The sequence below is a fragment of the Nocardia rhizosphaerihabitans genome, from assembly GCF_014646295.1.
Classification (GTDB): domain Bacteria; phylum Actinomycetota; class Actinomycetes; order Mycobacteriales; family Mycobacteriaceae; genus Nocardia; species Nocardia rhizosphaerihabitans.
This window is the reverse complement of sequence record NZ_BMNE01000001.1, coordinates 1,319,737-1,365,022: the sequence shown is the minus strand read 5'-3', so window position 1 is coordinate 1,365,022 and position 45,286 is coordinate 1,319,737. Positions and strand designations below refer to the sequence as shown.

Below are 45,286 nucleotides of genomic sequence, written 5' to 3'. Positions count from 1 at the left end.
GGCCCCACCCCGCTTTTCAGATCTCGGTCGCGCGCTTGCCGACGCCAGCCGTCATGGCGGTGAAGCCGGCGCGCAGGTGCTTGCCGAGTGCGAGGGTCACCACGGGGCTGAGCCATCCGGCGAGGGTGAACCGGGACTCGTAGCGGCTGCGGCCGGGGCCGAGCGGCACCACGGTGTGCGAGCGCAGGCTGTGCAGCGTGCCCAGCGGCACCGGCTTCATCGTGTAGCTGAACTCCACGCCGGGGGTGTGCGTGCGAATCCACTCCCGCTGCGGACGGCGGTTGCCGCCCAGCTGCACCTTCATATCGATGGGCGAGCCCGGCTCCAGCGTGCTCGCCGCCTCGTAGCAGAAGGTGTTCCATTCGCCGTAGCGACCGAAATCGGTGAGAACCTCCCACACCTTCTCGGCGGGGGCGTCGATCTCGATCGTTTCGTCGATAGTGAGGGCCATGCGTGAAAACTAGGACATGTTCTAGTTTTCGGCAAGCAGTCAGGCCAGGCGGCGACGCCGTTTGCGCAGCGCGTCGATGATGACGGCCGAAGCCGCCGTCACCGCGAACAGACCCAGCACGGTCCGCGCCAGCGGCCACAGGTTCGGCCGGTCGGCCGGGTCGGTCGTCGCGAAGACGTTCTCGACCACCGGGGCGCCGTACTCCTGCCTGCGCGAGTTCACGTCGACCGCGGTGAACGCGATATCGGCCATGACGCCGCAGCGGGCCCTGGAGAACTCGTCGTCGCGCAGCTCGCAGGCCGCGTGGATGCGCCGGTTCAGCGCCGCGTCCACCGAGCGCCGGGCCCAGGCGCCCAGCGGTTCGTCGACCCGCTCGGCGTAGCGCAGCATGTCGTAGCCGAGGTCGTGCGCCATGCAGGCCGGGCCGAACTCGGCGGGCAAGGTCACCGGGGAGGAGCAGCTGCCGTTCGGGTTCACCAGCAGCCCGTCCCGCTGGGCCGGGTCGTAGCCGAACTTGTAGCCGAAGTCGCGCGGGATCAGCGCGGTGGCGTCCGGGTCGTCGTCGGTGAGCGCGCGGACCACGGCCGCGGCGGCCGCGTTCTCGGTGCCACCACCCGGCGTGGTCCCCATGGCGCCGGGCGCCGACATGACGACGGCGGCGGCCATGGCCAGACCGGCGGTGCACAGGGCGACACCGCTGCGGCGGCGGTGTGCGGCTTCGGCCGGGCTGCCGGTGTTCGACGAGGCGGAGGCGGAGACTGCGGTACGGGCACGGCGAACGGCGGGTACCGGGCGAAGCGGGGTGTTCATGGCCTCCGACGGTAAGGAGCGGGTCCGGCGGTGGGCATCCCGCTGTGGACCGGTTCTCGGGGCGCGCGGGCGGGTGACCCGGCGCCGGGGTCACACCAGGGTAGGGGGTGTGAAATCGCTCGGCGGTATGAGGTCCGCTGACCGGACGGTTCGTAGGCTCGAGCCATGTCCGGACAACTGCGCCCCGCCGCGCGCCGCGTCAGCGCGCGCACCTGGTTCGACCTCGCGACGGTGGCGATCGCGCTGACCCTCTACAGCATCGCCTGGCCGACCCTGTTCGTCACGCACGACGTGGCAGCCGGCCTGGCACCGCTGCTGGCGGCGTTCGCGGCGTTCCCGATCCTGCTGGTGCGGATCAACCCGTCGCTGGGCTGGGCCATCTCGGCGGGCTCGGCGCTGCTGTTCTCGGTCGTCCTCCAGCCCTGGCCGGACAACGATCTGCCGTTCCAGGTGGTGCACGTCATCGTGCTGTTCGTGCTGCTGTTCGCGGTGGCGCTGCGGGCCGCGCTACCGATCGTGGTGGTGGCCTGGGCGGCGCAGTCGATGCTGTTCGCGACCACCATGCCGGGGTCGGCGGAGGGCCCGCTGTGGGGCTGGGTGGTCGGTTTCGGGGCGCTGGCGCTGTTCGGCTATCTGCTGCGCATCGTGGTCGCCTCGCGCCGCAAGCTGGAACGCCAGGAGGAGGTCACCGAGCTCGAACGCGCGCGCAGGGCCATCCTCGAGGAGAAGGCCCGCATCGCCCGTGACCTGCACGATGTCGTCGCCCATCACATGTCGATGGTCGTGGTGCAGGCCCAGACCGCGCCGTACCGGATCACCGATCTCGACCCGGCGGCGCGCACGGAGTTCGAGTCCATCGGCGCCACCGCGCGCACCGCGCTCAACGAGATCCGCGGGTTGCTCGGGGTGCTGCGCAGCGACGGGCAACTGCCCGAGCACGCGCCGCAGCCGCGGGCGGTGGACGTGCCGGAACTGTGCGCGTCCGCGCAGCGTGCGGGTCTGCCGGTCGAATGGACCGTGACCGGTGAGCTCGAGGCGGTCCCCGAGACGACCGGGCTGACGGTCTACCGGGTGGTCCAGGAGTCGATGGCCAACTCGGCCAGGCACGCGCCAGGAGCGCCGGTGCTCGTCGCCGTCGCCGTCGCCCCCGACGCGGTGACGGTGACCGTGCGCAACGCGCCGTCGGTCACCCCGTCGCGCCCCGGTGCGGGTGGCGGGCACGGCATCGATGGCATGCGGACCAGGGTCGAGGCGGTCGGCGGTTCACTCGCCGTCGGTCCCACCGAGGACGGCGGCTTCGAGGTCTCGGCGAAACTGCCCACCCCGTAGGAGCGCGAAAGACCGAGAACCGCTTCGCGTCTGCGCCCACTAGGGTGGTCGAGTGGCAATTACGGTTTTGATCGCCGACGACCAGGCGATGGTGCGGCAGGGTTTCGGCGCGTTGCTGGCTGCCCAGCCCGACATCAGCGTCATCGGGGACGCGCCCGACGGCAAGGTCGCGGTGGCCGAGGCCAAGCGGTTGCGGCCCGACGTGGTCCTGATGGACGTGCGGATGCCGGAGATGAACGGGCTCGAGGCCGCCCGCGCGATCCTGGCCGCCGGGTTCGATCCGCCGGTGCGGGTGCTGATGCTCACCACCTTCGACATCGACGACTACGTCTATGAGGCGCTGAGCCTGGGCGCGAGTGGGTTCCTGCTCAAGGACGCGCCCGCCGAGGAGCTGGTGCGGGCGGTGCGCGTCGTCGCCGACGGCCAGGCGCTGCTGGCGCCGACCATCACCCGCCGGTTGATCGCCGACGTCACGCGCAGGCGCAACACGGTGCGCACGCCCGCCGCGCCCGCGTTGACCGCGCTCACCCCGCGCGAACGGGAAGTGCTCGAACTCGTCGCCAAGGGGCTGTCGAACACCGAGATCGCCGAGGCGCTGTTCGTCGCCGAGCAGACCGTGAAAACCCATGTCTCCAAGGTCTTCTCGAAGCTCGGCCTGCGCGACCGGGCCCAGGCGGTGGTGCTGGCCTATGAATCCGGCCTGGTCGTCCCCGGCTGAGCGGGGTCGCTCAGCGCGGGCACACGCCGCCGCGCAGTTCCGGCAGGTGCCGGGACAGCAGCAGCGCCATCCGGTCCAGCAGGGCGGTGGTGTCGTCGAAGGTGCCCGAATCCGCTTGTGCGGCAAGGGCGACCGCCAGCCGGCCGCTGCCGACCGGCACCAGCCCGAACTGGCGCACCGTGTACACCCCGGTGTCGTCGTCGGGGCCCCAGCCACCCTTGAACTCGGTGTCGTCGAGCAGGCCGAGACCCCAGCCCTGGTCGGGCGTGATCTCGCCCATCAGCTGGGTGACGACCTCGGTCTGCGGCAGGCACGGCAGGCGCGAGGCGAACCGGACCTGGTTGGCCAGCGACCATTCGGTGCCGCCGAAAGAGGTGTAGTCGAGCTGGGTGCGCAGGCTCTCCTTGCCGGGGGTCGAGATGTCACCGGCCTCGTCGAGCACCTGCTGCACGGCCTCGGCCGCTTCCTCCCCGTCGCCCAGCGACTCCCACAGCCCGTAGGCGGCGTCGTTGTCCGACACCGTGATCGCGGCCTGCACCATCTCGAAGATCGACTGGTCCTGATCGTGGCGCAACGCGGCGACGGCCAGCGGCACCTTGATCGTCGACCAGGCGATGCCGGTGGTCCAGTCGCCGTAGATCGTCATCCGCCCGCCGCCGACCGGCATCAGCGCCATGCCGACCTGCCCCGGCAGCTGCGCCTGCAACTGGGTGAACTCCGCGGCCAGCGAATCGGGCAGCATGATGGACAGACCTGGGTGCCAGGCGTCTTCGCTGTTCACGGTCACCGTGGGTGCGCTCACAGCCGCCTGGGTGCCGGGCATGGCACACGAGACGGCGGACAGCGCGGCCGATGCCAGCACCACACTGTGCAGCAGCCCACGCAAGGCGGCCGCCTTTCCGGTCGACTTCACCACCGAATCCTCCCCACCACCCACTGCGCGTCGGCGCCCTGCTTCGGCGGTGCAAACTACTCGTCGAGCGCGCCCGGACGATACCGGACGACAGTTAGCAAGTTTCACCGATTTTCGGCGAGAATTCGAATGAAGGTGGTCACGCCGCTGTGCGGGTGCCATGCTGGTCCGCCACAGGCGCCGGAAGGGGGTCGCAGTGCTCGATATCGGTGAGGTGTTCGCCGGGTTCACTGTCGAGCGGATGCTCGGCCAGGGCGGCATGGGAACCGTGTATCTGGCTCGGCATCCGCGGCTGGATCGGCTGACCGCGCTCAAACTGCTCAACCGGGACCTGTTCGCCGACGAACGCATTCGCGCGCGGTTCGAACGGGAGGCCGATCTGGCGGCCGGACTCGACCATCCCGGCATCGTCACCGTCTTCGACCGTGGCGCCGAGGGCGAGCAGCTGTGGATCAGCATGCAGTACGTCGACGGGGTCGACGCCGCGACCGTCGACCCGATGACGCTGCCGCCCGAGCGGGCCGTGCAGATCATCGAAGGGGTCGCCGACGCCCTGGATTACGCGCACGGCAGGGGAGTGCTGCACCGAGACGTGAAGCCGGCCAACATCCTGCTGGCCCGATCCAGCGGCGGCCACGGTGAGCGGGTCTTCCTCACCGACTTCGGCATCGCCCGCCTGCGCGCCGATTCCACCCACCTCACCCAGCAGGGCATGTTCACCGCGACGCTGGCCTACGCGTCCCCCGAACAGATGACCGGCACCGAACTCGACCACCGCTCCGACCAGTACTCCCTGGCCTGCGCCCTGTACTGGCTGTTCACCGGCATCGCCCCCTTCGACTCACCCGACCCCAACGAGATCATCCGCGGCACCCTCTACCTCAACCCGCCACCCCTGGCCCTGCGCCGCCAAGGACTCCCACCGGCCCTCGACGCCGTCTTGGCCGTCGCCATGGCGAAACACCCCGCGTCCCGGTTCGATTCGTGTGCCGCCTTCGCCAAGGCCGCCCGCAAGGCCCTTACCTCCAACACCCCACCCGCCGTGCCCCATCCGGCGGCCTACTACCCGCCGGCCCAACAACCGGTCCCGGCTTCCCCTGGCGCTTTTCCCCACCCCGCACAGCCCCAGGCACAGCCGCCGGCAATGCCCGCACCCGGCTATGCGGGAAGCCCGGCCCCGCCGATCCAGCCTGTGCCGCAGGGCAATTGGCACCCATCCCAGCCCCCGCCCGCCCCGGCAGGGCCCGTCGCCGCCCAACACGCCCCAGCTGCACCACCGTTCGTCCCCCAGCAGTCTGCTCAGCCGGCGCCGCCTGCTCAGCCAGTCCCGCTGCCACCCCTCGGCCAGCAGGCGCCGATGGGTCAGCGGCCGAGTGCTCAGCCGCAGCTGTCCCCGCAACCTGGGATGCCGGCGCCGGTCCCGCCGCAGCCGGCGGTAGTACCGCCAGGCGACGCTCGGCGGCCCGCCGTGGATGTCGATCCCCGCTCGGGGTCCGGTGTCGGCGGTGACGTGGTGCCAGGCTCGGACTCGCGGGATCCGCAAGCACCGCCTGAGTTCGGCAGTGTCGCAAGGAATCCCGCGGGCGACGTCGATCCGGCGAATCGGCCCGGCGATGGCCCCGAGGTATCCGATTCGGCAGCCACCGATGTCGTGCCGCTCGCGGAATCCGGACGGCTGGATGCGGCGAACGCGAGTGCCTCGACGGACGTGACGCCGATCGCGGACCCAACCGGAAATGATGGCGCGGCCCAATCATCCAGCGCTGCTACCGATTCCGGGCTCGGCGGCGCTGCTGGGAGATCCGTGGGTGCCGTCGCGGGTCCAGGGGAGGGTTCAGACAGCAGTACCGGCGGGGTGGCGTCCAGGGGCGAGCCGGTCGGTGTGCCTGATTCGGCGGACAAGCCGTTCCAGATGGGCGGTGTCGATGCGTCGGCCGCCGCGTCCGTGAGCGACATCGGCGATGGCGCGCAGGCGGAGGGCGGAAGTCGCCCCGGTGACCTGTTGGACATGGGCGACGAACACCCGGCGCCCGCCCAGGCGCCGAGCGCGGAGAGTGCGCACGCACCTGGTGATCCGGGGCGAGTGCTAGGAGACCCGGGGACGGTGCAGCCGGGCGCAGTGCAGCCGGGCGCAGCACAGCCAGGAGCGGTGCAGCCCGGCGCGGTGCAGCCGGGCGCAGCACAGCCAGGAGCGGGGCAGCCTGGAGCAGTGCAGCCGGGAGCGACATCCGGGGCCGCGCAGGGACCAGTGCCTGCCGGTGCATCGGCGCACGGTGGGTACGCGCCGGAGTCGATGCGGTCGCCGATGCCGGGATCCGTTGCTGGACAAGGCGTCCCGCAGAACCGCGCCGCTGTGCCTGGTGGTCCGCCGATGGGGCCGCAGGGGACGGTCCGGGGGCCGTGGGTCGGTCCGAGGCGTCTGGCGCCGCGACGGATGACCAGGCTGCATCGGGTGGGGTGGTTGTTGCTGGTGGCGCTCGTCGGGGCGCTGGTGGCTCTGCTGGTGGCCTTGGTTGTCGTGGTGTTGCCCGATGGGGACGAGGACGCCGAAGCCGCCGGTGTAGCGCCCAAGGCGCCGTCGAGTTCGGTGACGACGGTGGGGGATTCGTTCGCAGCGAGTCGGCGCGTATTTCCCACGCTGGTTCCGCAAGGAGAACTGGCGGAGGGGCCGGGGTATCGGGGTGCGCGGTGTGCCGCGGTGCGTGGAGCGAGTGAACTGGAGTGGAAAGAGCCCGCGCTGCAGTGGAATCCGATCAGCGCGGGCTGGCAGTGCGAGCGGACCGACAACAATGCGGGGTCGGTGAGCTATCTGGTGCTGGAGTACGCGACGGCGGCGCAGGCGCGTTCGGTGGTGGAGGCGATGCCGGCGGCGGTGAAATACCCGGGGGACAAGGACGGTGTGCCGTTCTCGTTGCGTCGCTGGGTGGTTCCCGACCCGGCCAGTAGCCGCATGCACACCGCGCACCAGGTCATCAGCTTCCCCGGCGACTCCGCCCGCGCGAACTACGTGATCGCCGTGAGCCGCCGGGGGAGCAGCGGCATGGGCGGAGCGCCACGACCTTCCGCCCAAGACGAAGTGATCGCCTGGTGGGAGGAAGTGCCACTGTGACCGTCGCAGCGCCCGCGCACCCGCGCTGACGCTGCGACGGCACCATTTCAGTCCACCGCCAGCGCCGCCACGATCGGCATCCTGGCGGCCCGCAGCGCGGGCGGGATCGACCCGAGCAGGGCCAGGCCGAGAGCGACCGCACCGTAGACGAGCAGCAGCGGACTCGGCTGGTAGACGATGTCGATGGTCATCGCGTGCCCGATCGCCACGGTGCCCAGGTACTGCACCCCCGCGCCGATCACGAGTCCGATTGCCGCGCCGATGAATCCGATGCCCGCCGCCTCGGCGAGCACCGAGCGCAGCAGGAACTTGCGGTTGGTGCCCATGGCTCGCAGCACGCCCAGTTCCCTGCGCCGCTCGAGCACCGACAGCATCAGCGTGTTGAGCAGCGCCACCGTCGCCACCAGGACCACGATCCACAGGATCATGTTGCTCATCGCCGCACCCTGCTGCACGCTCGACGAGATCGCCTGCACCATGGCGGCGCCGGTATCGACATGGATTTCCTGCGGCACCGCCGCGCGCACAGCGGCTCGTACCGCCTCCGGGTCGGCGCCGGGCGCGAACTGCACCGTCAGGACCGTCTCGCCGGGACGCTGATACCACTCGCGCATCTGGTCCAGATTCATCATCACCACGCCGGACACCGCGGTGAAGTACGGAATCACCTGCAGCACAGGGGCAGTGCGTTCACCCGACGGCGTGGGCATGGTGAGCTCGTCGCCCACCGCGAGATGCATCGAGCGCGCCACGTCCCTGGTCACGACGACGCCTTCGCCGCGCTCCATCCGTTCGATCACGGCCTTGTCGACCGCGCCGAGCCGGACCTCGTCGGTGCGAGCCGGATAGCCCTGCAGCATCACCCGTCCGCTGCCGACGGTCGCGAACGCCATCTGCGCGGGACTCACCTGCGCGACGCCGGGCACCGCGGCGATCCGCTCGGCCACCTCCGGCGGCAGCACCGGCCCGGTCGGGAACTGTTCCACCGGACTGGGACTCACATACAGGTCGGCGTCGCCGAGACTGTCGAACGACTCGGTCGCGGAGTCGACCATGTTGCCTGAGGCCCCGCCGAGCGCGACGACGGCCGCCACGCCGATCATCACCGTCATCGCCGTCGCCCAGACGCGGCGCGGCGCCCGCTCCAGGGTCGTCGCGCCCAGTGCGCCCGGCGCGCCGAACCAGCGGGCGATCCCGGCGGCGCCGCGCACGATCGGCCGGGTCGCGGCGAAGCACAGCAGCACGGCCGCCGCGAACGACGTCGAGATCGCGGCGAGCGAGAGCCGCCCGAGATCGAGGAAGGCCAGCGTGATGGCCGCCCCGACAAGACCGATGCCACCGGCCAGCGCCGCCCAGCGCAGCACGGCACTGTCGGCGGCCGAGTGCCCGGCCTCCACCGGCGCGAGCGCCTCGACCGGTGCGACCTTGTACACCTGCCGCGCCGCGATCGCCGCCGCCAGCACGGTAGCCAGCACACAGGCCGCGATCGATACGGGCACAGCGTAATCCGGCACCATGAACTCGGTCCGCGCCTCCACCGACTGCACGATCGCCGCGGGCAGCCGCCCGATCGCGACCCGGCCCATCACCGCGCCGATCGCGGACCCGATGACACCGCCGATCAGCCCGAGCAGCGCCGCTTCGACGAGCAGATCGCGCACCATCGGACCACGCTGACCGCCGATCGCGCGCAGCAGCGACAGCGTCGGCCTGCGCTGCGTCACCGCCATGCTCATCGCGTTGTAGATCAGGAACGCCGACACCATCAGCGCCGCCGCTGAGGACATCAGCGTGGAATAGCGCATGATCTGGATGGCCCCGCCCGCCTGCGCGGTCCGCAGACTGGGTTCGGCGACCACCGCGCGCCCGTCGACCACGGTGGTCAACGCGGCCCGCAGGGCGCTCACGTCGGTACCGGGGGTGGGCAGGATCTGCACCGAGTCCAGCTTGTCGACCCGGTCGGTGAGCAGCTGGGCCAGCGGCAGCGGCGCGGCGACCAGGTGACCGCCGTTGAGCCGGTTGGTCGCCTCGTCGTCGAGGATGCCGGCGACGGTCGCGGTGCCCCACCCGATGGGGATGCTGTCGCCGACGCGGTAGCCCATCGCCGCGCCGACCAGCACGCCCTTCGGTGTGGTGAGCAGCTTGTTGGTGTGCTGCGACATCGGTTCGGCCAGGTCGCTGCCTAGCGCGGCGATGTTCGCGTCGGCGCCGATCAGCATGGCCCGGTCGGGGCCGGCGCCGAGGGTGCTGCGCAGCATCGGAACCGCCTTGGCGACACCGGGTGTCGCGGCGATCTGCGTCAGCAGCGACTGTTCGAAACCGGCGTCGGTGATGCCGGTGATCTCGAGGACCGCGTCGCCCGCCAGACCCTGGGTGAGCCGGTCGACCGACCCCGTGACCGATCCGGAGATGCTCAGCACGGCGACCAGCAGCGCGGCCGAGACCGCCATCACCGCCGTCGACATGATCGTGCGGCCGGGATGGCGGATCAGTTCACCGATGTTGAACAGCCGCAACCGATCCCACATGGCCGCGATCATGCGTCCACCCGATCCGCCACGAGGTCGTCGGCGTCGATGCGGCCGTCGTGCAGGGTGATCACCCGGTCGCAATAGGCGACGGCGCCCATGTCGTGGGTCACCATCACCACCGAATTCCCCTGTGCGGTGATGTCTCCCAGCAGAGCCAGGATCGACGCACCGGTCTTGGAGTCGAGGTTGCCGGTGGGTTCGTCGGCCAGGATCAGCGGCGGGTCCATGATCAGCGCGCGCGCCACCGCGACACGCTGCATCTGCCCGCCCGACAGTTCCGCGGGCCGATGCTGCGCCCGGTCACCGAGGCCGACCAGGTCGAGCAGTTCCAGCGCCCGCGGTTTCGCCTTGCGTAATCCGGTGCCGTCCAGCAGTTTCGGCACCGCGACGTTCTCCCATGCCGACAGGGTGGGGAGCAGGTTGAAGAACTGGAAGACGAAACCGACCTGCTGCAAACGGAAGGCGGCCTGGGCGTCCTCGTCGAGATCGCCGATCTCGGTGCCGCGGAAGCGAATCGAACCCTCGTCGGGCCGGTCCAGGGCGCCGAGCAGGTGCAGCAGGGTGCTCTTGCCCGAGCCCGAAGGCCCGATGATCGAGGTGAACTGGCCTGCCTCGATCCGCATGCTCACCTCGTCGAGCGCGCGTACCTGCTGTTCGCCGACGCGGTACTGCTTGACCACCCGCGCCAGCTCGAGCATCGGCGGTTTCGGCGAATCAATGTCGGGCATGTCATGTCCCCCAGGGGTTTTCGGTTGACAGGGAAAGTCAGCGCGCGAAGGCGCGGGTACGGGTAGTCTGCACGGTCACCGCTCGCGCGTCGAGGACGGCGCGCAGCCCGGGCTGCTCGGCGGCCAGTTCCAGATACGCTTCGACGGCCGTCTGTCCCTCCATCTCGGCCTGTTCGAGTTTGGCGCGATAGTGGTTGTTCCAGCGGTAGGACAGGGCTTGCAGCAGTCCCTCGATTCCGCCGAAGAGCCGGTCGAGCCCGGGCAGGCCGGCGAAGAGGCCGGGGTCGTTCGGGTCGATCGCTGCCCTGGCGAGCACGGTCTGCACGATGTCGGTGCGCTGATGCTGATCGGTCCAGGTCATGGGCTTCACCTTCCGTGAGCGATGATCCACACGCTACGGACGCGCGCCACCCGAATCGTCGTGCCGGGGACCCGACTTGTTCTCCTACCCGGGTAGGAGGGGGACACCGTTCGCGGGACGATGACGAGGCGAGGGCACGGCGGCTAGCCTTACCCCATGGAGGTGAGTCACGCCATTCCCGCGAGTATGGCGGGCCGGACGAGCCGCTGGCGGCGGCTCGCGGACCGGCCGCGGGCGGGGATGGCGCGGCTGCTCGATACCGTGCGCGAGCGCATCGAGTCGTTGCCCTACGACTACCCGCCCGCCGTCATCATCGGCACCGACCTGGCCCTGCTGGTGATCACCGGGGCCGCCGTGATCCAGCGGCATTCCTACTTCCCGAGTCCGCTGCCCCTGCTGGCGATGGCCGCCGCCTTTCTGCCGATTCCGCTGTTCGCGCTCTTCGGGGTGAAACCGCACCCGCTCCTGCTGAAGGGCTCCGCACTCCTCTCGTGCGCGCTGTTCCTGTTGCAGCCGGTCAGCGCCGATTTCGCACCGTTCGTGCTGGTGCTCGTCGCCGGCGAGGTGGCCGCGGTCGCCTCACGCGGGATCACCCTGGGGTTCGCGCTGGTCGCGATCCTGCAGCTGGTCGCCTTCGACCTCGCGGGCCACGTGCAGTGGGGCACCGAGGGCCAGCGATTGCAGGGGCTGCCGATGTATGTCCTGGGCATCCTGCTCGGTGTGTTCGTGGGGGTGATGCTGCAATACCAACGCCGTTTCCTCTATCAGGAACGCGAGAATCAGGCCATTCGGGCCGGTCACGCCGCCGACGAGGAACGGCGCCGGATCGCGCGCGAGGTGCACGACGTCATCGCGCACTCGCTGTCGATCACCCTGCTGCACCTGACGGCGGCCCGGCGCGCGCTACAGACCGACGACGACGTCACCGAGGCGGTGGAGGCGCTCGTCGACGCCGAACGACTCGGCAGACAGGCGATGGCCGACATCCGCCGCACCGTCGGCATGCTCGACACCAGCCCCGCGCTGCTGGCGCCCGAGCCCAGCGCCGCCGACATCGACGAACTCGTCGGCGACTACCGGCGCGCCGGGCTCGTCGTCGACTACGTCCGCACCGGCGACCTGGCCGTCATCGAGGGCACCGTCGGGCACGCGCTGTACCGGATCGGGCAGGAATCGCTGGCCAATGTCGCCAAGCACGCGCCGGGCAACGCGGCGACCGTGCGACTCGATGTCAGCACCGACGCGGCCACGCTGGTGGTGACCAATCCGCTGCCGCTCGGCCCGCCCCCGCGGCACGACGCGGGCATGGGTGTGCGCGGCATGCGCAAGCGCACCGAACTGCTCGGCGGGTCGATCACCGCGGGCGCCGTCGACGACGGATGGACGGTGCGGGCGAGGTTCCCGCTCAAGTCCGGCGCGTGCTCGACGATCACGGCCTTGCTGCCAGGCATGCTCAAAACCAGACCCCAGGAGGACATGTGACGGCCGCCGCGCCGATCGAGAACCCGGTATCGGTGCTCGTCGTGGACGATCAGGAACTCGTCCGCGGCGGCCTGCGCCGGATCCTGCGCCGCCGCGACGGGTTCACCGTCAGTGAATGCGCCGACGGTGACGAGGTGGTGGCCGCCGTCGCCGCCGACCGTCCCGATGTGGTGCTGATGGACCTGCGGATGAAGCGGGTCGGCGGTATCGATGCGACACGGTTGCTGCGCGCTCGCCCCGACGCTCCGCCGGTGCTCGTCCTCACCACCTTCGACGACGACCAGTTGCTCTCGGGTGCGCTGCGCGCCGGCGCGGCGGGGTTCCTGCTCAAGGACTCACCCGCCGAGGACCTGATCCGCGCGGTGCGCACGGTGGCCGCGGGCGGCGCCTGGCTCGACCCGTCGGTGACCGGGCGGGTGCTCACCGCTTACCGGACCGTCAAACCGGCCGGGACCCGCACCGACAGCAGGCTCGGCGAACTCACCGCACGCGAGTACGAGGTGCTCGAATTGATCGGGCGAGGCCGGGTCAACAGCGAGATCGCCGCCGAACTCGGTATCTCGGAAGTCACCGTGAAAAGCCACGTAGGGCATATATTCGGCAAGCTGGACCTGCGTGATCGAGCCGCCGCGATCGTGTTCGCGTTTGACCACGGCGTGGTGGCACCGGGAGAATCCTCCTTCTGACGAGCAGGTCTTCGGGCATGCGAGAAGTGGGAGGCGGACGCTGGTGCAGGCACCTGGGTCACGGACGGGGAGCAGGTTCGGTCCGTACGAGTTGCGGTCGATGCTGGGCAAAGGCGGGATGGGCGAGGTCTACGAGGCCTACGACACCGGCAAGGACCGAGTGGTCGCCCTGAAGTTGCTGGCGGAGGAACTCGCGCAGGATCCGGCCTATCAGGTCCGGTTCCGCCGGGAGTCCCAGGCGGCGGCCAAGCTCGCCGAACCGCACATCATCCCGATCCACGACTGGGGCGTGATCGACGGGGTGCTGTTCATCGATATGCGTCTGGTCCCCGGCACCGATCTGCGGACGGTGCTGCACACGGATGGGCCGATGAGCCCCGATCGCGCGGTCGCGGTGGTCGAGCAGATCGCCGCCGCGCTCGACGCCGCGCACGCGGGCGGGCTGGTGCATCGCGACGTGAAGCCGGCCAACATCCTGGTGACACCCGCCGACTTCGCCTACCTCGCCGACTTCGGCATCGCCCACACCGAGGGCGACAGCGCGGTGACCCAGGCCGGGATGGCCATGGGCTCCTACATCTACATGGCGCCGGAACGCTTCGACGTCGGCCCGATCTCGCACCGCGCCGACGTCTACTCGCTGGCCTGCGTCCTGCACGAATGCCTCACCGGCGCCTCGCCGTTCCCCGCGGCCAGCATGAGCGTGCTGATCCGCGCGCACCTCTCGGAGACACCGCCGCGCCCCAGCGAGATCCTGCCCGGCCTGCCCGCGACCCTCGACGAGGTCATCGCACGCGGCATGGCCAAGGATCCGGCCGATCGGTACGCGAGCGCGGGTGCGCTCGCGGTGGCGGCGCGGGAGGCGCTGGCCGCGGCGATACAGGGTGGTGCGCCGATGCGGGCTCCCGGGTATCCGCAGCTCGGTGGGCACGCTCCCGCAGGCGCCTTCGGTCCCGCAGGTGCGGGATCGGGTGCCGTATTCGGTGCCGCGGGTGCGGCGGCCGGACCAGCTGGTGCGGCCGCCGGTGCCGCGGGCGCGGCGTTCGGTGCTGCGAACGGCGCCCGTCAGGTGCCGCCCGGTCCGGTGCCGGGACGTGCCATGCCGGGTGGATTCGCTGCGGGCGCCGCAGCCCAGAATGTGCCGCCTGGTGCGACGACTGGTGGGCGCGGTGTTCCTGCTGGTGCGACGGCGGGCGGCCGCAACGTTCCTGGTGGAACGCCGGCGGGTGCGCCTGGTGGACGCAATGCCCCCGGCGGGACCTCCTCGGGTCCGACGGCTGGCGGCCGCACTGTGCCTGGTGGCGCGCCCGCGGGTGCGACGACCGGTGGGCGCGGTGTGCCTGATGGCACGCCCGCCGGTGCGACGACCGGTGGCCGCGCGGTTCCCGGTGCGCCGGGGGAGGACGCGGCGGAGCCCGCGCCAACGCCGACCGGTGAGTTCCGTGTTGTCGGCGCGGTGACCGCGACCGGCGGCATCGAGACCTCACGCAGCCAGACGAGCGCGACCGGCGCCCAGCCGACGCTGATCATCCGCCCGCCTGCCGCCGCACCCGGCCCGGCCGAGACCACCGGTTTCCACCGCGTCCCGGTCGAGGGCACCGGCGAGATCTCCATCCCTGCGGTGATCCAGCCGACCGGCCCCACCGAGATCCGCCCCGCCGACACCTATTTCACCCCCCTTCCACCCGCGGACGGTGCCCCCGCCGCACCCGAGCCCCCACCGGCCTACACCCCGGACCAGGGCCTCCCGAAGATGCGCCCGTTCCCCGACGCACACCTCTACGACGGCCCCGAGCCCGGCGAAACCTCCGCCCCGGTCCCGACCCCGGCCCCACCGTTCCCCGCCCCCACCGGCTTCGTGCCGCCCGCCGACCCAGGCAGACAAGCCCCACCGCGCCTCGACGCACCGTCGGGCCCGGTCCCGCATCGCGCCGACCCCACCCGGCAGTACGGCGGCCCGATCCCGAACCCGGATCCCCGATTCGACTCTCCTGCCGAACGATTCGACGACGACAGCGCCAACCCCGGTGCCCGATTCGCGGCGCCGTCAGGGCAGCCGGACGATGGCGACCCGGCTGCACGCTTTGCGGCGCCGACCCAGCAGTTCGGCGGCCGAACCCCCGATCAGGACGCCCCATTCGGTTCCACGGCAGACCGATTCGGTGACGGCCCAGCCGACCTCTTCACTCCGCCGACCGAGCAGTACGGCGGCCGTCCGGCGCCGTCCGGCGACCCGCAGCGATTCGACGGTGCGAACCCCGATCCCCGGTTCGGCTCTCCGGCAGGGCAGTTCGATGATGAGTCGGCGAACCCGGCCGCGCGGTTCGCTCCCGCGCAGAAGTTCGACGGCGACGCCGCCGGACCGGACGGCCGATTCGGTGACGGTCCCGCCGACCTGTTCACCCCGCCGACCGAGCAGTACAGCGGACGCCCGGCGCCTGCCGACGACCCGCAGCGATTCGCGGCGACGCGGCACTTCGCTGCACCGGAGGGTGACTTCGCGCCGCCCACCGAGCAGTACGACCCGGCGGCCGTCGATGCGCAGCGGTCGGCCGCGACGCAGCACTTCGGTGGTGGGGGCGACTTCGCGCCTGCGACCGAGCAATACGACCCGATCGGGCTCGAAGCGCAGCGGTCGGCGCCGACCCAGCAGTACCAGGGCACGCCGCCCGGGGCCGACCGATTCGCGGCGTCGACGGAGCACTACGACGACCTGGACCCGCAGCGGGCGCAGGCGACTCGGCAATACCGGGGTGGCGCGGCGCCGTTCCCCGCGCATCAGGCGCCGCCGGACGACCCGGCGCGGTCGGCCGCGACCAGGCAGTACACCGGCCCGGCGCAGGACGCCTACGCGCAGCAGTACGACGATCCGAACAACGCCTACGGTGACCACGCCTACCGTGATCCCGCCTACGCCGCCGACCCGTACGATCCCGGCTACGCCCCGGATCCGTCCTGGCAGCAACAGGATTCGCGACGCGAGCGCTCGATGCTGCTGCCGGTCCTCGTCGGCGTCCTCGCCGTCGTGGTGGTGGCCATCGGTGGCGCGATCGGCTGGCGCCTGATGTCGGTCGCGGATTCGGCGGAGACCACGAGCGCCGCGCCGAGCTCGGTCGCCCCTGTCGGTGGTGCCGGTGGCGCATTGGCCACCACGGCCCCCCGCGCGACCACTGCCGCGCCGACCACTTCGGCGGGCCCGGTCACTCTGCCCGCCGGTGCGCAGCCATGCGAATCAAGCTCCGCCAGTGGCGCTTTCGGCAAGGCGGCGGTGGGCAGCACGGTGACCAGCTGCGGCTTCGCGGAAGCGGTCAGAGCCGCCTACGCGAGCGGTGGCTCGGGCACCGGCCCCCGGTCGGTGGTGGCGGCGAGCCCGGTCACCGGCCGCACCTACACGATGAACTGCGTGCCGGAGGGCAAGCTCGTCACCTGCACCGGTGGCGAGAACGCCGTGGTGTACGTCTACTGACACGAACCGGCCGCGGCCTCGAAACGAGACCGCGGCCGGGAGTTCGGGCTCAGCCCGCGGACGCCACCGCGACCACGGTGTCACCCAGCCGGGTGATCGTGGCCGGGTCGCTCCACGGGCCGGTGATCGAGACGCCGTCGGCCACCACATCGGCGCCCGCCTTGCGCAACCGATCCGCCATGTCCTGGTTGACGACCTCACCGGGCCCGGCCGTGATCACCGCGACCGGCTTGCCCTCGACCGTCGGCGCAGGCCCCGACCCGGAATGCGCCAGCCAGGCGATCACGCTCTCGGCCAGCGGCGACACCTCCATGCCCTCGTCGGAGAACAGCAGCACACCGTCGGCTTCCAGCGTCGAGCGGCGCAACTGGTTGGCGATCAACGGCCGCCCGACCTCGGTGTCGAGGTCGGCGCTGTAGGCGGGCAGGGTGTCGAGTTCGGCCAGCGTCACCACGTCGACATTGTTGCCGACCGCGACCCGCTGCGCCTCGGCCGCCAGCTGCGCCGCCGTGGAATCCTCGTCGGATTCGGCGACCAGTGCGAGGAGATACGACATCGGCCCTACCTCGCCCGCCGGACGATCTTCTGGGCGGCGGCCTCGATCGCCGCATCGTCGGCGGCACCGAGATCGATCACGCCGACCCCGGCGACCCGATCGGCCAGCGCGTGGTTCTTCTCCTTCAACCGCAGCAGGAAGTCCTCGGCGACATCGGATTTCCCGGTGCCGTGCCCGAGGACGACGAACGTCTGCGTGCCGATCTCCTCGAGCAGCGCGACAGCGAGATCGTCGAAGTACCGCAGATACACCTGATGATCGTCGTGCCCGGTGTGCCGCTCGACCGTGCGCAGATGCCGCGCGGCCGGATCATGGTTGCGCACATCGTGTTCGGTGTCACTGACCCCGGTCTTTCGCGTATGCGCGTGCACGATGCTCTCCTCGGCGGTTCAACTCGACGGTGTGACAGTGACTTTCACGCTCTTCATCAGCGGCTGATCGCTCTCGGTACTGAAATCGCCGATCGCGCACAGCACATTCATCTCCGGCATGTACCCGGCGGCGCAGCCCGGCGGAATGTCGTAGGGGACGACCTTGTACCGATGCAGCGAGCGGGTCGACCCGTCTCTGGCGGTGCTGGTGATGTCGACCTCGTCGAACTCCTTCAGCCCGCGCTCGCGCATATCGTGTTCGTTCATGAAGATCAGCGTGCGCAGGTTCTTCACGCCCCGATAGCGGTCGCTGTCGGAGTAGATGCTGGTGTTCCACTGGTCGTGCGAGCGCTGGGTCGCCAGCGTGAGCACGCCGGGCGGATTGATGGTGTCCGGCAGTGTCACCGTCGAGAACTCCGCCTTGCCCGACGGCGTCAGGAAGATCAGCTCGCGGGCGGGCTGGCGGATGCGGAAACCCAGCGGCAGCCGGACCCGGCGGTTGTAGTCCTCGAAGCCGGGCAGCACCTTCGACATGGTGTCGCGGATGCGGTCGTAGTCCTCGATGTAGTACTCCCACGGCGTCTTCGTCTCGGGCAGTGCGGCTTTCGCGATGCCGGCCAGGATCGCGGGCTCCGACAGCAGATGCGGTGACGCGGGCTTCTTCATGCCACGTGACATGTGCACCACGGCCATGCCGTTCTCCATCGACGTGATCTGCGGACCGCGGCGCTGGATATCGCGTTCGGTGCGGCCGATGCACGGCAGGATCAGCGCGCGCTTGCCGTGGATGACGTGGCTGCGGTTCAGCTTGGTACTGACATTGACCGTGAAGCCGCACTTCTGGAACGCGGCGAACGTGTAGGCGCTGTCGGGGGCGGCGGCGACGAAATTGCCGCCCATGCTGAGGAAGAACTCGAGCTTGCCCGCCTGCATCGCCTGGATCGTGCCGACCACGTCGTAGCCGTTCTCACGCGGCACATCGATCTTGCACACCTGCGCCAGCCGGTCGAGGAACTCCGTGGTCGGGTTGTTGGCGATGCCGCAGGTGCGATTGCCCTGCACATTGCTGTGCCCGCGCACCGGCGACGGGCCTGCGCCCTCGCGGCCCAGATTGCCGCGCAGGAGAAGCACATTGACGATCTCGCGGATCGTGTCGACGCCGTGCTCGTGCTGGGTGATGCCCAGGCACCAGCTGATGACGGTGCGGTCGGAGTCGCAGTAGATGCCCGCCGCTTTGCGGATCTCGTTCTCGCTCAAGCCCGATTGCCTTTGGATCTCCGCCCAGGTGGTGTCCTTGACCTCGCGCACGTAGTCGTCGAAGCCGGTGGTGTAGCGCTCGATGAACTCGTGATCGAGCGCCTTCGGGTCCGTCTCCGCTTCTTCCAGAACATGTTTGGCGATGCCGCGCATCAGCGCGAAGTCACCGCCGATGCGCACCTGCATGTTCATGGTGCTGGTCTTGGTGGCGTGGAAGGTGGCCATCGCGGCGAAGTCGTGCGGGATGATCGTATTGCGCGCGCCCGCCTCGACCAGCGGGTTGACGTGCACGATCTGGGCGCCGCGCTTGTGCGCCTCGGCCAGCGCGGTGAGCATGCGCGGCGCGTTGGACGCGGCGTTGATGCCCATCACGAACAGCGCGTCGGCCTTGTCCCAGTCCTCGATGTCGCAGGTGCCCTTGCCCGTACCGAGCGAGGCCTGCAGGGCGCGACCGCTCGCCTCGTGACACATGTTGGAACAGTCGGGCAGGTTGTTGGTGCCCAGTTCGCGCACCATCAGCTGGTAGAGGAACGTGGCCTCGTTGCCGAGCCTGCCGGAGGTGTAGAAGGCGGCCAGGTTGGGGTCGGGCAGTTCGCGCAGCGCCTTGCCCACCATCTCGAACGCGTCGGGCCAGCTGATCGGCACGTAGTGGTCGGTCTCGGCGTCGTAGACCATCGGGTGGGTGAGCCTGCCCTGGTCCTCCAGGTCGTAGTCGCTCCAGGTGGCCAGCTCGCTGACGGTGTGCTCGGCGAAGAACTCCGGGGTGCAGCGCTTGTGGGTCATCTCCCAGGTGACGTGCTTGATGCCGTTCTCGCAGACGTCGAGCAGCAGGCCGTCGGTCGCGTCGGGCCAGGCGCAGCCGGGACAGTCGAAGCCGTGCGAGGCGTGGTTCATCTCGAGGATGGCCTTGGTCCCGATGAGCGGCTCGTGCTCCTTCAAGACCATGAACTTGCCGACGGCCATCGCGGCGCCCCAGCCCGCGGCGGGGTGGTGGTAGGGCTTGACCTTCGGTACGGCGTCACGATCCGCGGCGCCGCTCGGGCCGCTGTCCGGGTCGTACGAGGTGAACGGACCGTCAGCCATGACATGTTCCCTTCGACGAGAGTACGAAGCCTGTCGGTGCCCGCTTGGGATTCTCTACCGCCGAGGTCACGGAGTGGCGTAGGCCTGGTTCCGGCCCACCGACCGCGTGTCGCGGGCGACCGGTCGAGTCTGCGCCCGCGCGCGCCCCGCCGCGTCCAAGACCGACTTGCGAGCACCCGATAGGCCGCGCTTATCACCCTAGATGAGGGTGCCGAAAATCACCTCCCACCTGCGTCGACGTGGTTTGACGCGCACATCGGCGGTCGTGGACGATGGTTCATCGGCCCAGGGGACATCGCCCCGTGACCGACCCTTCGGAGGAACCACGTTGCGCACCATGTCGACCCTGGCGCGCCCGCCGATGCGACGGTTCGTCACCGACATCGATCACCTGCCCGCCGCCAGGGTGTTCGTCGGCCTGGCGATCCCCGGCCTGATGCTGATCGCCGCGGGCCGCACCGACCTGCTCATCTACGCTGTGTTCGGCTCCTTCACCGGCATGTACGGCTTCGCCGAGTCGCCACGGCAGCGGCTGATCCATCAGAGCGAGGCCGCGGTGATGCTGGTCGGCGCCGTCGGCGCGGGCATCCTGCTCGCCCGCCTGCACGCCTCGCCCGCCGTGCTGGTCTCGGCGGTGGCCGCCTTCGCCGCGGTGGCCTCGCCGATCACCGACCGGCTCGGGTTGCGGCCGGAGGGCCCGTTCTTCGGGATCTTCGCGTTCGGGGCGATCGCGATGGTGGCGGGCACCCAGCCCGATCCGCTCCTGGCGCTGGTGATCTGTACGTGCACCGCCGTGCTGTGCGTCGCGGTCGGCTGGTTCGAGTCCACCGGCCGGGAGCGCCGGGCAGGCGCCTGCGCCCCGCGCACGACGATCCCGCCGCACCGGACCGGCCGGGTCTCGTTCGTCCAGGCGGGCCGCTACGCGCTGGCGATCTCGATCTCCGGCGGCATCGGGCTGCTGCTCGGCGTCGGCCACGCCAACTGGGCGATGGCGGGCGCCGCGGTGCCGCTGGCCGCGGCGACCTCCCGCGACCGGATCACCCGTGGCCTGCACCGGGTCGTCGGCACCTTCGTCGGTCTCGCGGTCACCGCGCCGCTGCTGATCCCCGGCCCGAGCCCGGCGATGCTGGCGCTGGCGATCATCGCGCTGCTGTATCCGACCGAGCTGTTCATGGCCCGCCACTACGCGGTCGCGCTCGGGTTCTTCACCCCGCTCATCATGGCCATGACGGAACTGGCCGAGCCGACCGATCCGCTGGCCCTGCTCACCGACCGCGGCGTGGACACGGTGATCGGTGTCGCGGTGGGAATAGCTGTCGCGCTACTGATCCGCGAACCGGCGGCGAACTCCGGCCCGACCTGCGAGACGCCGGTATGCGAATCGTTGCATACTGTCGGCATGGCTGATGACAACCAGTGGTACTACTGCATCAAGCACCATAAGGCCGAACAGGGCAAGACCTGCTGGTACGGCGACCGGATGGGCCCGTACCCCGACCAGGCCACCGCCGAGCGGGCACTCGAGATCGCGCGGGCACGCAACAAAGCCGCCGACGACGCCGAGGACGACTGACCGCGGGGGCGCATGCTGTTCCGTCAGCTCGAGTACTTCGTCGCCCTCGCCCGCGAACGGCACTTCGCCCGCGCGGCCGCGGCCTGCTACGTCTCCCAGCCCGCCCTGTCCGAGGCGATCCGCGAACTCGAACACGAGCTGGGTGTTCCGCTGGTCCGGCGCGGGCGCACGTTCGAGGGACTCACCCTGGAGGGGGAGCGACTCGTGCTGTGGCCAGGCGGATTCTCGCCGACCGCGCTGGTCACGGCGGTCGCCGAACCCGCTTCGGTGCTCACCACCGCGCTCGACCGCACCGCGCGGGAGCTCGACTTCGCCACCCTCGATCGAATTCAGCTATGACCCGGCAACTGTCGAGTACTGTGCATCGGCATGGGCGCACGGTTGCTGCTGTCTGCGGTCACTCGTCTGCTCGGCTCATCGGTCATCGGCCTGGCTGTCGGGCTGATCGTCGGGTCCCTGCGCGAGCCCCCGCTGGGTGTGCTGACCGGGATAGTCACGGCGGCAACCGTTTTCGTGATCGTCGGGTGGACAGTGCTGTGGCCGATGAGCCCTGGTCGCACGCGGCAGGTTGCCCGCAGGGAGGACTTCCAGCCGTTCATCGAGGAATTGTCGGTCGTCGCCGCCACGCTGAGCGGGCTGGTCGGCATCGTGGTGGTCCTCGTGCTGCGGCACTCCGAGTCCGGCGAGATCGCGGCGGCGATCGCGCTGGGCGGGGTGTTCATGACCTGGGCTGCGGTGCATCTGATGTACGCGGCCCGCTACGCCTACCTCTACTACCGGTCGCCCGCCGGTGGGATCGACTTCAACATGCAGCGGGACCCGGACTACCGCGACTACTTCTACTTCAGCTACAACCTCGGCATGACCTACCAGGTCTCCGACACCAACGTCAGCGACGAGACGATCCGAGCGGTCGCACTGCGCCACTGCCTGCTGTCGTACGCTTTCGGCACGGTCATTCTCGCGACGACGATCAACCTTGTCGCCGGCTTCGCGACCGGTTAGGCGAGGACACGTGATGAGCAGAGTCACCGCACGGCGCAAGACGACCCGGCTGTCCCCGGCCGGGCGGATCCAGCGACCCGACACCCTCGCGGTGGAGGAACCGCTGGAGATCCGCGTCGACGGGCAGTCGCTCACCGTCACCATGCGCACCCCGGGCAACGACATCGACCTGGTGCACGGATTCCTCTTCGGCGAGGACATCATCGGCTCGGCCGACGACGTCGTGAGCGCGCGCTACTGCGCGGGCACCGACAGCGAAGGACGCAATACCTACAACGTCCTCGACATCCGCCTGCGCGCGCCGGTCCCGCTGCATACCCGCAACTTCCTCACCACCGGCTCCTGCGGGCTCTGCGGCAAGTCCGCGCTCGACGAGGTGCGCACGCACACCCGCTACCCGATCCCGCACGACACCGCGCTCGTCGCCACCGACACCCTGGGCGGGCTGCCGAAACAGCTGCGCGCCGGGCAGAAGCTCTTCGAGGCCACCGGCGGCCTGCACGCGGCCGGCCTGTTCACCGCCGACGGCACCCTGGTCGCACTGCGCGAGGACATCGGCAGGCACAACGCCGTCGACAAGGTGATCGGCTGGGCGGTGCGCGAGAACCGGATCCCGGCGCACGAGCTGATCCTCGTCGTCAGCAGCCGCGCGTCCTTCGAGCTCGCCCAGAAGGCGGTGATGGCAGGCATCCCGATCCTGGCCGCGGTGTCGGCGCCGAGTTCGCTCGCCGTCGATCTGGCCGCCGAGTCGGATCTGACGCTGGTGGGTTTCCTGCGCGGGGAAACGATGAATATCTACACCGGTGAACACCGTCTGACCTGAGTGTTTCGCGGTCGAAGTGTGCGTTCGGCCATACTGCCCAGTACGGTGTCGGAACTGCTACCCCGGCACCGAAGCCCGGGGGGAGTTTAGAAACGAAGATGCTTCACATGATGACGAAAGACCGAGGTCCTGTCCCAACGGTGCTCGCCGCGCTGCTCGGGGCCGTCGTCCTGTTCGTGGCCGGCTGCGGCGGCGAGCCGAAGTCCTCGACCGCGCAGACCACGACCACGACCGCCGCAGCGGTGGATCCCGGTGCGGGTGCGGGCAACTTCTCGATCGCGGTACCCGGCAGCCTGGCCGGCGACTTCGCCGCGCTCCAGCAGGGCTTCCGCGGCAGCCTCGGCCTGGCGATCATGCCGGTCGACGGCGAGAAGATGGTCACCTTCGGCACCTGGACCACGGGCCCGGCCTGGTCGACCATCAAGGTGCCGCTGGCGATCGCAGCGCTACGCAACAACGCGTCGTACAGCACGACCGCGACCGCCGCCATCACCGCCTCCGACAACGGGGCCGCCGACACGCTGTGGCAGTCGCTCGGCTCAGGCGCCGCGGCGGCCGAGTCCGTGCAGAACGTGTTGCGCGAAGGCGGCGACACCAATACCACCGTGCCCGCGGTGCGCACTCGTTCCGACGCCTCGATCTACGGCCAGGCCGAATGGTCGCTGGCCGATCAGGTGCGTTTCGCCGCGCACCTGCCGTGCCTGCCGCAGAGTCAGCGCGTGGTCGGTCTCATGCAGCAGATCGTGGCGAGCCACCGCTGGGGCCTCGGCGCGTTCGGCAGTGCCGAATTCAAGGGTGGATGGGGACCTGATCCCTCGGGGAAGTACCTGGTCCGCCAGTTCGGTCTCATCGATTCGCCCTCGGGCCGGATCGCGATCGCCTTCGCCGCGCAACCGGATTCGGGCGCCTTCGCCGACGGCATGACCATGCTGGACAAGATGGCGACCCTGATCTCGGGTCACCTCGGCGAACTGGCCGGAGGCAACTGCCCCTGATCACCGCCGGTGCGGCAAGATGAACGCCATGCGCATCGGAGTCTTGACCGGAGGCGGAGACTGTCCAGGCCTGAACGCGGTGATCCGGGCTGTAGTCCGCACCGCGAACGGCCGCTACGGCGACTCGATCGTCGGGTTCGAGGACGGCTGGCGCGGCCTGCTAGAAGACCGCAAGATCCGCATCCTCAACGACGACCGCACCGACCGGCTGCTCACCAAGGGCGGCACCATGCTCGGCACGGCGCGCACCAACCCCGACGTGCTGCTCGCCGGGCTCGGCCGGATCAAGCAGACCCTCGACGACAACGGCATCGAAGCATTGATCCCGATCGGCGGCGAGGGCACGCTGACCGCGGCGAGCTGGCTCTCCGACGAGGGCGTTCCGGTGGTCGGCGTGCCCAAGACCATCGACAACGACATCGACTGCACCGACGTCACATTCGGCCACGACACCGCCCTGTCGATCGCCACCGAGGCCATCGACCGCCTGCACACCACCGCCGAATCCCATCAGCGGGTGATGCTGGTCGAGGTGATGGGCCGGCACGCGGGCTGGATCGCGCTGAACTCCGGCATCGCCGCGGGCGCGCATCTGACCCTGGTGCCCGAGGAGCCGTTCGACGTGGCGCAGGTGTGCGCGCTGATCAAGAGCCGCTTCCAGCGCGGCGACAAGCACTTCATCTGCGTGGTCGCCGAGGGCGCGCATCCCGCACCCGATTCCGGCTTCGCGCTGCGGGAGGGCGGGATCGACGAGTTCGGCCACGAGCGGTTCACCGGCGTCGCCCAGCAGTTGGGTTCGGAGATCGAACGCCGCATCGGCAAGGAAGTCCGCACCACCGTGCTCGGTCACGTGCAGCGCGGCGGCAGTCCGACGCCCTACGACCGTATCCTCGCGACCCGGTTCGGTGTGCACGCGGCGGAGGCGGTGCACGCGGGGCACTTCGGGCAGATGGTGGCCCTGCACGGCACGAACATCGGGCTCGTGCCGCTGTCGGAAGCCACCAAGCAGCTCAAGCGGGTTCCCGCCGAGCGGCTCAGCGAGGCGAAGGCCTTCTTCGGCTGAGCCGCTGCGGTCCTCGACTTTTCGGTGCGCGTCGGTACCGTTGCCGTATGCGCACCGGTCGAGTGATCGTTTCGGTTCTGTTCGTCGTCGCCGCGCTGGTGACGGGGTGTTCCTCGGACGAGGAAGCGGGGCCCGCGGTCCAGGGGCCGTGGCACGGTGACATCGAGGTGCCGGGTCAGCCGATCTCGATCGGGGTGACCTTCGCCGAGAACGGCTCGGCCACCATCGACATCCCGGTGCAGGGCGTGCGCGCCGCGACGTTGAAAGATGTGCGCACCGAACCCGATCGGGTCGAGTTCACGATTCCCGACGTGCCGGGCGATCCCGGGTTCCGCGGCAAACTCGACGGCGAGCAGATCGCCGGTGACTGGGTGCAGTCCGGCCAGACGACGCCGCTGGTGCTGCACCGCGGCCAGGTCGAGGGCCTCGCCCGCCCGCAGGACCCGAAACCGCCGTACCCGTATCGCAGCGAGGACGTCACCTACCGCAACGGCGACATCACCATCGCGGGCACCCTCACCGAACCCGAAGGCACAGGTCCATTTCCGGCCATTCTGCTGATCACCGGCAGCGGCCCGCAGGACCGCGACGAAGACCTGATGGGCCACCGCCCGTTCCTGCTGCTGGCCGACACCTTCACCCGCGCGGGCTACGCCGTGCTGCGCACCGACGACCGCGGCGTCGGCGGCACCAGCGGAAAACTCGACGACGCCACCTACGCCGACCTGGCCGGGGACGCGGCTGCCGGGGTCGCGTTCCTGCGCGATCGCCCCGAGATCGACCCGGCGAAGGTCGGGTTGTTCGGGCACAGCGAGGGCGGTTATCTCGCCCCGCTGGTCGCCGCCCGTCCCGACAGCAATGTCGCGTTCGCGGTGCTCATGGCCGGGCCATCGGTGGTCGGCGCCGATGTGCTGATCGAGCAGAACAAGGTCATCATGGCCGCGGCGGGCGAACCGCAGGACAAGATCGACGAGCAGGTCGACTACGTCACCCAGTGGTCGACACTGCTGCGCTCCGGCGACATCGACGGGGCCAAGGCCTTCGCCCAGCAGCACAACGATTCGCTGCCCGCCGAGGAACGCGCGCCGCAGGAGGCCGTCGATTCCTTCAACACCCCGTACATGGCCTCGTTCATCACCTACGACCCGAAACCGGCGCTGGAAGCGCTGCGGATTCCCGTGCTCGCCTTCTTCGGCGAGAAGGACCAGCAGGTCCTCGTGTCCCAGAACGAAGAGCCGATGCGGGCCAACCTGGCGGGCGACCCCGACGCGACCGTGTACACCTTTCCCGGCCTCAACCACCTGATGCAGCCCACCGAGACCGGCAAACCCAGCGAATACGCCACCATCGAGACCACCATCGACCCGGCCGTGCTGACCTACGTCACCGACTGGCTCACCCAGCACATCCCGCCCCGTTAGGGCTTACATAGACTGCTAGGCATGAGCGCACCCACGGTCGAGTTGATGGATTACGCCGATGTCATCTCCCGGTACGAGCCGGTGCTCGGCATGGAGGTCCACGTCGAGTTGTCCACGGCGACCAAGATGTTCTGCGGTTGCCCCACCGAGTTCGGCGCCGAACCCAATACCCAGGTGTGCCCGGTGTGCCTCGGCCTGCCCGGCTCGCTGCCGGTCGTCAACGAGAAGGCCGTCGAGTCGGCCATCCGGATCGGTCTCGCGCTGAACTGTTCGATCACCCCGTGGGGCCGGTTCGCGCGCAAGAACTACTTCTACCCCGATCAGCCCAAGAACTACCAGATCAGCCAGTACGACGAGCCGATCGCGACCGAGGGCTACCTCGACGTCGTCCTCGACGACGGCTCCACCTTCCGGGTGGAGATCGAGCGCGCGCACATGGAGGAGGACACCGGCAAGTCGCTGCACGTCGGCGGCGCGACCGGACGCATCCACGGCGCCAGCCACTCGCTGCTCGACTTCAACCGGGCGGGCGTGCCGCTGATCGAGATCGTCACCAAGCCGATCACCGGCGCCGGTGAGCGCGCGCCCGAGGTGGCCCGCGCCTACGTCACCGCGCTGCGCGAGGTGCTGCGCTCGCTGAATGTCTCCGACGTGAAGATGGAGCAGGGCTCGCTGCGCTGCGACGCCAACGTCTCGCTGATGCCGGTGGGCGCCAAGGAATTCGGCACCCGCACCGAGACCAAGAACGTGAACTCGCTCAAGAGCGTCGAGGTCGCGGTGCGCTACGAGATGCGCCGTCAGGCGGCCGTGCTCACCGCGGGCGGCGAGATCGTCCAGGAGACCCGTCACTTCAACGAGGCCGACGGGTCGACCTCCGCGGGTCGCCGCAAGGAGACCGCCGAGGACTACCGCTACTTCCCCGAGCCGGACCTCGAGCCGGTCGCCCCGGACGCCGACTGGGTCGACGAGCTGCGCGCCACCATCCCCGAGTACCCGTGGCTGGTCCGCGCGCGTATCCAGGCCGAATGGGGTCTGTCCGACGAGGTCATGCGCGACCTGGTGAACGCGGGCGCCCTCGACCTGATCATCGCCACCGTCGAGGCGGGCGCCCCCGCCAACGAGGCCCGCTCCTGGTGGGTCGCCTACCTGACCGAGAAGGCCAAGGAACGCGAGGTCGCCCTCGCCGACCTGCCGATCACCCCCGCCCAGGTGGCCGAGGTGATCAAGCTGGTCGAGGCCAAGACCGTCAACAACAAGGTCGCCAAGCAGGTCGTCGATTTCGTCCTCGCCGGTGAGGGCGAGCCCGCCGCGATCGTCGAGGCCAAGGGTCTGGGCATGGTCAGCGACGACACCGCCCTGCAGGCCGAGGTCGAGAAGGCCCTCGCCGCCAACCCGGACATCGCCGAGAAGATCCGCTCCGGCAAGGTCCAGGCCGCGGGCAAGATCGTCGGCGACGTCATGAAGGCCACCCGTGGCCAGGCCGACGCGGCCAAGGTCCGCGAATTGGTGCTCGCCGCCTGCGCGTAAGCCTGAAAAAGGACCGCCCCCACCGGAATCCGGTGGGGGCGGTTCGCTTTAATCCGGGCCGCCTGCGCCGCCCTGTGGGGGCGGGATGCGCACGACGCGGTCGTCGAATTCGCCCGGTTCGCCGTCGGTCTTGTTGGTGGTGGTCACCCAGACGCTGCCGTCGGCGCTGGCCGAGGCGCCGAGGAGCCTGCCGTACTTGTCCTGGGCGATCAGGGTGGGCGCGGTGCTGACGGCGAAGGTGTTGGGGTCGGCGCCGACCGCGGCCAGCGCCTTGCCCGCGCCGAGGGCCACGGCGACGCCGTCACCGGTGGCGGTGCAGCCGCCGACGCCGGGACGATCGGGCCAGGTCCAGGAGACGGTCAGCGTGCCGTCGGCGCCCAGGTGCTGGAGCCGGTCCTCGGCGGCGGTGCGGTCGGTGACCCACATGCCGTCCTTGCCGTCGCGGCACAGGTCACCGGCCGAACCGATGCCCGAGGCGACGACCTGCGGAATGTTGGCGCCCGACGACGGTGACTCCAGGCGCAGCACCTTGCCGCCGAGCGAACCGGGATCGGCCGCCGCGCCGGGGTTTCCGGCGTCACCGGTGAGCACCAGCAGCTGGGTCGGCGTGGCCCATTCGATGGCGCCGCGATTCCCGGTGGCGCCCTTGGGGATTCCGGTGAGGATCTCCTTGGGCGCGCCGCCGTTCTTGGACAGCCGGACCACCCGGTTGTCGCTGCCGGTGGTGATGTAGGCGTACATCAGCCCGTCCTCGCCGAACGTGGGGGACAGCACGATGTCGGAGATGCCGCCGTCACCGGATCCGTCGACCGCCACGCTCGCGACCTCCACCGGAGTCTCCTGTGGCGTGCTCGCGTCGACCGGGGTGACCTGGAGAATGCGGCCGGTGCGCCGCTCGGCCACCAGCGCGCCGTCGCCGACCGGGATCAGCCCGGCCGCCGAGTCCAGACAGGTGGCGATGACGTTCGGATCGGGGTCGATGCACGGACCGGTCGGCCGCGGCACCTCCGACGGCGAATCCTGCGGCTTCTTCGGCTCCGCGTTGGACCCGCCCAGCGACGGCTCGGTGGTGAACGGGCTCGACGCCGACTCGTCGAACCGGGCGCACCCGGCGACCAAGACGGTGCCCAGCGCCAACCCGACTGCCACGCGGCCCGCGAATACCGAACTCATGCCAGAGACGTTACCGGCAGTCGAGCGGGGCTGACACGCCTGATCCGGGGAAGACCGGCACACCACGACGGCACGTCATAAGGTGACACCCGTGAGCGAGAAGTCGAATGACACACCGCAGGCCGACGGGTCGTCGCAGACCGGACCGGCCGCGTCGTCGGCGGGTCGCCCGGTGACCAGCCCCTACGATTCGCCGACGACACAGATGCCGAAACCGGATCTGCACAAGGATATTCCGCGCACCGACGAGGACCTCGGTCTCGACCCCGGTGACGAGGTGCCCACCGCGAGCGCGGCGCACATCGACGGCAAAGGCGACGACGGCTACGGCTACGCCGCGACCATCCCGCCCGCGGCCGCGGCCTCGGCGGGCACGGTGCGACTGCAGCGCCGCAACCGGGAACCCCGCCGCGGCACCCTCGACCTCGGCCTGTTCGTGCTGCGCCTGGTCGTCGGCTACACCTTCATCTACCACGGCCTGCAGAAGCTGACCGGCTGGTTCCACGGCCCCGGCCTCGACGGCACCAAAACCATGATGGAGAGCGGCGGCTGGGACTACCCGTCGCTGGCGACGGCCCTGGTGATCGCCGGCGAACTGGGCGGCGGCATCCTGCTCGTCCTCGGCCTGGCCACCCCGCTCGCCGCGGGCGCCGTGCTCGCCACGATCCTGAACGCGTGGATGTGGAAGCAGGGCATGGTCCCCGGCTTCCAGTACAACGCCGCGACCCCCACCGGCGTGGAGATCGACTCCATCCTGGCCGGCGCGTCCCTCGCGATCATCCTTACCGGCCCCGGCCGCTGGTCCTTCGACCGCGCCCGCGGCTGGGCCACCCGCCCAGCCTGGGGTTCCTTCACCGTGGTCCTGCTCGCCGTCGCCGCCGCGATCGCCACCTACTGGTTCCTCCACGGCGGCAACCCCTTGAAGGGCATCGGCCCCTTCAGCTGAGTTCCGACGGCTGCGGCGGTGCGGGTTCGGCCATGTGCGCGGTCATCGTGGTGCGCAGATCGGCCAGGAACTCCTCGAACCGCCGCAGCTCCTCGGGCGAATATCTATCCATCACCGCGTCCACGACCTTCGCGCCGAGCGGGCCGAAGAACTCGTCGGCGAGGGTCTGGATGCGCGCGGTACTGCGCAGCGTGATGACGCGCCGGTCGTCGTGCTCGCGGCTGCGCACGATATGACCCGCCTGCTCGAGCCGGTTCAACAGTGCGGTGGTCGCGCTGTTGGACAACGAGATCCGCTCGCTGAGCCGCGCCGGTGAGAGCGTGCCCCCGCGTTCCTCGGCGGTGAGGATCTCGATCAGCGCCTCGGCGTCGGTGGAGTGCAACCCGAGCCAGTTCGCGAACCGGCGGGTGAACTCGCGATAGTTCGCGCCGTAGGCCCGCAGGCCCTCTTGGAGCCGTTCGTGCTGGGCGCGAGCGTCCGACGGACTCATGGGTTCCTTTCGCATCGTTTGACATCCTATTGCCCGGAATCTACTTTGACTATGGAAATATTCCACCATGGAAATAGGAGATGCGATGAGTCAAGAGTCATCCATCCGCCGATGGCTCGGCCTGATCGCCATCGCCCTCGGCGTAGCCCTGATCGTGGTCGACACCACGATCGTCAACGTGATCATCCCGTCGATCATCGAAGATCTGGAGACGGGTTCGACCGAGGCGCAATGGATTCAGGAGTCCTACGCGATCGTGTTCGCGGCGCTGCTGCTGGTGGTCGGGCGGATCGCCGACATCGTCGGCGCGCGGCGGGTGTTCGTCGCCGGCGTGATCGTCTTCGGCGCGACCAGCATCCTGGCCGGGCTCGCACCCGGCGGCGGACTGCTGATCGTGGCGCGATTCCTGCAGGGCGCGGGCGCCGCGATGATCCTGCCGACCTCGCTGGCCCTGCTCAATGCCACCTTCACCGGCAAAGCGCGTGGTCAGGCGTTCGCGATCTGGGGTTCGACGATCGGCGCCGCCGCCGCGCTCGGCCCGCTGCTCGGTGGCTGGCTGGCCGAGCATGTGTCGTGGCGCTGGGCATTCGGCATCAATGTGCCGCTGGCTGTGCTGATCGTGGTCGGTGTGCTGGCGTGCATCGCGCCATCGCCGAAGGTCGCGGGCAGGCTCGACGTGCTCGGCTCGATCCTGTCGGTGCTCGGTCTCGGGCTGCTGGCCTTCGGCCTGGTCGAAGGGCGTACGTACGGCTGGATCACCACCGTCCATCCGCTGGGCATCGGCGGCTTCACCTGGGACAGCGGGCCGTCGCCGGTGCTGGTGGCGCTCGTGCTGAGCGTGCTCGCGCTGGCCGGTTTCGTGGTGCGGCAGGTGCTGCTGCGCCGCGGCCCCGACGCGGACAAGGCCCTGATGGACCTGCGCCTGTTCTCGCTGGCCTCGTTCCGCAACGGCAATATCGCCACGCTGATCATCGGGCTCGGCGAGTTCGGCATCGTCGCGGTCATGCCGCTGTGGTTGCAGTTCACCCTCGGCTACAGCGCCGTGCAGGCCGGCCTGGCGCTGGTGCCGATCGCCATCGGCAGCTTCATCGCCAGCGGCGCCAGCTTCGGCATGGCGGGCAAGGCGTCACCGCTGAACATGGTCCGGCTCGGGCTCGCGCTCGAGGTCGTCGGCCTGGCGGCACTGGCCTTCTTCGCCGCCACCGACAGTTCCTGGTGGGCGATCTCGCTGATCCTGTGCGTGTACGGCATCGGCGTCGGATTCGCGACGGCCCAGGTGACCAATGTGGTGCTCGCCGACATTCCCGAGAACGACAACGGCCAGGCCTCCGGCATCCAGAGCGCCTTCCGCCAGCTCGGTTCGGCACTCGGCATCGCGGTGCTCACCACGGTCTTCTTCACCACACTGAGCTCGCAGGTCGACAACCACCTCACCGCCGCCGGCATGCCACCGGCTCAGTCGCAGCAGTACGCGTACGCCGTCACCAGCAGTGCGGGCGCGGCGATCGAAGGCTTTGCCGCCCAACCGGAGACGCGGGAGATCGCCGAGGCGGGCCGCACGGCTATGACCGACGGCATCACCCTCGGCGGCTACCTCGCCGCGGGCTTCGTCCTCCTCGGCCTGATCGCCACCGCCCTCATTCCGTCACGTACGGGCGAGCCTGATCCGCCTCTCCGCGACTTGGCCGTGGCTTCGAAGATCGGCCGTTAGTTCTCGGGCATGCGGTGAGTGGGTCCAGATTCTGGGGGTACCCGGCGAGTTACCCATGTAGGTACGAGATCAGTGGTAGCTGATTCGACAATAACGGCGTCCCCCGGACTAGGGGACGCCGTTCTTGTTCTGTCACCTACGGCAACTGGCGGACGGCGCCCTTGTCGGCGGAGGTCGCGAGGGCGGCGTACGCACGCAGCGCGGTCGTCACCGGACGATCGCGGTTCGCCGGCTGCCACGGACGCTCGGAGGTTTCCATCTTCGCGCGGCGCTCGGCGAGAACCTCGTCGGAGACCAGCACTTCCAGCGCCCGGGTGTGCACGTCGATGCGGATGCGGTCACCGTTCTCGATCAGGCCGATGACACCGCCGGACGCGGCCTCGGGGGAGACGTGCCCGATCGACAGACCCGAGGTGCCACCGGAGAAACGGCCGTCGGTGATCAGCGCGCACACCTTGCCCAGGCCCAGGCCCTTGAGGAACGAGGTCGGGTGCAGCATCTCCTGCATACCCGGACCACCCGCGGGACCTTCGTAGCGGACGACGACCACGTCACCGGGCTGGATCTTCTTGCCCAGGATCATCGACACCGCCTCCTCCTGCGACTCGACCACCACGGCCGGGCCTTCGAAGGTGAACAGTTCCTCGTCGATGCCCGCGGTCTTGAGGATCGCGCCGTCGGGGGCGATATTGCCGCGCAGCACGCACAGCCCGCCTTCGACGGTGTAGGCATGCTCGATGTCACGGATGCAACCACCGGCGGCATCGGTGTCGAGCGAGGACCAGCGGTTGCTGGTGGAGAACGGCTCGACGGTACGCACGCCACCGGGCGCGGCGTGGAACAGCTCCAGCGCCTCGTCGGAAGCCTTGCCGGAGCGGATGTCCCAGGTGTCGAGGAATTCCTCGTAGTTCGCGGTGTGCACGGTGGTCACGTCGGTCTCGAGCAGCCCGCCGCGACGCAGCTCACCGAGGATGGCCGGGATGCCACCGGCGCGGTGCACGTCTTCCATGTGGTAATCCGAGTTCGGCGAGACCTTCGACAGGCACGGCACCCGGCGGCTGATCTCGTCGATGGTCTGCAGATCGAAGTCGATCTCGCCTTCCTGCGCGGCGGCGAGGGTGTGCAGCACCGTGTTGGTGGAACCGCCCATGGCGACGTCGAGGGCCATCGCATTGCGGAAGGCCTTGGCATTGGCCACGTTTCGCGGCAGGACCGACGCGTCGTCGTCCTGGTACCAGCGCTTGGCGATATCGACGATGACTGTGCCCGCCCGCTCGAACAGCGCGCGCCGCGCCGAATGCGTGGCCAGCGTGGAACCGTTGCCGGGCAGCGCGAGTCCGAGCGCCTCGGTCAGGCAGTTCATCGAGTTCGCGGTGAACATGCCCGAACACGAACCACAGGTCGGGCACGCCGACCGCTCGACCTCGTCGAGGCCCTCGTCGGACACGGCCTGGCTCGCGCTCGCGGAGATCGCGCTCACCAGGTCGAGCGGCGCGTGCGCGACACCGTCGACGACCACGGCCTTACCGGCCTCCATCGGACCGCCGGAGACGAACACGGCGGGGATGTTGAGGCGCATCGCGGCATTGAGCATGCCGGGAGTGATCTTGTCGCAGTTGGAGATACACACCAGCGCGTCGGCGGTGTGCGCGTTGGCCATGTACTCGACCGAGTCGGCGATGATCTCGCGCGACGGCAGCGAGTAGAGCATGCCGCCGTGACCCATGGCGATGCCGTCGTCGACGGCGATGGTGTGGAACTCACGCGGCACGCCACCGGCGGCGCGCACGGCTTCGGCGACGATGTCGCCCATGTTCTTCAGGTGCACGTGACCGGGAACGAACTGCGTGTAGGAGTTCGCGATCGCGATGATCGGCTTGCCGAAGTCGGAGTCGGTCATACCGGTCGCGCGCCAGAGCGAGCGGGCGCCCGCGGCATTGCGGCCGATGGTGGTGGTGCGTGAACGAAGCGGTGGCATGGGTGTCCTCGTAAATGTCGCTGGGTGCGTCCAAGCCTGCGCGCAGGGGGCTGACCTGCGGGGCGCGGTGCGAGTGCGCGGTGCGTCCGGCAACCGTGCACGTTACTCCGGCGGGCGGTGGTCGCGTCGCGCCGGGAGTCCGTGCAGGGGTGATGGAACCGGGGCTCGAGGCGGGAGTGTCGCTCCGGAGGGTGTCGCCGCGGTGGTGCCGTCGGCGCGGGGTGCCCGGTCGCCGTCAGCTTACCGGTGCAACCGCGCTCGGCGCCGTGCCGATTCCCGCGGTGACCGAGTCGGCGGTCACTGCTCGGTGTCGGGCTCCTCGGCCTTCGCCCTCTCGGCCTCCTCGGCCTTCGTCTTCTCTGCCTCGACGGCTCGCTCGGCGGCGACGCGTTCGGCCTCGGCCTGCTCGGCGGCGGCGAACACGTCGGGCAGGCGCCCACCGGAGGCGTCGATCAGTTCACGCAGCCGGTCGTAGCTCACCGCGGGCAGCTTGACTTCGGAGTCGTCGGCCAGGCGGGCTTTGACGGAGCCGCGCTGGGGGATGCTGATGCCCTTGACCTGTGCCCAGTCGAGGTGCTTCTTGCCGAACATCGAGCTCAGCTCGAGCCCGGCGTCCGACACCGTGGTGTGCGTCCGGGCGACCCAGAACACCGCGATGACCGGCAGCAGCAGCAGCCACCACAGTGCGGCGGGCCAGCCGACGAACGGGAAGAACACGCAGAACGCCAGCACCAGCACACCGATGTAGGCCAGGCGCGGCACCCCGATCACGTGCACGCCCGGTGTCGGGGTGTTCGCCTTGCGCGGCACCAGCAGCCAGACGACGACCGCGGTCGGCACGAGCAGGCCGATCCGCAGGCCGAGCGACCAGTCCTGCACGGTGCCGACGACGACGAAGATCAGGTACCCGAGCACCACCGCGGCGATCGCCGCGAGTCGGCCCGGACTCGCCGAGCGCAGACCGCCGGGCCGCGAGGAGCGACCCGTATCGGTTCCCCCGTCGGCGGTGTGGGACGATTTAGCCGGTGGCACGGACTGATGCGGTGATGACACCCCCCTATCCTCGCATCCTGGTACACGGACCCACGCAACCACTCGAGTCCCACATAATGGGATGCAGAGAGTAGCCTGTTTGACTCTTCGGTTCACGCGCGCCTAACGTCGTGCTCGTGATCCACAGTGTCCATTCAAAAGCTGAGTTGCTCGTACTCGGCCGGCGCGTCCAGCGTTGAGCCTGACTACCTGAGTCGAATACGTCAGCTCGCGTTGCGACGCGCCACCCTCGAACAGCTATGCGCTGGTCGGGGGCTTTTTTGTGTTCGGGAGAATTCCGCGCCAGTCCGGAGTCAGAACGACAAAGTAAGGAACGAAGACGGTGAGTGCACCAACCGCACGGCCCGGGCCATCGGCCCGCAGGTCAGCGCCTTCGGCGAACCAGCCTGCCGCTGGTAGCCCGGCGACCAACCCCACCCGCCGCCAGGTCGCGCCCGAGCGCGTCACCGGCGCGCAGTCGGTGGTCCGGTCCCTCGAAGAGCTCGACGTCGACACCGTATTCGGCATTCCCGGCGGCGCGGTCCTTCCCGTCTACGACCCGCTGTTCGATTCCAAGAAGGTCCGCCACGTCCTGGTCCGCCACGAGCAGGGCGCCGGTCACGCGGCGACCGGCTACGCGCAGGCCTCCGGCAAGGTCGGTGTGTGTATGGCCACATCCGGCCCCGGCGCCACCAACCTGGTGACCCCGCTGGCCGACGCGCAGATGGACTCGGTCCCGATCGTGGCGATCACCGGTCAGGTGCCGTCGAGCCTGGTCGGCACCGATGCGTTCCAGGAAGCCGACATCTCCGGCATCACCATGCCGATCACCAAGCACAACTTCCTGGTCAAGGACCCGATCGACATCCCGCGCATCCTGGCCGAGGCGTTCTACCTCGCCGCCTCGGGCCGCCCCGGCGCCGTCCTGGTCGACATCACCAAGGACGCGCTGCAGGCCCAGACCACGTTCTCGTGGCCGCCGGAGATGCGTCTGCCCGGCTACCGTCCGGTCACCAAGCCGCACGGCAAGCAGGTGCGTGAAGCCGCCAGGATGATCCTGGAGTCCAAGTCGCCGGTGCTCTACGTCGGTGGCGGCGTCATCAAGTCCGACGCCTCGGCCGAGCTGCTCGAGCTCGCCGAGCTGACCGGCATCCCGGTGGTCACCACCCTGATGGCGCGTGGCGCGTTCCCCGACAGCCACACCCTGAACATGGGCATGCCGGGCATGCACGGCACCGTCGGCGCCGTGGCCGCCCTGCAGCGCTCGGACCTGCTGATCACCCTCGGCGCCCGCTTCGACGACCGCGTCACCGGTCAGCTGGACTCCTTCGCGCCCGACGCGAAGGTCATCCACGCCGACATCGACCCGGCCGAGATCGGCAAGAACCGCCACGCCGACGTCCCGATCGTCGGCGACGCGCGTGAGGTGATCGTCGAGCTGATCGAGACCCTCAAGGCCGACCCGCAGTCCGGCGCGGCCCCGCTGCTGAACCTCACCGAATGGTGGGCCTACCTCAGCGACATCCGCGACAACTACCCGCTGGGCTGGAAGACCCCCAGCGACGGTTCGCTGTCGCCGGAGTTCGTCATCGAGACCCTGGGCCGGCTGGCCGGTCCCGAGGCCGTCTACTGCGCCGGTGTCGGCCAGCACCAGATGTGGGCCGCGCAGTTCATCAAGTACGAGAACCCGCGCACCTGGCTGAACTCCGGTGGCCTCGGCACCATGGGCTACGCGGTTCCCGCGGCCATGGGCGCCAAGATGGGCGCCCCGGAGAAGGAAGTCTGGGCGGTCGACGGTGACGGCTGCTTCCAGATGACCAACCAGGAGCTGGCCACCTGTGCCGTGGAGGGCGTGCCGATCAAGGTCGCGCTGATCAACAACGGCAACCTCGGCATGGTCCGCCAGTGGCAGACCCTGTTCTACGAACAGCGCTACTCCAACACCGATCTCGGCACGCACACCCTGCGCATCCCCGACTTCGTGAAGCTGGCCGAGGCGCTGGGCTGCGTCGGCATCCGGGTGGAGAAGGAAGAGGACGTCGAGGCCGCGATCCGGCAGGCGCAGGCGATCACCGACCGTCCGGTCGTGATCGACTTCATCGTCGGCAAGGACGCCCAGGTGTGGCCGATGGTCGCCGCGGGCACCAGCAACGACGAGATCATGTTCGCCCGCGGCATCCGCCCGCTCTTCGACGAGGACGAGTCGGTCTCCGAACCGGCCGTCATCCACGAGGCGATGGAGCGCGAGCAGGCGGCATTCGAGAAGGGTTCCCAGGAATGAGCACCACCCACACCCTGAGCGTTCTCGTCGAGGACAAGCCGGGCGTGCTGGCGCGTGTCGCGAGCCTGTTCTCGCGCCGTGGCTTCAATATCGAGTCGCTGGCCGTCGGTGGCACCGAGATCCCCGAGATCTCGCGCATGACCATCGTCGTGACCGTCGACGATCTGCCGCTCGAGCAGGTCACCAAGCAGCTCAACAAGCTGATCAACGTCATCAAGATCGTGGAGCAGGACGCCGACGCCTCGGTGGCCCGCGAGCTGATCCTGGTGAAGGTGCGCGCCGACGCGTCGGTGCGCACGCAGGTGATCGAGGCCGTGCAGTTGTTCCGCGCCAAGGTGATCGACGTCTCGCCCGACGCGCTGACCATCGAGGCCACCGGCACCCGGTCCAAGCTGGATGCCCTGTTGCGCATGGTCGAGCCGTTCGGAATCCGCGAGATCGTGCAGTCGGGCGTTGTCGCAGTCGGACGCGGTCCGAAGTCGATCACGGCCACCCGCTAACTTTTACCCACCAGAAATTATCCAGAAGGGACTCCACAGTGGCAGTCGAGATGTTCTACGACGACGACGCTGACCTGTCGATCATCCAGGGCCGCAAGGTCGCCGTGATCGGCTACGGCAGCCAGGGCCACGCGCACTCGCTGAGCCTGCGCGACTCCGGTGTCGACGTGCGCGTCGGCCTCGCTGAGGGTTCGAAGTCGCGGCCGAAGGCCGAAGAGGCCGGTCTGACCGTCGGCACCCCCGCCGAGGTTTCGGAGTGGGCCGACGTGATCATGGTGCTGGCGCCCGACACCGCGCAGGCGTCGATCTTCACCAACGACATCGAGCCGAACCTGAAGGACGGCGACGCGCTGTTCTTCGGCCACGGCCTCAACATCCACTTCGGTCTGATCAAGGCTCCGGCCAACGTCACCGTCGCGATGGTCGCCCCGAAGGGCCCCGGCCACCTGGTGCGCCGTCAGTTCGCCGACGGCAAGGGCGTTCCGGCCCTGATCGCCGTCGACCAGGACCCGACCGGCGAGGGCCAGGCCCTGGCGCTGTCCTACGCCAAGGGCATCGGCGGCACCCGCGCCGGCGTCATCAAGACCACCTTCAAGGAAGAGACCGAGACCGACCTCTTCGGTGAGCAGGCCGTGCTCTGCGGTGGCACCGAGGAACTGGTCAAGACCGGTTTCGAGGTCATGGTCGAGGCGGGCTACGCCCCCGAGATGGCCTACTTCGAGGTCCTGCACGAGCTGAAGCTGATTGTCGACCTCATGTACGAGGGCGGCATCGCGCGCATGAACTACTCGGTGTCCGACACCGCGGAGTTCGGTGGCTACCTGTCCGGTCCGCGCGTCATCGACGCCGACACCAAGGAGCGCATGAAGGCGATCCTCAAGGACATCCAGGACGGCACCTTCGTCAAGCGCCTCGTCGCCAACGTCGAGGGCGGCAACAAGGAGCTCGAGGGTCTGCGCAAGGCGAACGCCGAGCACCCCATCGAGGTCACCGGCGCCAAGCTCCGCGGCCTGATGAGCTGGGTCGACCGCCCGATCACCGAGACCGCGTAAGTTCCGCAGTCTGTTCGCAGGGCCCGCTCGCCACACGCGAGCGGGCCCTGCGCCGTTGGGTGACGCCGCCGGCCTCCCATCGATGCCTGAACTCTCACCTGTCCCGGGTAAGCATCAGCTGATCGACGGGCAGGGTCCGAGCCACCATCAGCCACCTGCCAGTTCCATCGTGGATCACCATCACCCAACCCGCATCGCGACGTTCTCCCGGTAGCCTGGGATTGTGACGGAAGCAACACCAGCCCAACGATTTTGGCTGGGGCCGACGATGGGGAGTGCCCGATGCGTGTCACCGATCTGAATCCGGTCCCCTCTGCCGACCTCGGTGGCGGGGATCTCGCTATTCCGTTCGAGCTGCCCCATGGTGACGTCGGATTCATCTGGGGCGACTCGTTTTCCGGGGACGGTCCGTTCGGGCCGCCGATGGACGGCATCGGGAACTGGCGTTCGCCCATCATCACCCGCACGTCCCAGCGCGACCCCGCCGAGCCGATCGTCATGGCCACCTCGCCGAGCACCGATGGCCGTCAACTGTGGGACTACCAGCACGACAACGCCGAATACTCCACCGTCCTCCCGTGCGACGCGATGACCATCGACGGCCGGATCTACCTGTGGGTCATGTACACCCAGGGTCTGGGCAACGAGAGGTGGTGCGAGGTCTGGACCTCCGACGACAGCGGCATCACCTGGGCGCGCAGCGGTTCGAAGTTCTGGTGCGGCGCCTTCGCCGGTAAGCGGGTCATGATCTCCTGGACGAAGGACCCGCGCAGCGACTGGGTCCACATCATCTCCACCGGCGGCCTGGCCAGGAACAAGGACATGCTGCTGTGGCGCGCACCGGTCGACGGGCTGTCCGATCCGCACGCCTGGCAGGGCTGGGGCTGGGATGGTGACGACTGGGGCTGGGACCGCGAGCCGACGCCGATCCTGCCAGGCTGGCGACTCGGTGAGATCTGTCTGCGCTATATCGAGAACAGGGCCGTCATCTCCGGATTCGACGCGGGGGACTACTCGATCTTCGTCAAGGTCGGCGACCGCATCGACAACACCAACTGGATAACGGCACACACCCATCGGCCGGTGACCGGGATGCCGCGCGGTGTCGATACGGTGCCGCGTCTCTACGGTGGCTACATCCATCCCTACAGCAGGCTCGAGGACGGCAAGTTCACCCTGATCGTCTCCGAGTGGGCCGAGAGCGGGAACCCTTACCGAGCAACGCAATTCACCTGCGTCGGGATTCGCCGCACGGTGCAGGTTCCTGGCCCGGATCCCGAGCCGACCCCCGAACCCGAGCCGCCGCCGAACCCGCAGCTGGCCTGGTGGCAGGAACTCGTCCGCCGAGTCGAGGAGTGGCTGAGGCAGCGACGCCTGTAGCGAAGACCTTGCTGTCGCGGGGTGTTAGCGGGAGACTTGCTCGATGACCAATATGACGGTGGAGGACTTCGCGGGCGAAGCGATCGAGCAGGGTAAGGCGGCGCGGAAACGGATCTCGCGATCGGAGCTGGGGGAGTGGGGAGCGGGTCCGGGGCGGGAGGATCCGGTCGCGATTCTGGAGCGTCAGGCCGAGACCCGGATGCCGGAATTGGTGCCGATCCGGTACGCCAGGATGAGCCAGTCGCCCTTCGCCTTCCTGCGCGGCGCGCCCGCGATCATGGCCGCCGATCTGGCCAAGAGCGAGAACACCGGCTTGATCGTGCAGCTCTGCGGTGACGCCCACCTGTCGAACTTCGGTCTCTACGCCTCGCCGGAGCGCAATCTCGTCTTCGACGTCAACGACTTCGACGAGACCCTACCCGGACCGTTCGAATGGGACGTCAAACGTCTCGCCGCCAGTGTCGCCGTCGCCGCCCGCGACAACGGCTGCGACGACGAGCGGGCCGCCACCGCCGTCGAGGCCGCCGCCCTCGGCTATCGCGAGTCGATGCGCATGCTCGCCGAGGCCGACAGCATGACGGTCTGGTACGAGCGCGTCGACGCCGACCAGGTCACCGAGCTGGTCCAAAAACCCAAGCAGCGCAAGAAGGTCGACAGGGCCATCAACAGTGCCCGCGGCAAGACCAGTCTGCAGGCGCTGGCCAAGCTCACCGAGCCGGACGCCGACGGTATTCCGCGGATCAAGAACCAGCCGCCGCTGCTGGTGCCGATCGAACTGCTCGACGAGAAGATCGTCAACGACGTCTTCGCCGACTTCCGCCGCAGTCTGCCGGACGAGCGCCGCGTGTTGCTCGACCGGTATCGGCGCGTGGATCAGGCGATGAAGGTGGTCGGTGTCGGTAGTGTCGGCACGCGGTGTTTCATCGCGCTGATGATGGACAAGGAATCGGGTAGCCCGCTGTTCCTGCAGTTGAAGGAGGCCGAGGCGTCGGTGCTCGCGCCGCACCTGAAGCCGAGCAAATACCACCACCAGGGGCATCGGGTGGTGGTCGGCCAGCGGCTCATGCAGTCGGCCAGCGACATCTTCCTCGGCTGGGCGACCGGCCCCGCGGGTCGGTTCTTCTACCTGCGTCAGCTGCGCGACATGAAGGGTTCCGCGGCGATCGACAGCATGACCCACGGCGAGCTGGCCCGATACGCGCAGCTGTGCGGTTCCGTTCTGGCCCGCGCGCACGCCCGCTCCGGTGACCGCGTCGCCATCGCCGCCTACCTCGGCAAGAGCGACAGATTCGACCGTGCGATGGGCGAATTCGGCCTGGCCTACGGCGACCAGACTCTCACCGACCGGCTCTCTCTGCTCGCCGCGATCGACTCGGGCCGGATCACCGCGGCCCGGCACGCCTACTGAGTTCACCGCTGCGGCGCGAGTCGGTCCGGTCCCTGGACCGGCTCGCGCTGTTCGGCGGTCCGCACCAGCCCGGTGCCGATCGCGAACAACCACAGCATCGTCAGCCCGCCGACGGTCGCCGTGGTGCCCCAGCCGTTGGCCGCATAGAAGTTCGCGGGGGTGTTGCCGAAGAACAGTGACGGCACGAACGCGAAGTTCACCCCGGCGAGCAGCCAGCTCGTCACGATGCACCAGCGGGGGAGCAGCCGCGCGGCCGCGACGGCGAATGCCACCAGGAACAATCCTTCGAGCAATCGCGACACCGTCCCGTAGAGGATGTAGGTGCCCTTGACGGTGATCGTCGGGTCGATCGGCTCCGGCGCGGCGATCACGGCGCCGACTTCCAACCCCATGGACACGCTCGCGGCTCGCGGCCGCCGAGTTCTCACCGCTGTGGGATCCCGACTTCCCCGCGGTGTTCCGGCGCGGCACCTGGGCCGAACGCGGCGAGCGTGAACACGGCCGCCCCCGCCTCGGCCGCCCGCCCGAACTCGACGCCGAGCGCATCGTCGCCACCGCGATCGCCCTCGCCGACCGCGACGGCCTGGCCGGTGCGACCCTGTCGAAAGTCGCTGCCGCGCTGGGTGTCACGCCGATGTCGCTGTACCGGCACATCCGTTCCCGGGACAGCCTCACCGACCGCATGGCCGACACCGCCTTCGGACTGCCACCGGACACCGACCCCGACTGGCGTCGAGCCCTGCACGCCTGGGCCGGCCGAACGTCGCCCGGTCGAGCAGTTCGACGAGGCGACGGCGCTGCGGGTCTATCAGCAGGAGGTCGCGGCCCGGCTCGATCCCGGCCGTTTCCCCGAGATCGAGCAGCTCTTCGCCGACCAGGCCTTCGCCGATGTCCCCCCGGACCAGGAGTCGGCGGCCGCCGATTTCCGCTTCGGCCTAGACCTGATCCTCGACGGCGTCGACGCCGCGATCAGCCGGTGAACACCCCCGCCTACACTGGTTACCGATGAGTAAGTTCTTTGCCTCGGTAGACCAGGTGACCGACCGGCTGACCGCGGCCGGCTACCTGCCGTCCCTCGACATCGCGACCGCGGTCTTCCTGGCCGATCACCTCGGCAAACCCCTGCTGATCGAGGGCCCGGCCGGCGTCGGCAAGACCGAGCTGGCCAAGGCCGTCGCCGCGGCGGTGTCGGCCGAGCTCATCCGCCTGCAATGCTACGAAGGCATCGACGAGGCCCGCGCGCTCTACGAGTGGAATCACGCCAAACAGCTCCTGCGCATCACCGCCACGTCGGGGGAGACCTGGGAAGGCACCCGCGACCACGTCTTCACCGAGGAGTTCCTGCTCGCCCGGCCCCTGCTGGCCGCCATCCGCAACCCCGATCCGACGGTGCTGCTGATCGACGAGCTCGACAAGGCGGATGTGGAGCTGGAGGGCCTGCTGCTCGAGGTGCTCGGCGACTTCCAGGTGAGCATCCCCGAGCTCGGCACGGTCACCGCCGTCCGCAAGCCGTTCGTGATCCTCACCTCCAACGCCAACCGCGACCTCTCCGAAGCCCTGAAACGCCGCTGCCTGTTTCTGCACATCGACTATCCGACCGCGGAACTGGAGAAGGCCATCGTCCGGCTGAAGGTGCCGGAGCTCGATGCCGCGCTGGCCGAACCGGTGGTGACGACGGTGAGCGCGCTGCGTCAGCTGTCGCTGCGCAAGGCGCCGTCGATCGCCGAAACCGTCGACTGGGCCAAGACTCTGGTGGCCTTGGGAACGCGCACGCTGAGCGGGGGAGTCGTCCGCGCCACCCTGGGTGTGCTGCTGAAATATCAGTCCGATCATCGCGTGGCGATCGAGCGGCTCGGTCTCGACGACCAGACCGACGGCAGCGTGGCCCGATGAGCGGCTCGCGCAGGGTGACGGGCCCATGGTGAGCTCCGCGCCCGCTCACGGCGGTGTCGACGCACCGATGTCGGATCGCCTGGTCGGCTTCGTCGGGCTGTTGCGCGAGCACGGCATCCACGCGGGCCCCAGCGAGACCGTCGACGCCGCGGCGACCATCGTCGCTCTCGGCACCGCGGACTCCCGGGTGCTGCGCTCGGGCCTGGCCGCCTGTCTGCTGCGTCGCAACGGTCAGCGCAAGGTGTTCGACCAGCTCTTCGACCTCTACTTCCTCGACGCCGCCCGTCCGATCGCCGCGTCGAGCGAGGATGCCGCCGATCCGCTCCGCGAGCGGGTCATCGCCGCCCTGATCCAGGGCGCCGACACCGCCGAACTCGCCAGGGAAGCGCTCAACACCTTCGGCGCCTACGGCGGCGCGGGGGAGAGCGCGGGCCGGGTCACCACCGCGTCGGGCGCGGGCTGGTCATCCTATCTGACGATGAAATCGCTGCGCCCGGACGAGATCTCCGAGCAGGTCGCGCAAACCATGGGCGGGACAGGTCAATTCGACTCCGCCGTGCACACGATCGAGGCGCGCCGCCGGGTAGAGCAGTTCCGCGCCGCCGTGCAGGCAGAGGCCCGTCTGCGCTCGGCGCAACTGCGCGGCACCGACTACATCGCCCGTCGCGGCGTCGAATCCGGCGCCGACAGTGCGGATTTCCTCGGCGCGCGCGAACAGGACCTCGCCGAGATGCGCCGCCTCGTGCACCCGCTGGCCCGCAAACTCGCCACCCGGCTCGCGGTCCGGCGCAAGAAGGCGGTGCGCGGGCAGATCGACCTGCGTCGTACCCTGCGTCGCTCGATGGCCACCGGTGGCGTCCCGATCGATCCCGTGCTGCGTGCCCGCCGCCACGGGCGGCCCGATCTGGTTGTGCTGGCGGATGTCTCGGGCTCGGTGACCGGTTTCGCCGAGTTCACCCTGCAACTGGTGCAGGCCCTGCAGGACCAGTTCAGCAAGGTCCGCAGCTTCGGTTTCGTCGACACCTGCGCCGAGATCACCGATTACTTCTCTCCGGGCGAACCGCCGGCGCCCGGTTTCGCGCAGAACATCGTCCGCGAGGCGGGCGTGGCGCGCTTCGGTTCCAGCAACTACGGCGAAGCGCTCCAGGGCTTCGTCGATCACTACCTCGACGCTCTGGGCCCGC

General features: G+C 69.5%; 36 protein-coding genes and 3 pseudogenes (1 of these 39 cut by a window edge). 25 read left to right on the top strand and 14 right to left on the bottom strand.

The window, feature by feature from the left end:
• Window positions 1-16: 16 nt before the first annotated feature.
• A complete protein-coding gene (locus tag IEY60_RS06160; protein ID WP_189024608.1) occupies window positions 17-451 on the bottom strand; it encodes an SRPBCC domain-containing protein in 435 nt (144 codons plus the stop codon).
• Window positions 452-490: 39 nt separating this feature from the next.
• Complete coding sequence (locus tag IEY60_RS06155) at window positions 491-1,261, bottom strand: hypothetical protein (protein WP_189024606.1); 771 nt, start codon at window positions 1,259-1,261, stop codon at window positions 491-493.
• A 165-nt stretch (window positions 1,262-1,426) separates the two neighbouring features.
• Between IEY60_RS06155 and IEY60_RS06150 the strand changes: the two genes are divergently transcribed.
• Both IEY60_RS06150 and IEY60_RS06145 read left to right on the top strand, forming a co-directional pair.
• Window positions 1,427-2,590 carry a sensor histidine kinase gene (locus tag IEY60_RS06150; protein ID WP_189024604.1) on the top strand — a complete coding sequence of 388 codons (1,164 nt, stop codon included), beginning with the start codon at window positions 1,427-1,429 and terminating at the stop codon, window positions 2,588-2,590.
• Window positions 2,591-2,642: 52 nt separating this feature from the next.
• A complete protein-coding gene (locus IEY60_RS06145) occupies window positions 2,643-3,308 on the top strand; it encodes a response regulator (RefSeq protein WP_189024602.1) in 666 nt (221 codons plus the stop codon).
• A 10-nt stretch (window positions 3,309-3,318) separates the two neighbouring features.
• Here the strand turns inward: IEY60_RS06145 and IEY60_RS06140 are convergent, their stop codons facing one another.
• Entirely contained in the window at window positions 3,319-4,221 is a 903-nt protein-coding gene (locus IEY60_RS06140) for a serine hydrolase (RefSeq protein ID WP_229739573.1), read from the bottom strand.
• A gap of 196 nt (window positions 4,222-4,417) precedes the next feature.
• Here IEY60_RS06140 and IEY60_RS36355 point away from each other — a divergent pair, with 196 nt between their 5' ends.
• Window positions 4,418-7,330, top strand: coding sequence for a serine/threonine-protein kinase (locus tag IEY60_RS36355; RefSeq protein WP_189024600.1), 2,913 nt, complete (start codon window positions 4,418-4,420; stop codon window positions 7,328-7,330).
• Between the two features lie 47 nt (window positions 7,331-7,377).
• On the opposite strand, the gene IEY60_RS06130 is transcribed toward IEY60_RS36355, so the two are convergent.
• Genes IEY60_RS06130 through IEY60_RS06120 form a run of 3 tightly spaced genes read right to left on the bottom strand, consistent with a single transcriptional unit; the run spans window position 7,378 to window position 10,950 of the window.
• Window positions 7,378-9,870 carry an FtsX-like permease family protein gene (locus tag IEY60_RS06130; protein ID WP_189024598.1) on the bottom strand — a complete coding sequence of 831 codons (2,493 nt, stop codon included), beginning with the start codon at window positions 9,868-9,870 and terminating at the stop codon, window positions 7,378-7,380.
• On the bottom strand, window positions 9,867-10,589 hold the full coding sequence (locus IEY60_RS06125; RefSeq protein ID WP_229739572.1) for an ABC transporter ATP-binding protein: 723 nt from the start codon (window positions 10,587-10,589) through the stop codon (window positions 9,867-9,869). Before IEY60_RS06125 ends, IEY60_RS06130 begins: the two co-directional genes overlap by 4 nt.
• A 37-nt stretch (window positions 10,590-10,626) precedes the next feature.
• Complete coding sequence (locus tag IEY60_RS06120; RefSeq protein WP_189024596.1) at window positions 10,627-10,950, bottom strand: hypothetical protein; 324 nt, start codon at window positions 10,948-10,950, stop codon at window positions 10,627-10,629.
• A gap of 156 nt (window positions 10,951-11,106) precedes the next feature.
• Between IEY60_RS06120 and IEY60_RS06115 the strand changes: the two genes are divergently transcribed.
• The 3 genes and pseudogenes from IEY60_RS06115 to IEY60_RS36670 all read left to right on the top strand — a co-directional run.
• Complete coding sequence (locus IEY60_RS06115; RefSeq protein ID WP_308426081.1) at window positions 11,107-12,432, top strand: sensor histidine kinase; 1,326 nt, start codon at window positions 11,107-11,109, stop codon at window positions 12,430-12,432.
• Complete coding sequence (locus tag IEY60_RS06110; protein WP_189024594.1) at window positions 12,429-13,118, top strand: response regulator; 690 nt, start codon at window positions 12,429-12,431, stop codon at window positions 13,116-13,118. The genes IEY60_RS06115 and IEY60_RS06110 overlap by 4 nt, the downstream gene beginning before the upstream one ends.
• Window positions 13,119-13,161: 43 nt before the next feature.
• Window positions 13,162-14,001: pseudogene (locus tag IEY60_RS36670) on the top strand (serine/threonine-protein kinase); the annotation flags it as partial.
• Window positions 14,002-16,633: 2,632 nt separating this feature from the next.
• Here IEY60_RS36670 and IEY60_RS06100 read toward each other — a convergent pair.
• The 3 genes from IEY60_RS06100 to IEY60_RS06090 are packed head-to-tail and all read right to left on the bottom strand — an operon-like array spanning window position 16,634 to window position 19,851.
• On the bottom strand, window positions 16,634-17,140 hold the full coding sequence (locus IEY60_RS06100; RefSeq protein ID WP_189024590.1) for an NADPH-dependent FMN reductase: 507 nt from the start codon (window positions 17,138-17,140) through the stop codon (window positions 16,634-16,636).
• A gap of 5 nt (window positions 17,141-17,145) precedes the next feature.
• Window positions 17,146-17,511: a hypothetical protein gene (locus IEY60_RS06095; RefSeq protein ID WP_189024588.1), complete on the bottom strand. Its 366-nt coding sequence runs from the start codon at window positions 17,509-17,511 to the stop codon at window positions 17,146-17,148.
• Window positions 17,512-17,529: 18 nt separating this feature from the next.
• Window positions 17,530-19,851, bottom strand: coding sequence for an FdhF/YdeP family oxidoreductase (locus IEY60_RS06090; protein ID WP_189024586.1), 2,322 nt, complete (start codon window positions 19,849-19,851; stop codon window positions 17,530-17,532).
• A 337-nt stretch (window positions 19,852-20,188) separates the two neighbouring features.
• Between IEY60_RS06090 and IEY60_RS36350 the strand changes: the two genes are divergently transcribed.
• From IEY60_RS36350 to gatB, 8 genes and pseudogenes are all read left to right on the top strand, one after another.
• The gene (locus IEY60_RS36350) at window positions 20,189-21,424 is read left to right on the top strand and encodes an FUSC family protein (protein ID WP_189025023.1); all 1,236 of its coding nucleotides are present in this window, start codon (window positions 20,189-20,191) and stop codon (window positions 21,422-21,424) included.
• A gap of 12 nt (window positions 21,425-21,436) precedes the next feature.
• A pseudogene (locus tag IEY60_RS06080) lies at window positions 21,437-21,660 on the top strand (LysR family transcriptional regulator); the annotation flags it as partial.
• Window positions 21,661-21,793: 133 nt separating this feature from the next.
• On the top strand, window positions 21,794-22,429 hold the full coding sequence (locus IEY60_RS06075; protein WP_189024584.1) for a DUF1345 domain-containing protein: 636 nt from the start codon (window positions 21,794-21,796) through the stop codon (window positions 22,427-22,429).
• A 13-nt stretch (window positions 22,430-22,442) separates the two neighbouring features.
• On the top strand, window positions 22,443-23,252 hold the full coding sequence (fdhD, locus tag IEY60_RS06070; RefSeq protein WP_189024582.1) for a formate dehydrogenase accessory sulfurtransferase FdhD: 810 nt from the start codon (window positions 22,443-22,445) through the stop codon (window positions 23,250-23,252).
• Window positions 23,253-23,362: 110 nt separating this feature from the next.
• On the top strand, window positions 23,363-24,247 hold the full coding sequence (locus IEY60_RS06065; RefSeq protein ID WP_229739571.1) for a serine hydrolase: 885 nt from the start codon (window positions 23,363-23,365) through the stop codon (window positions 24,245-24,247).
• Between the two features lie 28 nt (window positions 24,248-24,275).
• On the top strand, window positions 24,276-25,310 hold the full coding sequence (locus IEY60_RS06060) for an ATP-dependent 6-phosphofructokinase (protein ID WP_189024578.1): 1,035 nt from the start codon (window positions 24,276-24,278) through the stop codon (window positions 25,308-25,310).
• Window positions 25,311-25,357: 47 nt separating this feature from the next.
• The gene (locus tag IEY60_RS06055) at window positions 25,358-26,731 is read left to right on the top strand and encodes an alpha/beta hydrolase family protein (protein ID WP_189024575.1); all 1,374 of its coding nucleotides are present in this window, start codon (window positions 25,358-25,360) and stop codon (window positions 26,729-26,731) included.
• 21 nt (window positions 26,732-26,752) lie between these two features.
• Entirely contained in the window at window positions 26,753-28,258 is a 1,506-nt protein-coding gene (gene gatB, locus IEY60_RS06050) for an Asp-tRNA(Asn)/Glu-tRNA(Gln) amidotransferase subunit GatB (RefSeq protein ID WP_189024573.1), read from the top strand.
• A 48-nt stretch (window positions 28,259-28,306) separates the two neighbouring features.
• Here gatB and IEY60_RS06045 read toward each other — a convergent pair whose 3' ends face one another.
• Complete coding sequence (locus IEY60_RS06045; protein ID WP_189024571.1) at window positions 28,307-29,431, bottom strand: PQQ-dependent sugar dehydrogenase; 1,125 nt, start codon at window positions 29,429-29,431, stop codon at window positions 28,307-28,309.
• Window positions 29,432-29,522: 91 nt separating this feature from the next.
• Between IEY60_RS06045 and IEY60_RS06040 the strand changes: the two genes are divergently transcribed.
• Window positions 29,523-30,377 carry a DoxX family protein gene (locus IEY60_RS06040; protein WP_189024569.1) on the top strand — a complete coding sequence of 285 codons (855 nt, stop codon included), beginning with the start codon at window positions 29,523-29,525 and terminating at the stop codon, window positions 30,375-30,377.
• On the opposite strand, the gene IEY60_RS06035 is transcribed toward IEY60_RS06040, so the two are convergent.
• Window positions 30,370-30,867, bottom strand: coding sequence for a MarR family winged helix-turn-helix transcriptional regulator (locus IEY60_RS06035; RefSeq protein ID WP_189024567.1), 498 nt, complete (start codon window positions 30,865-30,867; stop codon window positions 30,370-30,372). The two genes, IEY60_RS06040 and IEY60_RS06035, sit on opposite strands and share 8 nt — an antisense overlap.
• 85 nt (window positions 30,868-30,952) lie before the next feature.
• Here IEY60_RS06035 and IEY60_RS06030 point away from each other — a divergent pair, with 85 nt between their 5' ends.
• The gene (locus tag IEY60_RS06030; RefSeq protein ID WP_189024565.1) at window positions 30,953-32,578 is read left to right on the top strand and encodes an MFS transporter; all 1,626 of its coding nucleotides are present in this window, start codon (window positions 30,953-30,955) and stop codon (window positions 32,576-32,578) included.
• A gap of 136 nt (window positions 32,579-32,714) precedes the next feature.
• On the opposite strand, the gene ilvD is transcribed toward IEY60_RS06030, so the two are convergent.
• Together ilvD and IEY60_RS06020 are read right to left on the bottom strand one after the other, a co-directional pair.
• Entirely contained in the window at window positions 32,715-34,556 is a 1,842-nt protein-coding gene (gene ilvD, locus IEY60_RS06025; RefSeq protein WP_189024563.1) for a dihydroxy-acid dehydratase, read from the bottom strand.
• Between the two features lie 297 nt (window positions 34,557-34,853).
• Entirely contained in the window at window positions 34,854-35,609 is a 756-nt protein-coding gene (locus IEY60_RS06020) for a PH domain-containing protein (RefSeq protein ID WP_229739570.1), read from the bottom strand.
• A 322-nt stretch (window positions 35,610-35,931) separates the two neighbouring features.
• Here IEY60_RS06020 and IEY60_RS06015 point away from each other — a divergent pair, with 322 nt between their 5' ends.
• From IEY60_RS06015 to IEY60_RS05995, 5 genes are all read left to right on the top strand, one after another.
• Window positions 35,932-37,869 carry an acetolactate synthase large subunit gene (locus IEY60_RS06015; RefSeq protein WP_189024561.1) on the top strand — a complete coding sequence of 646 codons (1,938 nt, stop codon included), beginning with the start codon at window positions 35,932-35,934 and terminating at the stop codon, window positions 37,867-37,869.
• The gene (gene ilvN, locus IEY60_RS06010; RefSeq protein ID WP_189024559.1) at window positions 37,866-38,369 is read left to right on the top strand and encodes an acetolactate synthase small subunit; all 504 of its coding nucleotides are present in this window, start codon (window positions 37,866-37,868) and stop codon (window positions 38,367-38,369) included. Before IEY60_RS06015 ends, ilvN begins: the two co-directional genes overlap by 4 nt.
• Window positions 38,370-38,419: 50 nt before the next feature.
• On the top strand, window positions 38,420-39,421 hold the full coding sequence (gene ilvC, locus IEY60_RS06005; protein ID WP_189025019.1) for a ketol-acid reductoisomerase: 1,002 nt from the start codon (window positions 38,420-38,422) through the stop codon (window positions 39,419-39,421).
• 282 nt (window positions 39,422-39,703) lie between these two features.
• Window positions 39,704-40,801, top strand: a complete 1,098-nt coding sequence (locus IEY60_RS06000) for a DUF4185 domain-containing protein (protein ID WP_189024550.1) — start codon at window positions 39,704-39,706, stop codon at window positions 40,799-40,801.
• A gap of 43 nt (window positions 40,802-40,844) precedes the next feature.
• Window positions 40,845-42,209 carry a DUF2252 domain-containing protein gene (locus IEY60_RS05995; RefSeq protein WP_189024548.1) on the top strand — a complete coding sequence of 455 codons (1,365 nt, stop codon included), beginning with the start codon at window positions 40,845-40,847 and terminating at the stop codon, window positions 42,207-42,209.
• A 2-nt stretch (window positions 42,210-42,211) separates the two neighbouring features.
• On the opposite strand, the gene IEY60_RS05990 is transcribed toward IEY60_RS05995, so the two are convergent.
• Window positions 42,212-42,601 carry a hypothetical protein gene (locus IEY60_RS05990; protein ID WP_189024546.1) on the bottom strand — a complete coding sequence of 130 codons (390 nt, stop codon included), beginning with the start codon at window positions 42,599-42,601 and terminating at the stop codon, window positions 42,212-42,214.
• A gap of 62 nt (window positions 42,602-42,663) precedes the next feature.
• Between IEY60_RS05990 and IEY60_RS35540 the strand changes: the two are divergent.
• From IEY60_RS35540 to IEY60_RS05975, 4 genes and pseudogenes are all read left to right on the top strand, one after another.
• Window positions 42,664-42,828 (top strand): annotated as a pseudogene (locus tag IEY60_RS35540) (hypothetical protein); the annotation flags it as partial.
• Between the two features lie 4 nt (window positions 42,829-42,832).
• Complete coding sequence (locus IEY60_RS05985; protein ID WP_229739615.1) at window positions 42,833-43,189, top strand: hypothetical protein; 357 nt, start codon at window positions 42,833-42,835, stop codon at window positions 43,187-43,189.
• 25 nt (window positions 43,190-43,214) lie between these two features.
• Window positions 43,215-44,102, top strand: coding sequence for an AAA family ATPase (locus IEY60_RS05980; protein WP_189024544.1), 888 nt, complete (start codon window positions 43,215-43,217; stop codon window positions 44,100-44,102).
• 25 nt (window positions 44,103-44,127) lie between these two features.
• Window positions 44,128-45,286 carry the 5' portion of a vWA domain-containing protein gene (locus IEY60_RS05975; RefSeq protein WP_229739569.1) on the top strand. The gene runs 236 nt beyond the window's last position, so 1,159 of the gene's 1,395 nt are visible here — the first part of the coding sequence; its start codon is at window positions 44,128-44,130; the stop codon falls past the right edge of the window.

What these genes read in the sequence shown, in the direction of transcription:
- ilvN (WP_189024559.1), top strand. Translation starts at nt 37,866, where the DNA reads ATGAGCACCACCCACACCCTGAGCGTTCTCGTCGAGGACAAGCCGGGC.
- IEY60_RS06000 (WP_189024550.1), top strand. Translation starts at nt 39,704, where the DNA reads ATGCGTGTCACCGATCTGAATCCGGTCCCCTCTGCCGACCTCGGTGGC.
- IEY60_RS05990 (WP_189024546.1), bottom strand. Translation starts at nt 42,601, where the DNA reads ATGGGGTTGGAAGTCGGCGCCGTGATCGCCGCGCCGGAGCCGATCGAC.
- IEY60_RS06150 (WP_189024604.1), top strand. Translation starts at nt 1,427, where the DNA reads ATGTCCGGACAACTGCGCCCCGCCGCGCGCCGCGTCAGCGCGCGCACC.
- IEY60_RS06030 (WP_189024565.1), top strand. Translation starts at nt 30,953, where the DNA reads ATGAGTCAAGAGTCATCCATCCGCCGATGGCTCGGCCTGATCGCCATC.
- IEY60_RS06075 (WP_189024584.1), top strand. Translation starts at nt 21,794, where the DNA reads ATGGGCGCACGGTTGCTGCTGTCTGCGGTCACTCGTCTGCTCGGCTCA.
- IEY60_RS06130 (WP_189024598.1), bottom strand. Translation starts at nt 9,870, where the DNA reads ATGATCGCGGCCATGTGGGATCGGTTGCGGCTGTTCAACATCGGTGAA.
- IEY60_RS06160 (WP_189024608.1), bottom strand. Translation starts at nt 451, where the DNA reads ATGGCCCTCACTATCGACGAAACGATCGAGATCGACGCCCCCGCCGAG.
- IEY60_RS05995 (WP_189024548.1), top strand. Translation starts at nt 40,845, where the DNA reads ATGACCAATATGACGGTGGAGGACTTCGCGGGCGAAGCGATCGAGCAG.
- IEY60_RS06045 (WP_189024571.1), bottom strand. Translation starts at nt 29,431, where the DNA reads ATGAGTTCGGTATTCGCGGGCCGCGTGGCAGTCGGGTTGGCGCTGGGC.
- IEY60_RS36350 (WP_189025023.1), top strand. Translation starts at nt 20,189, where the DNA reads ATGTCGACCCTGGCGCGCCCGCCGATGCGACGGTTCGTCACCGACATC.
- gatB (WP_189024573.1), top strand. Translation starts at nt 26,753, where the DNA reads ATGAGCGCACCCACGGTCGAGTTGATGGATTACGCCGATGTCATCTCC.
- fdhD (WP_189024582.1), top strand. Translation starts at nt 22,443, where the DNA reads ATGAGCAGAGTCACCGCACGGCGCAAGACGACCCGGCTGTCCCCGGCC.
- IEY60_RS05980 (WP_189024544.1), top strand. Translation starts at nt 43,215, where the DNA reads ATGAGTAAGTTCTTTGCCTCGGTAGACCAGGTGACCGACCGGCTGACC.
- IEY60_RS06065 (WP_229739571.1), top strand. Translation starts at nt 23,363, where the DNA reads ATGACGAAAGACCGAGGTCCTGTCCCAACGGTGCTCGCCGCGCTGCTC.
- IEY60_RS06120 (WP_189024596.1), bottom strand. Translation starts at nt 10,950, where the DNA reads ATGACCTGGACCGATCAGCATCAGCGCACCGACATCGTGCAGACCGTG.
- IEY60_RS06055 (WP_189024575.1), top strand. Translation starts at nt 25,358, where the DNA reads ATGCGCACCGGTCGAGTGATCGTTTCGGTTCTGTTCGTCGTCGCCGCG.
- IEY60_RS06090 (WP_189024586.1), bottom strand. Translation starts at nt 19,851, where the DNA reads ATGGCTGACGGTCCGTTCACCTCGTACGACCCGGACAGCGGCCCGAGC.
- IEY60_RS06060 (WP_189024578.1), top strand. Translation starts at nt 24,276, where the DNA reads ATGCGCATCGGAGTCTTGACCGGAGGCGGAGACTGTCCAGGCCTGAAC.
- IEY60_RS06100 (WP_189024590.1), bottom strand. Translation starts at nt 17,140, where the DNA reads ATGTCGTATCTCCTCGCACTGGTCGCCGAATCCGACGAGGATTCCACG.
- IEY60_RS06155 (WP_189024606.1), bottom strand. Translation starts at nt 1,261, where the DNA reads ATGAACACCCCGCTTCGCCCGGTACCCGCCGTTCGCCGTGCCCGTACC.
- IEY60_RS06125 (WP_229739572.1), bottom strand. Translation starts at nt 10,589, where the DNA reads ATGCCCGACATTGATTCGCCGAAACCGCCGATGCTCGAGCTGGCGCGG.
- IEY60_RS06115 (WP_308426081.1), top strand. Translation starts at nt 11,107, where the DNA reads ATGGAGGTGAGTCACGCCATTCCCGCGAGTATGGCGGGCCGGACGAGC.
- ilvD (WP_189024563.1), bottom strand. Translation starts at nt 34,556, where the DNA reads ATGCCACCGCTTCGTTCACGCACCACCACCATCGGCCGCAATGCCGCG.
- ilvC (WP_189025019.1), top strand. Translation starts at nt 38,420, where the DNA reads ATGTTCTACGACGACGACGCTGACCTGTCGATCATCCAGGGCCGCAAG.
- IEY60_RS06035 (WP_189024567.1), bottom strand. Translation starts at nt 30,867, where the DNA reads ATGAGTCCGTCGGACGCTCGCGCCCAGCACGAACGGCTCCAAGAGGGC.